This window comes from Aquimarina sp. I32.4, assembly GCF_002924285.1.
Classification (GTDB): Bacteria; Bacteroidota; Bacteroidia; order Flavobacteriales; family Flavobacteriaceae; genus Aquimarina.
Genome location: NZ_PGUB01000001.1, coordinates 1 through 57671, shown reverse-complemented (window position 1 = coordinate 57671; position 57671 = coordinate 1). Strand labels below are relative to the sequence as shown.

Annotated in this window: 49 protein-coding genes (1 of these 49 running past the window's edge); 38 read left to right on the top strand and 11 right to left on the bottom strand. The window is 32.8% G+C overall.

Annotation, left to right across the window (positions count from 1 at the left end):
• The 24 genes in view from CVD18_RS00240 to CVD18_RS00125 are tightly spaced (at most 56 nt apart) and all read left to right on the top strand, a layout consistent with a single transcriptional unit that may run on beyond the window.
• On the top strand, positions 1-447 hold the end of the coding sequence (locus CVD18_RS00240; RefSeq protein WP_103863439.1) for a beta-ketoacyl-ACP synthase III. 687 nt of this gene lie to the left of the window's left edge; only the last 447 of its 1134 coding nucleotides appear in the window; its start codon lies off the left edge, out of view; it ends in the stop codon at positions 445-447.
• Position 448: 1 nt separating this feature from the next.
• A complete protein-coding gene (locus tag CVD18_RS00235; protein WP_103863438.1) occupies positions 449-883 on the top strand; it encodes a hypothetical protein in 435 nt (144 codons plus the stop codon).
• Positions 880-1335 carry an ABC transporter permease gene (locus CVD18_RS00230; protein ID WP_103863437.1) on the top strand — a complete coding sequence of 152 codons (456 nt, stop codon included), beginning with the start codon at positions 880-882 and terminating at the stop codon, positions 1333-1335. The genes CVD18_RS00235 and CVD18_RS00230 overlap by 4 nt, the downstream gene beginning before the upstream one ends.
• A gap of 6 nt (positions 1336-1341) precedes the next feature.
• Positions 1342-1749: a hypothetical protein gene (locus CVD18_RS00225; RefSeq protein ID WP_103863436.1), complete on the top strand. Its 408-nt coding sequence runs from the start codon at positions 1342-1344 to the stop codon at positions 1747-1749.
• Positions 1739-2734 (top strand): BtrH N-terminal domain-containing protein, encoded by a 996-nt coding sequence (locus CVD18_RS00220; RefSeq protein ID WP_103863435.1) that lies wholly within the window; start codon positions 1739-1741, stop codon positions 2732-2734. The genes CVD18_RS00225 and CVD18_RS00220 overlap by 11 nt, the downstream gene beginning before the upstream one ends.
• 7 nt (positions 2735-2741) lie before the next feature.
• Positions 2742-3482: an ABC transporter ATP-binding protein gene (locus tag CVD18_RS00215; RefSeq protein WP_103863434.1), complete on the top strand. Its 741-nt coding sequence runs from the start codon at positions 2742-2744 to the stop codon at positions 3480-3482.
• On the top strand, positions 3475-4746 hold the full coding sequence (locus CVD18_RS00210; RefSeq protein ID WP_103863433.1) for an ABC transporter permease: 1272 nt from the start codon (positions 3475-3477) through the stop codon (positions 4744-4746). Before CVD18_RS00215 ends, CVD18_RS00210 begins: the two co-directional genes overlap by 8 nt.
• On the top strand, positions 4736-5173 hold the full coding sequence (locus CVD18_RS00205; protein WP_233194439.1) for a thioesterase family protein: 438 nt from the start codon (positions 4736-4738) through the stop codon (positions 5171-5173). Before CVD18_RS00210 ends, CVD18_RS00205 begins: the two co-directional genes overlap by 11 nt.
• Positions 5174-6319: a beta-ketoacyl synthase gene (locus CVD18_RS00200; protein ID WP_103863431.1), complete on the top strand. Its 1146-nt coding sequence runs from the start codon at positions 5174-5176 to the stop codon at positions 6317-6319.
• A gap of 17 nt (positions 6320-6336) precedes the next feature.
• On the top strand, positions 6337-7401 hold the full coding sequence (locus CVD18_RS00195; protein WP_103863430.1) for a methyltransferase: 1065 nt from the start codon (positions 6337-6339) through the stop codon (positions 7399-7401).
• A gap of 3 nt (positions 7402-7404) precedes the next feature.
• Entirely contained in the window at positions 7405-8052 is a 648-nt protein-coding gene (locus tag CVD18_RS00190) for a 3-oxoacyl-ACP synthase (RefSeq protein ID WP_103863429.1), read from the top strand.
• Positions 8027-8284 carry a phosphopantetheine-binding protein gene (locus tag CVD18_RS00185; protein ID WP_103863428.1) on the top strand — a complete coding sequence of 86 codons (258 nt, stop codon included), beginning with the start codon at positions 8027-8029 and terminating at the stop codon, positions 8282-8284. Before CVD18_RS00190 ends, CVD18_RS00185 begins: the two co-directional genes overlap by 26 nt.
• Positions 8285-8300: 16 nt before the next feature.
• Positions 8301-9503 (top strand): beta-ketoacyl-[acyl-carrier-protein] synthase family protein, encoded by a 1203-nt coding sequence (locus tag CVD18_RS00180; protein ID WP_103863427.1) that lies wholly within the window; start codon positions 8301-8303, stop codon positions 9501-9503.
• Positions 9504-9551: 48 nt separating this feature from the next.
• On the top strand, positions 9552-10616 hold the full coding sequence (locus CVD18_RS00175; RefSeq protein WP_103863426.1) for a beta-ketoacyl synthase N-terminal-like domain-containing protein: 1065 nt from the start codon (positions 9552-9554) through the stop codon (positions 10614-10616).
• On the top strand, positions 10610-11386 hold the full coding sequence (locus tag CVD18_RS00170; protein WP_103863425.1) for a polysaccharide deacetylase family protein: 777 nt from the start codon (positions 10610-10612) through the stop codon (positions 11384-11386). Before CVD18_RS00175 ends, CVD18_RS00170 begins: the two co-directional genes overlap by 7 nt.
• A complete protein-coding gene (locus CVD18_RS00165) occupies positions 11379-11996 on the top strand; it encodes an outer membrane lipoprotein carrier protein LolA (RefSeq protein ID WP_103863424.1) in 618 nt (205 codons plus the stop codon). The genes CVD18_RS00170 and CVD18_RS00165 overlap by 8 nt, the downstream gene beginning before the upstream one ends.
• Complete coding sequence (locus tag CVD18_RS00160) at positions 11977-12582, top strand: hypothetical protein (RefSeq protein WP_103863423.1); 606 nt, start codon at positions 11977-11979, stop codon at positions 12580-12582. The genes CVD18_RS00165 and CVD18_RS00160 overlap by 20 nt, the downstream gene beginning before the upstream one ends.
• A 44-nt stretch (positions 12583-12626) precedes the next feature.
• Complete coding sequence (locus tag CVD18_RS00155; RefSeq protein ID WP_103863422.1) at positions 12627-12992, top strand: 3-hydroxyacyl-ACP dehydratase; 366 nt, start codon at positions 12627-12629, stop codon at positions 12990-12992.
• A 56-nt stretch (positions 12993-13048) separates the two neighbouring features.
• Positions 13049-13549 carry a hypothetical protein gene (locus CVD18_RS00150; protein WP_103863421.1) on the top strand — a complete coding sequence of 167 codons (501 nt, stop codon included), beginning with the start codon at positions 13049-13051 and terminating at the stop codon, positions 13547-13549.
• Positions 13550-13567: 18 nt separating this feature from the next.
• The gene (locus tag CVD18_RS00145; protein ID WP_233194438.1) at positions 13568-14752 is read left to right on the top strand and encodes a DUF2062 domain-containing protein; all 1185 of its coding nucleotides are present in this window, start codon (positions 13568-13570) and stop codon (positions 14750-14752) included.
• Positions 14752-18462 carry an MMPL family transporter gene (locus CVD18_RS00140; protein WP_103863420.1) on the top strand — a complete coding sequence of 1237 codons (3711 nt, stop codon included), beginning with the start codon at positions 14752-14754 and terminating at the stop codon, positions 18460-18462. Before CVD18_RS00145 ends, CVD18_RS00140 begins: the two co-directional genes overlap by 1 nt.
• Positions 18446-19987: an NAD(P)/FAD-dependent oxidoreductase gene (locus tag CVD18_RS00135; protein ID WP_103863419.1), complete on the top strand. Its 1542-nt coding sequence runs from the start codon at positions 18446-18448 to the stop codon at positions 19985-19987. Before CVD18_RS00140 ends, CVD18_RS00135 begins: the two co-directional genes overlap by 17 nt.
• A gap of 45 nt (positions 19988-20032) precedes the next feature.
• Entirely contained in the window at positions 20033-21718 is a 1686-nt protein-coding gene (locus tag CVD18_RS00130; RefSeq protein WP_233194437.1) for a C45 family peptidase, read from the top strand.
• The gene (locus CVD18_RS00125; RefSeq protein ID WP_103863418.1) at positions 21715-23001 is read left to right on the top strand and encodes a phenylacetate--CoA ligase family protein; all 1287 of its coding nucleotides are present in this window, start codon (positions 21715-21717) and stop codon (positions 22999-23001) included. Before CVD18_RS00130 ends, CVD18_RS00125 begins: the two co-directional genes overlap by 4 nt.
• A 68-nt stretch (positions 23002-23069) precedes the next feature.
• On the opposite strand, the gene CVD18_RS00120 is transcribed toward CVD18_RS00125, so the two are convergent.
• The 3 genes from CVD18_RS00120 to CVD18_RS00115 all read right to left on the bottom strand — a co-directional run bounded on the left by CVD18_RS00120 (position 23070) and on the right by CVD18_RS00115 (position 25537).
• The gene (locus tag CVD18_RS00120) at positions 23070-23753 is read right to left on the bottom strand and encodes a DUF4386 domain-containing protein (RefSeq protein WP_103863417.1); all 684 of its coding nucleotides are present in this window, start codon (positions 23751-23753) and stop codon (positions 23070-23072) included.
• Positions 23754-24022: 269 nt separating this feature from the next.
• On the bottom strand, positions 24023-24187 hold the full coding sequence (locus CVD18_RS22455) for a hypothetical protein (RefSeq protein ID WP_158250356.1): 165 nt from the start codon (positions 24185-24187) through the stop codon (positions 24023-24025).
• A 111-nt stretch (positions 24188-24298) separates the two neighbouring features.
• A complete protein-coding gene (locus CVD18_RS00115) occupies positions 24299-25537 on the bottom strand; it encodes a toxin-antitoxin system YwqK family antitoxin (protein WP_103863416.1) in 1239 nt (412 codons plus the stop codon).
• A 362-nt stretch (positions 25538-25899) separates the two neighbouring features.
• On the opposite strand from CVD18_RS00115, the gene CVD18_RS00110 reads away from it, so the two are divergent.
• The 5 genes from CVD18_RS00110 to CVD18_RS00090 are packed head-to-tail and all read left to right on the top strand — an operon-like array spanning position 25900 to position 29516.
• Positions 25900-26307, top strand: coding sequence for a response regulator (locus CVD18_RS00110; protein WP_103863415.1), 408 nt, complete (start codon positions 25900-25902; stop codon positions 26305-26307).
• A gap of 21 nt (positions 26308-26328) precedes the next feature.
• Positions 26329-26874, top strand: a complete 546-nt coding sequence (locus tag CVD18_RS00105; RefSeq protein ID WP_103863414.1) for a heme NO-binding domain-containing protein — start codon at positions 26329-26331, stop codon at positions 26872-26874.
• On the top strand, positions 26867-28459 hold the full coding sequence (locus CVD18_RS00100) for a PAS domain S-box protein (protein ID WP_103863413.1): 1593 nt from the start codon (positions 26867-26869) through the stop codon (positions 28457-28459). The genes CVD18_RS00105 and CVD18_RS00100 overlap by 8 nt, the downstream gene beginning before the upstream one ends.
• Before the next feature lie 3 nt (positions 28460-28462).
• Positions 28463-28783 (top strand): Hpt domain-containing protein, encoded by a 321-nt coding sequence (locus CVD18_RS00095; RefSeq protein ID WP_103863412.1) that lies wholly within the window; start codon positions 28463-28465, stop codon positions 28781-28783.
• 13 nt (positions 28784-28796) lie between these two features.
• Complete coding sequence (locus CVD18_RS00090; protein WP_103863411.1) at positions 28797-29516, top strand: LytTR family DNA-binding domain-containing protein; 720 nt, start codon at positions 28797-28799, stop codon at positions 29514-29516.
• On the opposite strand, the gene CVD18_RS00085 is transcribed toward CVD18_RS00090, so the two are convergent.
• The 7 genes from CVD18_RS00085 to CVD18_RS00055 are packed head-to-tail and all read right to left on the bottom strand — an operon-like array spanning position 29508 to position 35071.
• The gene (locus tag CVD18_RS00085; protein WP_103863410.1) at positions 29508-30320 is read right to left on the bottom strand and encodes a hypothetical protein; all 813 of its coding nucleotides are present in this window, start codon (positions 30318-30320) and stop codon (positions 29508-29510) included. The two genes, CVD18_RS00090 and CVD18_RS00085, sit on opposite strands and share 9 nt — an antisense overlap.
• The gene (locus CVD18_RS00080; RefSeq protein ID WP_103863409.1) at positions 30320-30937 is read right to left on the bottom strand and encodes a hypothetical protein; all 618 of its coding nucleotides are present in this window, start codon (positions 30935-30937) and stop codon (positions 30320-30322) included. The genes CVD18_RS00085 and CVD18_RS00080 overlap by 1 nt, the downstream gene beginning before the upstream one ends.
• Complete coding sequence (locus CVD18_RS00075) at positions 30934-32037, bottom strand: glycosyltransferase family 4 protein (RefSeq protein ID WP_103863408.1); 1104 nt, start codon at positions 32035-32037, stop codon at positions 30934-30936. The genes CVD18_RS00080 and CVD18_RS00075 overlap by 4 nt, the downstream gene beginning before the upstream one ends.
• On the bottom strand, positions 32038-32421 hold the full coding sequence (locus tag CVD18_RS00070) for a hypothetical protein (RefSeq protein ID WP_103863407.1): 384 nt from the start codon (positions 32419-32421) through the stop codon (positions 32038-32040).
• A gap of 5 nt (positions 32422-32426) precedes the next feature.
• On the bottom strand, positions 32427-33353 hold the full coding sequence (locus tag CVD18_RS00065) for a hypothetical protein (RefSeq protein WP_103863406.1): 927 nt from the start codon (positions 33351-33353) through the stop codon (positions 32427-32429).
• The gene (locus CVD18_RS00060) at positions 33346-34503 is read right to left on the bottom strand and encodes a glycosyltransferase family 4 protein (protein WP_103863405.1); all 1158 of its coding nucleotides are present in this window, start codon (positions 34501-34503) and stop codon (positions 33346-33348) included. Before CVD18_RS00060 ends, CVD18_RS00065 begins: the two co-directional genes overlap by 8 nt.
• Before the next feature lie 13 nt (positions 34504-34516).
• Positions 34517-35071 carry a LemA family protein gene (locus tag CVD18_RS00055; protein WP_103863404.1) on the bottom strand — a complete coding sequence of 185 codons (555 nt, stop codon included), beginning with the start codon at positions 35069-35071 and terminating at the stop codon, positions 34517-34519.
• A 354-nt stretch (positions 35072-35425) separates the two neighbouring features.
• Here CVD18_RS00055 and CVD18_RS00050 point away from each other — a divergent pair, with 354 nt between their 5' ends.
• The 6 genes from CVD18_RS00050 to CVD18_RS00025 all read left to right on the top strand — a co-directional run bounded on the left by CVD18_RS00050 (position 35426) and on the right by CVD18_RS00025 (position 50252).
• A complete protein-coding gene (locus CVD18_RS00050) occupies positions 35426-39418 on the top strand; it encodes a DUF4114 domain-containing protein (protein ID WP_103863403.1) in 3993 nt (1330 codons plus the stop codon).
• Positions 39419-39782: 364 nt separating this feature from the next.
• Positions 39783-44315, top strand: a complete 4533-nt coding sequence (locus tag CVD18_RS00045) for a hypothetical protein (RefSeq protein WP_103863402.1) — start codon at positions 39783-39785, stop codon at positions 44313-44315.
• Positions 44316-44334: 19 nt separating this feature from the next.
• A complete protein-coding gene (locus CVD18_RS00040; protein WP_103863401.1) occupies positions 44335-47994 on the top strand; it encodes a DUF6443 domain-containing protein in 3660 nt (1219 codons plus the stop codon).
• Between the two features lie 3 nt (positions 47995-47997).
• The gene (locus CVD18_RS00035) at positions 47998-48423 is read left to right on the top strand and encodes a hypothetical protein (RefSeq protein WP_103863400.1); all 426 of its coding nucleotides are present in this window, start codon (positions 47998-48000) and stop codon (positions 48421-48423) included.
• A 150-nt stretch (positions 48424-48573) separates the two neighbouring features.
• The gene (locus tag CVD18_RS00030; RefSeq protein ID WP_103863399.1) at positions 48574-49716 is read left to right on the top strand and encodes an AraC family transcriptional regulator; all 1143 of its coding nucleotides are present in this window, start codon (positions 48574-48576) and stop codon (positions 49714-49716) included.
• Between the two features lie 257 nt (positions 49717-49973).
• Entirely contained in the window at positions 49974-50252 is a 279-nt protein-coding gene (locus tag CVD18_RS00025) for a hypothetical protein (RefSeq protein WP_103863398.1), read from the top strand.
• Between the two features lie 82 nt (positions 50253-50334).
• On the opposite strand, the gene CVD18_RS00020 is transcribed toward CVD18_RS00025, so the two are convergent.
• Positions 50335-50595, bottom strand: coding sequence for a thermonuclease family protein (locus CVD18_RS00020; RefSeq protein WP_103863397.1), 261 nt, complete (start codon positions 50593-50595; stop codon positions 50335-50337).
• 286 nt (positions 50596-50881) lie between these two features.
• Here CVD18_RS00020 and CVD18_RS00015 point away from each other — a divergent pair, with 286 nt between their 5' ends.
• The 3 genes from CVD18_RS00015 to CVD18_RS00005 all read left to right on the top strand — a co-directional run bounded on the left by CVD18_RS00015 (position 50882) and on the right by CVD18_RS00005 (position 57219).
• Positions 50882-51376, top strand: a complete 495-nt coding sequence (locus CVD18_RS00015) for an ORF6N domain-containing protein (RefSeq protein WP_233194436.1) — start codon at positions 50882-50884, stop codon at positions 51374-51376.
• Positions 51377-51408: 32 nt separating this feature from the next.
• Positions 51409-51936, top strand: coding sequence for an ORF6N domain-containing protein (locus CVD18_RS00010; RefSeq protein WP_103863395.1), 528 nt, complete (start codon positions 51409-51411; stop codon positions 51934-51936).
• 744 nt (positions 51937-52680) lie between these two features.
• Positions 52681-57219: a glycosyl hydrolase family 18 protein gene (locus CVD18_RS00005; RefSeq protein ID WP_158250355.1), complete on the top strand. Its 4539-nt coding sequence runs from the start codon at positions 52681-52683 to the stop codon at positions 57217-57219.
• Positions 57220-57671: the final 452 nt, after the last annotated feature.

Genomic DNA, 57671 nt, shown 5'->3' with positions numbered 1-57671 from the left:
GGAGGAGATAAACAAGAAAACGGAGCGTTAAAACCATGGAGCGAATACCCTTCTGAAGAATGGGCACAAAGATCATTATTTGCCATAAAACAAGACGTTAAACTACTCTCAGAAAATATTCTTACAAAGGGTGTTGATAGCCTCAAGAAAGTGCTTGACAAAAACAATCTCAAGCCTCAGGATATTACCTATTACCTTCCGCATATCTCATCTTATTATTTTAAAGAGACTCTATATCAAGAAATGAAAAATCAAGGTATAGAAATTCCTCTAGAAAATTGGTTTATGAATTTGAGCAAAGTAGGAAATATTGGATCAGCATCTATTTATATTATGCTAGAAGAACTAGCTACCTCAGGAAAATTAAAAAAAGGAGATACTATTTTATTATCTGTACCTGAAAGTTCTAGATTTTCTTATACCTATGCATATCTAACTGTTTGTTAAAATGAAAGAACAGAGTTTACCTATTATAAATGTTTCGCATTTAATTCCTCAGAAAAAACCTTTTGAGATGGTTAGCGCCCTGCTAACATTTTCTGAGACAAGCATTATCTCATCTTTTACAATCACTAGTCAAAATATTTTTGTAACAAAACATCAATTCACAGAACCAGGACTTATAGAAAATATGGCGCAAACAGTTGCCTTACATACTGGTTATGATTACTTCCTAAAAGGCGAACCTGCCCCTGTTGGCTATATAGGCTCTATAAAAAAAGTGACCATCTCGTTTCTTCCAAGAGTAGAAGAAACCATCACCACAAAAGCAGAAATATTACATGAATTTATGGGGGTTACATTGGTCAAAGTAGACATATACAACTCCAACAAAGAAGTAATTGCTTCTGGACAAATGAAAACAGTTATTGCCAATCAATGAATAAATTTGAAGACCTAGATATCAGTAAGTTTTTACCACATCGGGCTCCATTCTTGATGGTAGATAAGGTATTATCAATAGATGACACACATGTATCAACCTCATTCTACATACAACCTGATTGTATCTTTATAAAAAATCAAGTTTTTAACGAAATTGGTTTGGTAGAAAATGCAGCACAAACCTGCTCTTCTATTGTTGGTAAAAGCTATTTTGACGATGATGATCTTGAGGGACAAGGCACAAAACTTATCGGTTTTATAAGCGCCATAAAAAAAGTCTGTATTACAGATCATCCCTCTATAGGAAAAACCATTGTTTCTACTGCTATATTAAAATCTAGATTTGACACTGAGCAATACAGCATATGTACTTTAAATTGCGAAATCCATGAAGAAGGCAAAGAATTATTATCTTGTGAGATGAATTTATTTATTCAGGAAGTAAAATAAGTTGTTATGAAAAAAAGTGATGTTCCTCAAGACAATAGTAGTTTAAAATCAGGTGATTTTAAAGAGCTATGCTATGCCGTTAATGATGATGGAGAATATACTACTACAAATAGCAGTGGTTGGGAACCTAAAACTATTGCATTAGATAATGCTATACAAGAAATAAACGAGCGTGTCGAGATTGCAAAAAATAAGGTAATTAACAACGAAACAAGCCCAGTAGAATATTATATGGAGCTTCATAAAATGGATATTTCTATTTTATCCAGCTACACTAGCATTTGGAAATGGCGAATCAAAAGACATTTTAAGCCAAAGGTATTTCAGAAACTATCAACAAGAACATTACAGAAATATGCTGATGTTTTTGAAATCAACATAAATCAATTAAAAAACATCAACCATGGAGATTAATTTTACACACCACCAATCAGCACATTGCGAAAATGGTGTTGTATCCAATCTTATGAAACACAATGGTTTTGATGTAAGTGAGCCAATGGCTTTTGGTATTGGGTCTGGCCTGTTATTTTGCTACATTCCGTTCTTAAAAGTAAACCATGCCCCTGCCCTTACCTACAGAGCTATGCCAGGTCTTATTTTTAAAAGATTTGCCAAAAGAGTAGGTATAAAAATAAAAAGGGAAAAATTTAAAAATCCAGAAACTGCCAAAATACGTCTAGACGAAAACCTTACTAAAAATAATCCAGTAGGGTTACAAGTAGGAGTATACAACCTCGTTTATTTTCCTGATGAATATCGTTTTCATTTTAATGCGCACAACTTAGTTGTGTACGGTAAAAAAGATGACACCTATCTGATAAGTGACCCTGTAATGGAGACTGTAACAACTTTGACAGAAAAAGAACTCGAAAAAATTCGTTTTGCTAAAGGAGCTTTTGCACCCAAAGGGCATATGTACTACCCAATAGATTTTCCTAAAGAATTAGATATAAAGAAGGCTATCGTAAAAGGTATTAAACATACCTGTAGAGATATGTTGGCTCCTGTGCCAATCGTAGGCATAAAAGGAATTCGTATGGTTGCCAAACTTATTCGTAAGTGGCCAAAAAAGAAAGGTGTAAAAGTTGCCAATCATTATTTAGGGCAAATTGTTCGTATGCAGGAAGAAATAGGAACTGGCGGAGGAGGATTTAGATACATATATGCTGCATTTTTGCAAGAAGCAGGAAAACTTTTAGAGAATGACAATCTAGCTTTATTGTCTACAGAAATGACAGAAATAGGAGACTCTTGGAGAGATTTTGCCCTAGATGCTTCTCGCATATACAAAAACAGAAGTGCAAAAGATGATGCCTATAATAATATAGCTTCTCAACTAGATGAACTTGCAAATAGAGAAGAAGCTTTCTTCAAAAAATTAAAGAAAGCCATTTAAGATACATATGATCAAAATCGAACAGCTATCAAAAAAGTACAAAAGTGCAGACACCTATTCTGTAGCTGATTTGGATTTACACATTGCCGAAAAGGAGATTTTTGGGCTACTGGGGCCAAATGGTGCTGGAAAAACTACACTAATCTCATTACTCTGTTCTTTGGTAAAACCTACATCAGGATCATTTACCATAGATAATCTCACGTATAAAAACTCTAATAAACTAAAACAACGCATCGGGATTGTTCCTCAAGAATATGCATTATACCCTTCTTTGACAGCATATGAAAACCTTGCCTATTTTGGGAGCATGTATGGACTAAAAGGTAATGCCCTAAAACAGAAAATAAATAATGCTATCGATATATTAGGACTCTCAAGGTTTGCTCACAAAAAAGTAAGTACCTTTTCTGGCGGAATGAAACGTCGTATAAACCTAATTGCAAGTATACTACATGATCCAAAAGTTTTATTTCTAGATGAACCCACTGTTGGAGTCGATGTACAGTCAAAAAATGTAATCATTAAATACTTACAAGCTTTGAATAAAGCTGGCACCACTATAGTGTATACCTCACACCATCTTAACGAAGCTGAAAAATTCTGTACTACTGTTGCAATCATAGATCACGGTAAAATAATTACTCAAGGGCAACCACAAGAATTAGTTTCTAATCAGGAAAATGCAAATAATCTTGAAGATGTATTTTTGGCATTAACAGGAAAAGCCCTTAGAGATCATGCATAAATTATGGGCATCTACATACAAAGAGTTTTTATTACTCACTAGAGATATAGGGGGAATTGCTATTTTATTTGTTATGCCGATAGTACTGATTATAACTATCACCATAATACAAGATAGCTCTTTCAAAACTATCGGAAATAATAAAATCCCAATACTTCTTGTTGATAATGATAACGGTTCTGTATCAAAAACGATATATGATGGATTAAAATCTTCTAATAGTTTTACAATTATTAAAAAACAACAAGAGCATAAAGCTAAAGACCTCGTGTTTAAAGGCGAATACCAATTAGCTATTATTATTCCTAAAGAACTCTCTACAGATTTGAAGAAAAAAGTAGATCAAAATGTAGAAGGTATTTTAGAAAAATTTGGAGTTGAAGAAGAGACTGAAGAAATAAGCCCCAAAGAAACGATCCCTCATAAAGAAGTGAAGTTATATTTTGATCCCGCTACACAAATAACTTTTAAGAACTCTGTGAAAAATGGTATTGATAAAATGATTTCTAAGATAGAAACTCAATCTATCTATAAAGCTTTTCAAGAACAAATATCAGATGATGAGAGTGAGGTTCTTTTCAAAACTGACAACTTTATTACTTTTAAAGAGATAATGCCTAGGCAAGGTAATAAAGAAATAATGCCAAATTCTGTACAGCACAATGTACCTGCATGGACTTTATTTGCTATCTTTTTTATCATTGTACCTTTATCTATAAATATAGTCAAAGAAAAAAACCAAGGAACCTTTGTAAGATTAAGAACGAACCCTGTTTCATACGCTACTGTTTTAGGAGGAAAAACAGCGGTATATCTTGCCGTATGTATGATTCAATTTATCATAATGCTACTTATAGGAGTTTATATATTCCCTAAACTAGGGCTCCCTGAGCTAGAAATTTCTGGTAGATTATTTAACCTGTTTATTGTTGCTTTTTTTGCTGGCTTGGCCGCAATCGGGCTAGGTTTATTACTTGGTACTATTGCAAAAACTCAAGAACAATCTGCTCCTTTTGGAGCCACCTTTGTAGTTATTCTTGCTGCCTTAGGAGGCGTCTGGGTGCCTGTTTTTGCAATGCCAAAATTCATGCAAATTGTATCCAATATTTCACCAATGAATTGGGGATTAAATGCCTTCTACGATGTATTTTTACGAAATGCTAGTATTATCGAAATTGTTCCCGAAATAATATTACTTTTATTATTTTTTATAATAACTGTTTTAATTTCTATTGTTTATAATGAAAAGAAACATGCGGTCTAAAAATAGTAAAGAAATAAGCTTTACAACACAAATCAGAGTACGTTTTGTAGAAACAGATCCTCTTGGGATTGTCTGGCATGGCAATTATATTCAATATTTTGAAGATGGTAGAGAAGCTTTTGGAAGACATCATGGCGTTTCTTACTTAGATCAAAAAGAGTTTGGCTATGCAACACCTATTGTAAAATCAAGCACAGAACATAAATTACCATTACGATACGGTGATATTGCTACTATAAAGACAGTCTACGTAGATAGTCCTGCAGCTAAAATGATTTTTAGATATGAGATCTATAACCAAGATGAGAAGTTAGTCTGCACAGGAGAAACCATACAGGTATTTGTTTCTGATATTGGCAATGGTGAACTATCATTAACAATTCCTCAATTTTTTCTAGAATGGAAACAAAAAGAAGGTCTTATATAAATGAGTAAAGTCTATCTATCATATAATAATATAACATCACCTCTTGGTTTTGACAGTGAAACTGTAGTAGAGAATATTCACAATCAAAACTCAGGATTACGACTTATAAACGATAAAAATATTTTACCCGTTCCATTTTATTCGGCAATAATACCTTCAAAAGATGTATCAAATGACTTTGAACGGCTAAACATCTCTGGAGATTTTACTCGTTTAGAAAAAATGATGATTTCTTCACTGAGCAAAGTAATAAAAACCTCTAATCGACCTTTGACAGGTCGTACTGGTTTAATTATTTCTACCACCAAAGGAAATATAGATGTTCTTGACAAGAATAGCACATTCCCAAAGGAACGAGCCAATCTTGGTGCTTTAGGAAAAGTGATTAGAGATACATTAGGATTCAAAAATGAAGCTATTGTTGTTTCTAATGCCTGCGTGTCTGGAATTTTATCTGTTGCAATAGCAAAACGCTATATCAACCAAGGCATTTATGACGATGTCTTTATTGTAAGTGGAGATATGGTAACAAAATTTATACTCACGGGGTTTAATTCGTTTCAAGCACTGAGTAATACCTTATGCAAACCATATGACAAGGATAGAACTGGAGTAAATATTGGTGAAGCTATTGCCAGTGTTTTGGTTACCAATAATAAAAATGAATTACCAAACGAAGCTGTTGTCATTTTAGGAGAAGGAGCATCCAACGATGCCAATCATATTTCTGGCCCCTCCCGTACTGGGGAAGGACTGTGTAGAAGTATCGAATCAGCATGCAAAGAGGCAAAGGTAACCTCTAGTGATATCGATTATATATCTGCACATGGCACAGCAACATTATTTAACGATGAGACAGAAGCTATTGCTTTTAACAAATTAAATCTAGGTGATGTTCCTTTAAACAGTCTCAAAGGATATTTTGGACACACATTAGGAGCTTCTGGATTAGTAGAAACAATAGTTGGTATGCACTCATTACACAACAATACGCTATACACCTCATTAGGTTATGATAAACACGGAACATCAAAACCCTTAAGCATAATAACAAAAACAACCACAAAGCCATTAGATATATTTATAAAAACTGCCTCTGGATTTGGAGGCTGTAATACAGCGGCGATATTCAAAAAAATTAAATAACTTATTATTCCAACACTATGCCCGTACAAACCATTAAAGCGATAGATGCAATTCAAGAAGCTCAAAAAATAGCCTTCGCTCCTTTTGTTTTTCAAGCCACAATCTCATTGAGAAAACTAGGGATTTTAGATCTTATTTTTGAAAAAAGAAAAAAAGGAGGAATCACACTAGAAAATATTGCTAAAGAATTATCAATTAGTGAATACGGGATTAGTGTATTATTAGAAATTGCAGAAAGCTCAAATATTGTAAGTAAAAATGAAGGTAACGCATATGAAATAACCAATATTGGTTATTTCTTAAATTACAATAAAACAGTTGATGTAAATATTAACTTTACCAATGATGTGTGCTACAAAGGGCTACACCACCTTAATGATGCTATAAAAAATGAAAAGCCTGAAGGATTAAAGGAATTAGGTAACTGGAATACAATATATGAAGGACTCTCTCAATTAGACCCTGAAATTCAAAAATCCTGGTTTGAGTTTGATCATCATTACTCTGATGATATTTTTCAGGAAGCATTAGAAATTGTATTTAGAAAAAACCCAAAATCAATATTTGATATTGGTGCAAACACAGGAAAATTTGCTGTCAGCTCTTGTAACTATAATGAAGATGTTACTATAACAATGATTGATTTACCTGGTCAACTAAAAAAAGCTCTCACTTCTGCAAAAAACAATGGATTTGAGCATCGTATCAAAGGACATCCTATAGACTGGTTATCAGATAACCCAAAAATTCCTACTGGAGCAGACACCATATGGATGTGTCAGTTTCTTGATTGTTTTTCTAAAGAAGAAATTCTAAAAATATTAAAAGTTTGTGTAGCATCTATGGATGACACAACCGAACTTCTTATCATGGAAACCTATACTGACAGACAAAAATTTGATAATGCTAAATTTATTCTGGAAGCTACATCTTTATATTTTACAGTTCTTGCCAACGGAAATAGTAAAATGTATAAGTCTACAGAATTAATCGAATTAGTAAATCAAGCAGGACTAGTTCTCAAAGAAGACCTAGCTGTAGGTGAGTATCATACTATACTTGTTTGCAAAAAAAGTAATTAGTTTATGAAATCAGAGTTTCGTATAAAATCATTTTGTCATATAAAAAACAATACCATTTCTTTTAATGGTTCTGTTATATATGAAAATCAAGAAAGTCTTGATTTTTTAGATTTTGCCAAAACAGCGTATAGAAACTTTGACATAAAGTATCCCAAGTTTTTTAAAATGGATGGGTTGAGCAAACTAGCCTTATTAGCTTCAGATGTGATACTCAAAAATGAACATCTGGATCCTGAAAAAGAAAACAATATTGCTATTGTATTCTCTAATAAATCCTCAAGTTTAGATACCGATAGAAAACATCAGGATTCTATTGAGGATACAGACAACTACTACCCTAGTCCTGCTGTATTTGTATATACTTTACCTAATATTTGTATTGGTGAGATAAGTATAAAATATAAACTTCATTCTGAAAATAGTTTTTTTATCTTTGACAGCTTTAATGCCGAGCATTTATCAAACTATTCAAATAGTTTATTATCAACAGGCAAAGCCGATGAGGTACTTTGTGGATGGGTAGAGTTTGATGGCACTACTTATGATGCATTTATGTATCTGGTATCAAAAGAAGGAATAACAAAACATACAAAACAAGACATAATAAAATTATATACTATACAACATGGAGGTTTTAAAACAAGAACTTAAGGAAAATATTATCGAGCAATTAAACCTTGAAGATATTACTGTTGAAGATATTGCTGACAACGACATCCTTTTTGGTGATGGTTTGGGTTTGGACTCAATCGATGCATTAGAACTAATCGTAATGCTAGATAAGAATTATGGAATCAAATTGACCGATCCCAAAGAAGGTCGTGAAATTTTTGGATCTATAGAAATAATGGCTAAATATATTACCGAGCATAGAACAAAATAAATTCTAAAATACTTGAATGAGTAAAGGAGTAGCAATAACTGGAATGGGAATAGTATCTGCTATTGGAAACAATGTTGCAGAAAACTATCAATCACTTATAAATAGTGACAAAGGAATTTCCAAAATTTCTAAAATTGACACTATCCATAAAAATGATATTATGGTTGGTGAGATTGCTTCTACCAATTCAGAATTAGAACAACAACTAGGTCTTTCTGCAGACAACAACTATTCTAGGACAGCATTATTAGGGGCTATTGCCGCCAAACAGGCAGCACAAAATGCTAAGATATTAAATATCAATACTTATAAGACTGGATTAATCTCTTCAACAAGTGTTGGTGGAATGGATATGACAGAGACCTATTATTATGATTATCTTGAAAACAAGAGTTCTCAAAAATATATTGATGGTCATCATGCTGGAGATTCTAGTCAAAAAATAGCAGAGCAACTGGGGATCAAACAAAATCTAGTTACAACCATTAGTACCGCGTGCTCTTCTGCTGCAAATGCTATAATGTTTGGAGCCAGATTGATAAAATCAGGAAAATTAGATCGAGTAATTGTAGGAGGGGCTGATTGCCTTTCTAAATTTACTATTAATGGATTCAAAACCTTAATGATCCTCTCTGATACCTATAACACTCCTTTTGATGAAAATCGAAAAGGACTTAACCTAGGAGAAGCGGCTGCTTTTTTGGTATTGGAATCAGATAAAGTTATCGCGGCAGAAAAAAAAGAGGTTTTAGCATATGTAAAAGGGTATGGCAATGCGAATGATGCGTATCATCAAACAGCTTCTTCAGAAAACGGAGATGGTGCTACACTAGCAATGCAAAAAGCACTAAAAGTTGCTAACTATACTGCAAAAGATATCGATTATATCAATGCTCATGGTACAGCGACTGGCAATAATGATTTATCAGAAGGACGCGCTATTTTACGTGTTTTTGAAGATAACGTACCTGATTTTAGTTCTACAAAAGCATATACTGGACATACATTGGCAGCGGCTGGAGCAATCGAAGCTGTATATGCAGTCCTTGCTCTACAAAACAATATAATATACCCTAATCTGAATTTTAAAACTCAGATGAAAGAGTTTGATATCACCCCTCAATTAGAACTTAAAGAAAAAGAACTACAAACAGTTTTGTCTAATTCATTAGGTTTTGGAGGTAATTGTTCTACGCTGATTTTTTCTAAAGAACAATAATAGTATTGTAGATAAAGAATTAAATATATTATTTAATCACAAAGAAACATGAGTGCAGTCTATATAAGCGGTCTCGGATCGATTTCTTGTCAAAAAACATTTGATAACAATGAGTTTTTAGACGAAATCATTACCTATACAGATACTGTAATAACCGCTGTAAACCCTAACTACAAAGAATATATTAAACCTGCCGCTGCACGTAGAATGGCAAAGGGTATTAAAATGGGCGTTGTAGCTTCTAGAATTGCTCTAAATGATGCAAACAAAGAACAGATTGATGCGATCATTACAGGCACAGGAATGGGATGTGTAAGAGATTCAGAGAAATTTGTAAGTACTATTATAGATAATAACGAGCAGTATCTTACTCCTACCTCATTTATACAATCTACTCACAATACAGTTGGCGGGCAAATCGCTCTAGAGCTTCAGTGCAAAGGGTATAACTTTACTTATGTACATGCCAGTGTATCTTTTGAATCAGCATTACTAGATGCCTCATTACAACTAGAAAATGATGAAGCCAATACAATCCTGATAGGAGGAGTTGACGAACTGGGGGATCATACGGTTGCCATTCATAAAATCGTAAATCATATCAAACCAGAAAAGATAGATTCTACTGCATTATTAAACGCTACAACTGAAGGTGCTGTATTTGGAGAAGGTGCCAACTTTTTTGTAGTCTCAAATAAAAAACAAGCTTCGAATTATGCCGAAGTTTTGTCTGTAACTACATACAATACAGTTTCTAAAAACAAAATAGAAGAACTTGCTCAAGAGTTTTTACAAGATAACGACATAAGTATTGGCGATATAGATGCTATTGTATTGGGCAATAATGGTGATGTAAAACACGACTCGTTTTATCATGAGCTTAGCTCAGGTATATTTCAAAACACACAACAAATATACTATAAGCATTTGTGCGGTGAGTTTAACACTGCTTCTTCTTTTGGAGTATGGTTAGCATCTAAAATACTAAAAACACAACATTTGCCAGATGTAGTCAAGATCAATAATAAGTCAATAACAAACTATACAACCATTCTATTATATAATCAGTACAGAGGAGAAAATCATAGCTTCACTTTACTACGTAAATGCTAAGTTATAACAAGGTAAATATTGCAACATTAATCACCTTTTTGGTTTTACTAATAGCCAACTATTGGCTAGACACATCTATATGGTTTTATTTCTTATTAGCTTTTATATGGTTTAGCGTTACTGCATTAGGGTCTGCATTTATACAATGGAACTATCACTTTGCATCTCTTAATTCTAATAAAAGTATTACCAAAAAACAGGTAGCTATTACCTTTGATGATGGGCCACATCCTGAATTCACCCCACAGGTATTAAACTTATTAAAAAAGTATAATGCAAAAGCTACTTTCTTTTGTATCGGACAACATATTAACACCTACCCTGAAATTGTACAAGATTGTATAAAGCAAGGGCATACTATAGGTAATCATACCTACTCTCATGCAAATACTTTTGGTTTTTTTGAAACAAAAAAAGTAATTTCAGAATTAAAAAAAACCAATGCTATTGTAAAAGAAAAGATTGGAGTCATTCTGCAATTATACAGACCTGCTTTTGGGGTTACTAATCCAAGAATAAAAAAAGCATTACAAGTTACAGGTTTACAATCTATAGGATGGAATGTACGATCTTTGGATACCACCTCTAGAAATGTAAATACGATATTAAAACGAATAACAACTGGTTTGTCTCCAGGTGATGTTATCTTATTACATGATACAAGCGCTAAAACAATTCTTGTTTTGGAACAGTTATTGTTATTTTTACAGCAACAAAACCTCGAATCTGTCACTATAGATTCTCTATTTAAGATAAAAGCATATGCCTAAATTTATTTTTTTATTCCTTTTTATTACTACTACACTAGCTGCTCAAACAAAAATGAGTACTATAGAGGCTAATGCTCTAAAAGAAAAAGTAAAAACTTATGCTTCTACTATAAACACTATTTCTAGTGATTTTACACAGTACAAGCATTTAGATTTTTTGGCCAATGATATTGTTACTTCAGGAAAAATGGCTTTCAAAACCCCAAATATGGTAAAATGGGAATATAGTAAGCCTTTTAAATATTCGGTAGTATTCAAAAATCAATCACTGTATATTAATGACAATGGCAATAAGAATACTATAGACATTGGGTCGAGTGAGCAATTCAAGCAATTGAATAAATTGATCATCAACAGTGTAAAAGGAGATATGTTTGACACCAATGAGTTTAGTATCGATTACTATAAAAAAGACAAAAATAGCGAAGTGCATTTTAGTCCTAGAGACGAGAAATTCAAAACATTCATCAAAGTGTTTCATATTACGTTTAATCCTAAAGGAGATGTGATTGAGGTAAAAATGATTGAACCATCTGATGATTACACTACTATCGTATTCAATAACAGAACAATAAACACACCTTTGGCAGATGAGATATTTGCTAATTAGTTTTTGTTTTCTTTGTGTAGGATGTGCTTCTTATCCAAAAAAAAATAAGTTTGAGAAAAAAGAAACTTCTGATACTTTCTTAAGAAATACATATTTCTCTGATAAGGCACAAGATTATGTATACAAAGCATCTATTAATATTTACAAAAGACATTTTGGAGGTATCTTGATTATAAAAAAAATAAATGATGCAAATCATCGTGTTGTCTTTACGACAGAAATGGGTAATAAAATTTTTGACTTTTCATTTATTGATAATGATTTTACTGTAAATCATATTCTTGAAGACTTCAACAAAAAGATATTGATTTCTATTTTGAAAAAAGATTTCAGAACGTTGATCAAAGAAAATATGAAACTTACAAACACGTATTCTTATCATGAGCATCTTGTTTTTGAGACAGAAATAGACAAAAAAAAACATTATTATTACCAGACAGATAATAAAATAAGTAAAATCGCTAGGGTTTCAAACGGAAAAGAAAAGGTAGTTTTTACTTTTTCAGAAATTAATGATACTATTGCAAATCTGATTACAATTGAACATAAAGGAATAAAGTTTAAAATTAGTTTAAAATCAATTTAATAAAGCGCAAATACAATTGTCCCTAAGACACAATCTCAACAAATATGCTACTAAAAGATTTTTATAAAACCAATACACTAGAAACTGTTGATAATATCTCTACTGCCACTATCACAATCAATAAAAACCATGAGATTTTCAAAGGTCATTTTCCTGGAAATCCTGTGACTCCAGGTGTATGCATGATGCAAATCATAAAAGAAATAACTCAAGGTATTGTTGGCAAAGAGCTTTTTATGGAGTCATCTAGTAATATAAAATTTATGGCTATTATAAACCCTGAGAAAACCCCTGATTTGGTGTTGACACTTGATATTACAGAGGAAGATTTGCACTACAAAGTAAAAAATATCACCAAATTTGAAGATACAGTAGCTTTAAAACTTACTACAAAATTCAAGGTAAAATAGTTTTATTATATCAAAACTGATTGATTTTATCTCTATTTACTTAAAAAATCATATAAATGAAATTCTTACTCATACTCGTTTCTCTATTACAATTCACAACACTTTCTATAGATGTGAATATGATTAGAAAAGCATATAAGGTTGCTGCTCATGATAAAACAAAAATAGCTGAGTTAAATAAATTACTTCTTTCGGTAACAAAACAAGACAACACGACATTAATAGCATATAAAGGAGCAGGAATAGCATTGCAAGCCAGACATAAAAAAACGATTAAAGAAAAAAAACGTCTGTTTATTGAGGGGATCTCATATCTAGAATATGCAATACAAAAGAACCCTAATGCTATTGAACCTCGCTTTATACGAATAGGAATACAGGAGAATACTCCTAAACTTCTAAAATATAAATCTAATATAGAAGAGGATAAATCATTTCTTCTAGAACATTACAAAACGATAACACCAAAAGTTTTAAAAAAACAAATAGGAGAATACATTTTACAGTCCAAATCTTTTAGTGATAAAGAAAAAGCAGTAATTTTAGTTCCTGAATAAACCGAAACACTTCATTGAGTGATAAACCAGTGTACACAACAAATTGAAGCATTTAATGTATGTGTGATAATCCCTACCTACAATAACTGTAACACATTACAACGAGTTATTGATGGTGTATTACCATATACTTCTAATATTATTGTGGTCAACGATGGTTCTACCGATACGACCCCCAGTATATTAGAAAAATACTCACAGTTACACCAAATTCATATCCCAAAGAATAAAGGAAAAGGCAATGCCCTACGTGTTGGGTTTACTTATGCAGAGCAACACGGGTTTGATTATGCCATAACAATAGATTCTGACGGGCAACATTTTCCTGAAGATCTATCGACCTTTATGACCACCCTAGAAAATTCTGAGAATAAAAACATACTGCTTATTGGTGCTAGAAACATGGATCAGGATAGCGTGCCAAAAAAGAGTAGTTTTGGAAACAAGTTTTCTAATTTTTGGTTTTGGGTAGAGACTGGTATAAAACTTATGGATACACAATCTGGATATAGATTATACCCGTTACAGTCACTAAAAAACATAAAATTTTACACTTCAAAGTTTGAATTTGAAATTGAAGTTATTGTAAAAGCTGCATGGAAAGGTGTAGATGTGCAAAATGTTCCAGTAAGAGTATTATATGATATGACCGAGCGGGTTTCTCATTTTAGACCATTTAAGGATTTTACCAGAATAAGTATTCTTAATACCTGGTTGGTTATTGTTACTTTTTTCTATATAAAACCCAGAAATGCATTTCGGAAAATTAAAAAAAAAGGGTGGAAACGTTTTTTTTATGAAGATTTTTTAGAAAGTCATGATTCCCCACAAAAAAAAGCACTCTCTGTTTCTCTGGGAGTTTTTATTGGATTATCACCACTATGGGGGTTTCACTCTATAATTGTCATTTTTCTCGCGGTTGTCTTACAACTGAATAAGGTAATTGCTTTTGCTTTTTCTAATGTAAGCTTCCCTCCTTTTATTCCATTTATCGTTTTTGCTAGTTTAAAGCTAGGAGGTTTTATTTTAGGGCACAATTATTCTATTTCGATAGATGAGATTACAGAAAATTATAATTTTATAAACGACTTAAAAACATATATTATTGGTAGTTTTTCTTTAGCTATTATTACAGCATTAATTCTAGGGTCCTTGAGTTATATTATCCTCTCGTTATTCAATAGAAAAAATAATATTTCATAATGGATACGTTTTTTATAAAAGTATATCAAATTATCATTTCCAAAAAAATAGGGAGTAGTATTGCTATGCTTTTCTTATTCTCGGGTTTAATTTTTGTAGCTACAAGAATTGAGTTTGAAGAAGACATTACAAAATTAATTCCTACCAATGATAAAACCAGTGATGCTCAAAAGGTACTTAAAACGGTTAATTTTGCGGATAAAATCATTGTAAATATTATGCGTGACTCTGTAGGTTCTGTAGATGACCTAACAGATTATGCAACTTCTTTTATTGATAGTATTACTAAAAAATCAGGAACCTATATAAAAAACATACAAGGTAAAATAGATGATGATAATGTCCTTACTACACTAGATTTTGTATATCAAAACCTACCTTTATTTCTAGATGAACAAGATTATAAAACTATACATAACAAAATTCAAAAAGATAGTATTGATGCTATAACGAGTCAAAATTATAAAACCTTAATTTCTCCTACAGGACTTGTTGCCAAAAAAACAATTTTAAAAGACCCTTTTGGGTTATCATTTATTGCGCTCAAAAAACTACAACAACTTAATATAGGGGATCAATTCACTTTATATAATGGGTACTTACTTACCAAGGACAAGAAAAATATTTTGTTGTTTATCAGTCCCGCATTAAAATCTAGTGAGACTTCAGAAAATGCAAAATTTGTAGCTGATTTATATGATATTAATACGCAACTTAATACTGCCTATAAAAACAAAGTAAAAAGCGAATATTATGGAGCAACATTGATGGCTGTATCCAATGCACAACAGATCAAAAAAGATATTCAGCTCACCATCAGTATTGCACTTACTATATTATTAATCATTTTGGTACTTTTCTATAAAAAGATAACCATTCCGATCATATTATTTGTTCCAACCTTATTTGGAGGATTACTAGCTATTGCTTTATTATTTTTGATACGAGAAAAAATATCTGCCATATCATTGGGTATTGGCTCGGTATTACTTGGTGTTACACTGGATTACTCTTTACACATCCTTACTCATATAAGAAGTAATAACTCGATCAGTAGTTTATATAAGGATATCAGTAAGCCTATTTTAATGAGTAGTCTTACTACTGCTTGTGCTTTTTTATGTCTTTTATTTTTGAGTTCTCAAGCTTTACAAGACTTAGGGATTTTTGCAGCAACCAGTGTGTTAGGAGCCTCTTTATTTGCTCTTATTTTTATCCCACAGGTATACAGAGATACATCAAAAAAGGAAAGCAAGAAAACTAGCATTGATACCTTGGCCTCTTATAAGCTTCATAAGAATAAATGGTGTATTATTGGTCTGGCAGTAGTTTTATTACTTAGTGTATTTACATATAACAATGTCTTTTTTAATAAAGATTTAGCGCAATTAAATTATAAATCAGAAGTTCTAAAAGATGCAGAAACACGATTGGATCATTTATTGAATATTGCCAAAAAATCTATGTATATCGCTACCTATGGTAATAATGAGCAAGAAGCGCTAAAAACCAATGATCATATCTACAAAAAGTTATCTGAACTTAAGAAACAAGATGAAATAATCGATTTTAGTTCTATTGGCGCCTTTGTACACTCAAAAGAAAACCAACGTCAAAAGATTAATTTATGGCATCAATTCTGGAATACACAAACTATACAAAACACCAAAAATGGTCTTATAGAAAGTGGAGAAAAACTAGGATTTAAGCACAATGCGTTTCACTCCTTCTATACATTATTAGGTAAAAAATTTGATCCTATATCGGTTCAAGATTATACTGCCTTAACAGCCTTTACACTGGATGATTATATTACTACCAAAAATGACTTTACCACCGTAACTTCTCTTATAAAAGTAGATCAACATAATACAGAAAAAATACGAAGCCTTTTTAAAAATAAAAAACAAACGATTCTTATAGATAGACAACATATGAACGAAACTTTTTTAGGTAACCTAAAAAATGATTTTGATACTCTTATAAAATATTCATTGATTGTTGTTTTACTTATTCTATTCATCTTCTACAGAAGCCTTTCTCTTACTATCGTTACTAGTATTCCTATATTTTTGACTTGGTTATTAACTATTGGTATAATGGGGTTATTGGGAATTGAATTTAATATATTCAACATTATTATCTCTACATTTATTTTTGGTCTTGGTATCGACTACAGTATATTTATTACAAATGGGTTATTGACAGAATATAAAACAGGAGAGAGAACATTACCTACTCATAAAACATCTATTATTCTATCCTTGATCACTACGGTTTTGGGAGTAGGTGTATTAATCTTTGCAAAACACCCAGCCTTATACTCTATCTCTATAGTTTCTATCATTGGCATTTTATCTGCGGTTTTTGTTGCCTTTACCATTCAACCTATTCTATTCACTCTTTTTATAGGTAGTAAAACAAAAAGGCCCATTACATTACGATTATTGGTACACTCTACCATCTCTTTTGGTTATTTTGGTATCGGTGGTCTTTTACTTTCTATATGTAGTGTAACTCTAATGAAGATCATTCCTGTTTCCAAAAAAACAAAAATGAAATGGTTTCATACCATAGTTTCCAAGTTTATGAAATCGGTATTATATTCTAATCCATTTGTAAAAAAGGAAATTATTAATCCTCATAATGAAACCTTTGATAAACAAGCTATCATTATTGCCAACCACACTTCGTTTTTAGACATTTTGACTATTGGTATGCTTCACCCAAAAATGATTTTTTTGGTCAATGATTGGGTATATCACTCTCCAATTTTTGGAAAAGCAATACAAATGGCAGGGTTTTACCCTGTGTCTAGCGGGATCGAGAACGGCTTGGATCATTTACAGGACAAAATTGCCCAAGGATATTCTTTGATGGCTTTTCCAGAAGGAAAAAGATCGAATACCAATACTGTAAAACGGTTTCATAAAGGAGCTTTTTATCTTGCGGAAAAATTTAATTTAGATATTATTCCTGTTCTAATTCATGGTAATTCTGAGGTATTACCAAAAGGTACTTTTATTATTAAAGACGGGAGCATCACCATAAAAATACTAGATAGAATCACTGCAAAAGATCCTCGTTTTGAAGATGTATACTCAAAAAAGACAAAACAGATCAGTGCCTATTTTAGGAAAGAATTCAGCGAATTACGAAAAACAATTGAACAAAGCGATTATTTTCATAAAATCATTTTAGAAGAATATAGATATAAGGGCAACATCACCTATAAAAATGTTTATAAAGACCTTCAAACAAATAAAGAAACCTACTATCATATTATTAATACAATAGATAAAAAGAATACGATTATTCATCTTTCTAAAGATTCTGGGCAATTAGATTTTCTAGTATCTTTAGACGCGGCAGATCGTAGGCTTATAAGTTATATAGAAAATGATGCATTGCGAACTTTGGTAAAAAACAGTTACATAACCAATAATCATAGTAAGATTACAATTACCAACACAGCACAAGAAGCATTAATACAACAGCCCAAAACACTCATTATAAACCTCTCTGATATAGATAAAAACCAACTAAAATCTATATTAGAACAAAAGTATGATACCATCATTTTATTAAAAGAAGGAATACAATATTTAAAAAATATTGAGTCAGAATTTTACAAAAATGAACATCATAGTGATAACCTTATTATCTTGAAAACTATAAATGACACTAAGCAAAATGAAAGATCAATATAATGTTGTAATTATTGGAAGTGGTCTGGGAGGATTGATCTCTGCTAATATATTAGCCAGAGAAGGATATAGCGTCTGTTTATTAGAAAAAAATAATCAATATGGGGGTAATCTACAAACTTTTGTAAGAGACAAGACTATTTTTGATACAGGAGTACACTATATAGGTGGGCTTTCTAAGGGTCAAAATCTTTATCGATATTTTACTTATCTAGATATTATTGATGATCTAAATCTAAAAAAATTAGATGAAGATGGTTTTGACATCATTACTTTTGGCGAGGATGCTACAGAATACAAACACGCGCAGGGGTATCAAAATTTTATAAAAACACTGCTGGATCAATTTCCTGATGAAGAGAAAGCAATTAGAACATATTGCAAAAAACTAAAAGAAACATGTGATCAATTCCCGCTATATCATCTCAAAAATGGGAAATCTTATATTGAAAACATTGATCTTTTTGAGTTGGGGGCCAAAGAATATATAGATAGCATAACAACCAATAAAAAGCTAAAGGCTGTTTTATCTGGCTCAAACCTATTATATGCTGGTGATGCCAAAATCACTCCTTTTTATGTACATGCCTTATCTGTAAATTCATATATCGAGAGTGCATATCGATGTGTCAATGGTGGTGGTCAAATTTCTAAAGCTTTGATTAAAAAACTCAAAAAATTTGGAGGCGAAGCTTATAAATATAAAGAGGTGGTCAAATTTAATTTTGAGGATAAAAAAATAACCTCTGCGATTACAAAAGATGGAACCGAAATCAAAGGTGATATCTTTATCTCTAATGTAGATCCTAAACAAACATTAAAACTTATTGGAGAACAAAAGCTTAGAAAATCCTATGTAAATAGGATACAAAAAATAAAAAGTGTGATCTCTGTTTTTAGTGTTTATATTGTACTAAAACCTAAGTCATTCAAATACATAAATAAGAATCATTATCATTTTAAAAATGAAGATAGTGTATGGAACAGTCAAAACTATACACAAGAAAGCTGGCCTGAGACTTATATGATCTCTATGGGAGTAAATAAAAATATGGATGAATGGGGAGAGAGCATTACAATAATGACCTATATGCATTATGATGAAGTGGCTCCTTGGGAAAACACTTTTAATACCGTAGCGCAAAAAAATGACAGAGGGCAGACTTATGAGGAATTCAAGGCTCAAAAAGCAGAAGCCTTAATTAAAGAAATTGAGAAAAAATTTCCCAATATCAGAAACTGTATTCATGATGTATATACTTCTACTCCGCTATCGTATAGAGATTATATTGGTAATAATCGTGGATCGGCTTATGGGTATATCAAAGATGTAAATAACCCTCTAAAGTCTTTTGTTCATCCTCGTACCAAAATCAATAATTTATTATTTACAGGTCAAAGCCTTAATATGCATGGTATTTTGGGGGTAACAATCAGTGCTGTAATTACTTGCTCAGAATTATTGGGTAGAGAATATTTATTAAATAAAATAGTTGAAGCAACTATAAAAAAGAAAGATTCTCTTTAGAATTAAGTTTACGACCAGTACTAAAATGCTAAAAAGACAATAGTTATGAACATCAAAAAACGCATGATACCTAGGTTTTTATGCTATCTGGCGTTACCGTTTCTACTTATTTCTTGCGGAATTTCTAAATCTCTAAAAGATGTTCCTGATCTTAGTGCATATAATAGTGACATCACCCAACGGATACAACTATCTGACACTACTTTTGTAGCTGGAGAGAGCTTTCTTACCAAAAACAAACAAAGACTCTGGGAATTCTATGTGACAGGAGATCCTCTAGAGAGAGGGTTGCTTACAGGGCATCTAACTCAGGAACTGTTTCATACTCAAGAACATGTTTTCTTGTCTAAAGTAAATGAACTTGTACCCTCAAAAACAAAACAAAACTTGCTAAGAAAATTTTTGGCTTGGTTCAACAGAAAAATGTATCTGCATGTCCCAGAAGAGTACAAAGCTGAGATTTATGGTCTTTCTAGATATGCCTCTGATACTTATAATCATATTGCAGATCCATATTTGAGGATTCTTTATTTACATGGGGCTCACGATATTGGTCATGCGTTACAAGATCTCGCCCTAGTAGGGTGCTCATCGTTTGCTGCCTGGGGAGATAAAACTGAAGATGGAAGCTTGATTATTGGCAGAAACTTTGATTTCTATGCTGGAGATGATTTTGCCAAAGAGAAAATTATTGCTTTTACAGCTCCCAATCAAGGACACAAATTTATGTCTGTAACTTGGGGAGGAATGATTGGTGTTGTCTCGGGGATGAATGAGCATGGTCTTACCGTCTCTATCAACGCAGGGAAATCAAAAATTCCATTAATCGCCAAAACTCCTATATCTATTGTTACTCGAGAAATTTTGCAATATGCATCTACCATAGAAGAGGCTGTTGCAATCGCAAAAAAAAGACAGGTCTTTGTTTCTGAATCAATATTTGTAGGAAGTGCAAAAGATAAAAAAGCAATCCTGATTGAAGTGTCACCAAAGAATTTTGGAGTATACGAGGTACCTAACTCTAATCAACTTATTTGTTCTAATCATTTTCAGAGTAAACCCTATGCTAATGATAAAAAAAACAAAGCGCATATCAAAGAAAGTCATTCACAGTACCGCTATGAGCGAATGCAAGAGTTATTGCACCAAAGCCCTAAATTAACTCCAAAAATTGCAGTTGATATCTTACGAAATAAAGAAGGACTGGCTAACAAAGAAATTGGATATGGTAATGAAAAAGCGCTCAATCAATTATTAGCACATCATGCAATTGTTTTCAAACCTGAACAACGATTAGTCTGGGTATCTTCAAACCCATATCAATTAGGAGAATTTGTGGGGTATGATCTAAACAAGATATTCAAAAACTCATATAAAAATGCAAAAAACACAACGCTTGCAGATCCACACCTTACTATAGAAAAAGATTCTTTTCAATATACTACAGCCTATAAAAACTATGAGCGTTACAGGCAATTGAAAGATACAATTAGTACTGCTATCAATACCAAAAAAAGTCTTTCTCCTGATATTCTCAAAAATATACAGGATAGTAACCCTGAATATTGGAAAGCCTATTTTATTGCAGGCAGATACTATGAGCAACAAAAAAACTATATTGCTGCCCTACGAGCTTTTCAACAAGCAATTACAAAAGAGATTACTACGTTTCAAGATCAACAAAAAATTGAATCGTATATCAAAAAATTAAAAAGGAAGGTAAAAAAATGATTCCCGAAATAGAAAAAGCATCACTGGATCAGATCAAAATGATACAGGAACAAAAACTAATCGAATTAATGCAGTATCTATCTGATCATTCTGCATATTATCAAGGAGTTTTTAAAACCCACAAGATACTTCCTTCTTCTATCAAAACGCTAGACGATTTGGTGACCATTCCTGTTACTACAAAAGAGCAACTACAACAATATAATGATGACTTTATCTGTGTTGATAAACGTGATATTATAGATTATGTTACTACTTCTGGAACTTTGGGAGAACCTGTAACCTTTGCTTTGACAGACAATGATTTAAAGCGTCTTGCTTATAATGAGGCTATTTCTTTTGCTTGCGCAGGGGTACAGCAAGATGATATTTTACAATTGATGACCACTATTGATCGTCGCTTTATGGCGGGGTTAGCTTATTTTTTGGGTGCGCGAGAACTGGGAGCAGGAATTATAAGAGTAGGTGCAGGAATCCCCGAATTGCAATGGGATTCTATCCTCAAATTCAAGCCTACCTACCTTATCGTAGTCCCTTCTTTTTTATTAAAACTTATTACCTACGCTAAAGAACATAATATTGATCTTAATTCCTCTGGAATAAAAGGTGCTATTTGTATCGGTGAGTCTCTTAGAGATCAAGATTTTACGCTGAATACGCTTGCAAAAAAAATAAAAGATCGCTGGAATATAGAATTGTACTCTACTTATGCCTCTACAGAAATGAGTACTGCATTTACAGAATGTAGTGAGCAACAAGGAGGGCACCACCACCCTGAACTTATCATTGCAGAAATTCTAGACGATCATAATGTTCCTGTTGCCGTAGGAGAGACGGGAGAACTTACCATCACCACTTTGGGAGTAGAGGCAATGCCTTTATTACGATTCAAAACTGGTGATATGGTCAAAGCACATACTACACCTTGTGGGTGTGGTAGAACTACGATGCGATTAGGCCCTGTAGTAGGTAGAAAACGACAAATGATCAAATATAAAGGAACCACTTTGTATCCTCCTGCGATGTACAATATCCTTAATGATTTTAGTGAGGTAGATAATTACATCATAGAGATTTCTCATAACAACATTGGTACCGATGAAATCCTAATCAAAATAGCTGTACAATCTCCTACAGAAGAATTATTGCATGATATAAAAGATCATTTCAGAGCAAAACTTAGGGTTTCTCCAAAAATAGAATTTCATGATAAACAACATATTCAGAAATTGCAGTTCCCTAAACTAAGTAGAAAACCAGTGATTGTTATTGATAAGCGATAAGATCAAAAACAAAAGTAGAAGTATAAAGAATGAAAACTACTTCCTAACATTAACCATTTGTATATTCTCTATTCATCTGCTAGCAACTTCTTTTTATCAAAACCTTTAAATATCAAAAACAACCCTAGAAATAATTCTAAAAATGCTGTTGGTACATTTAAAACCAAATATTCTGTTGTAATGATTTCTACAACTTGAAATAAAACTAAAATACTTGCTAATAAAGACAAGGTTGTCCCTAATAATCCCCATATAGAAATCCATTTGGGAACTAATTTTGATTTTATCAGTAAAGTATACATCATAAAATTACTGACACATAAAGTCAAAATCATGAATACATGGTTTATATAATCACGTGTAATTTTAAGCATATTCCCTACGATCTCAACACTCAAAATAGCATTGGGTAAGTCTTTTGTAAATTCTTGGCTCAACGCTAAAATTGACAACAATACTATGGTACCTATTACTACAAGTGTTGATGCTATTATTCTAAAACTCAAAAAACCAATCGATAAAGCGGCTCCAAATCTTTTGACCATAGGATATAACAATATCCCAACACCTACATATATCAAAGACATCATAAATTGTGAAGCTACCCCCAAAAGTACTTGATAGGTATTTGTAGAAGCCTCGATTAGATACTTTTCAGAATCAACTGCTGGAGTAATACTAAAGATACCAGCGACCATACTTGCTATAAACAACATCCCTATTAATGCACTTTCTCTTTTTATCGAATTCATGGTTTCTTTTTATACTACAATATACTATTCATTTACTGTTTTTTGAGGGTTTCTAATTTTATAAAATCCCACACCATCTCTACATAAGACTGTTTATCAAAAAGTTAACACTAGTTCAGTTTTGATTCCCGTCTATATTTAAAAGGTTTGGTCATTTATATATCTATTTTTCACTTATAAGATACATCATATTCTATTCGTAATAGAGTCCAAATCTTCTAGATTTCAGGTGATGTATTGATTGATAACGATATGTTATTAGAGCTTTTTTATTTTTCAGATTCTATTTTTTCAAGTCTTGATTGTAATTCTATAAATTTTTTATTTAGTAAACTTAATTCCTCATTCTTTTTTTCAAGCTTTTCAATTTTTGAATCTTGAGATTTTAGCTTCTTTTCTTGTTGTATTGTATTTATAAAGGTATATGTATTCACACTTAAAATTGTTACCTAAATATTTTGAGCAATTACTTCTACTAATCATCAGACTCACTTAACCCATCTTATTTATAGGCTTTTAATAGAAACACAACCTTTTCCTTATAATCATTCACCTATAAACATACATTCTTCTGGTTTCTTTTTTCTATATCGTAAAACTTTGACAGGAAGAGGAGGGGCTGGATCATCATTTGTAAAAAGAGCATTATAATTATGTCCATCTACTACATATCGATAAACATGAATATACTCTACACTCCTTGTCATAACTTGTTTACTTAAAATTTGCTCAAAAGATTTTACGGTCGACTCTCCTACTATTGTTTTATTGAACTCTGCTTTTATTCTTGGCCAACGCTTCTTTACTTTTAGACGACGTAATTCTTCATAAGCCTCCCTTTTCTGTTGCCGTTCCCATTGGACTGTTCTTGTCTGCGCCTCATCACCTTCTCCTGTAAGTTTTATAAGTGTAATTTCTGCATGCTCAGCTATTGCACTCATATAACTTTCTATAGTAGCGTTTTGATGATGTGTAATTTTTATCATTTTCTGAACTAAGGGAATAGCTTGTTGATCACCTCTAGTACCAATAATAGCCAGTGCGGTTTTAACTACTTTTTCTAAGGGATGGTCTAACAGTTTGTATAAAAAACTCTGTGCACGAATGTCTTCATCTTTTAACCTCTTATGCAACCATCGGTATATTGCACTCTCTACAAATTGATTATCGGCCGATAACATATCAAATGCATGTTTATAAAGATCTTCTTCATTATATATAGGTGATTTACCATCTACTTCTTGAATAACACATTTCTCATTAGCAGTAAAACACTTATTTATATCATTGTTTGATTCATAAAGTAAAATTCCATCTTGTGTCCAATATCGATCCCTACTATCTGACCGATCATATTCTCTTTCTCTGATTAATATACCTTGAGAGTTGTATTCGCGAAAAAAATAATCTGTGCCATTTTCATTATTTCTCAAATAGCTTAATAATGTTCCTGATTCATACCACTTAAACTTTTCTTTTATAGCTTCGTCCTCTTCGTAATACCCATCCTTGGCTAATTGACCATTTGCATAAATCTGTACACATCTTCCGTTTCGAATACCATCTCTCATTGTGTCTTCACTTATTACCCCTCTAAATTCAGACCATGCAATCCCATTAAATGGCTCTTTGTTATAATAATATGATCCTTCGTCCAAAATATATGGGTCTGGCACATACTCTAAATCATCATATTTAACACGAGGTTCCTCTGTAAAAAAAGGCCTTTTCACCTTTCCTTTTCTCTGTAAACTAATTGCTTTTTCTTCTTTTAAACAACTCATAGGTTATATTGTTTTCATCCTATTGATATACAAACCTAATTGAATTTTTATTAAGTAAAAATTATTCATGACAGGGATCAGAAATTTTTTATTTTCCTTCGGTTTTAAATATTCATAGAAATATAAAATCATTTATTCTTTGGTTAAAAAAACAATTTGCTTCTACTTATAAGAACTTATTGAGCTGCCTTTTCTTTAGCCATTTCTAAATACATTATCATTTTCTATTTATCTTTATAGAAATACCATTCATCGAAAGTAATCTACATTCCACCGAAAGAACAATTATTCCCTGTAATAAAAAGAACATCTTTAATATTGCTAGGAAACATTATTTAACTTAACTTAAAACACTAAAAACAATGAGTTTAACTTTTTTATTAATTGATGATGATGAAGTAGAACGATTAAAATTCGCACGAGTACTGCAAAAAAACGGCTATACACACAAACTCATAGAAGCAAAAAACGGAGAAGAGGCTTTACTACACCTAGAAAACAAAGAACAGCTACCTGATTTGATTTTATTAGACCTTAACATGCCAAAGATGAATGGTCTCGAATTTCTAAAAATCTTAAAATCTGATGCTGCTCTTAAATATATTCCAGCAGTTATTCTAAGTACATCTAATAATCATAGTGATCTAAAGGGCTGTTATGAAACAGGAATCACAGGCTACATTGTAAAACCATTAAAATATCAGGATTATGAACATAAAATAAAATGTCTGGTAGAGTATTGGAGTATCAATGATCTTGTACAATTATAATTTTTTAAGTATCGACGTATTATGAAGGGTATTGTATTTACAGAGTTTTTAGAATTGGTAGAAGATAAATTTGGACTGGCAGTGGTTGATAAAATCATACAACAATCCAATCTCCCATCACAAGGAGCATATACAGCAATAGGCACCTATAATTTTTCTGAAATGTTAAGCTTATTGAATCACTTGAGTGAGCATACACAATTGAGTATTGATGACCTTCTTTTGGTCTATGCCGAGCATTTTTTTAGTGTATTGGTGACTAACTATTCTGGGTTAATAAATATGTACTCTGATCCTATCGAATTATTATCTTCTATAGAAAACCATATTCATGTAGAGGTCAAAAAAATATATCCCGATGCAGAGTTGCCCACCTTTGAAATACAAGAAAAAACAACATCCAAACTCGTCATGATATACAAGTCGAGTAGGTCAATGTATAGCTTTGGACTAGGATTAATGCGTAAAACTTTTGAGCATTTTGATACTACTGCAAATATAACTATGGAGAAACTAATGTCAGACGGAACAGAAGTAAAATTTAGTATCGTAAAGACAAATGGGTAATGACGAAATACATATTTTAAAAAGGGCTTTACAGAGAGAAAAAGCGGCACGTAAACAGGCTGAAAAAATTCTTGAAGAAAAATCAGGAGAACTCTATCATATAACTCAAGAATTAAAAAAAGTAAACAAAAAATTAAAAGATCGGGTAGGAGAAAAAGAATCTGAACTACAAGGAGTATTTGATAATCTGGTCGATGCATATGTACTTATGGATATATCTGGCAATGTTCTAGAAATGAATGATACTGCAAAACAACTTTTTGGGTATGATATCGCACAAGAAAAACTTAATGTGGTAGGGCTTATCTATAAAGATGATTATCGCTATGCTATGGAGTCATTTCAGGAATTAATTGCAAAAGGTTCTTTTTCTGATTATCAGGCCAGAGTATACACCAAAAAAAATGGGGTGAGAACCGTACATATCAACGCTAGCCTTATCAAGGATAAAAACAAAAAACCAATTGGTGCACAAGGCATTGTTACCGATATCACAGAAAAACTTGTGCAAAAACAAATATTCGAAGAGCAAAAAAAACAATTATCTATTATAGTAGAAAACTCTTCGCTGGGGATTGTATTGGCACAATTTGGTAAAATATTACAAACCAATAAAGCCATCCAAAATCTATTGGGATACACAAAAAAAGAGTTACAACAAAAAGAGGTTAAGGACATTTCTGTAAAAGATGAATATGATGCTGTTGCAGATGATCTGGAAAAAGTAAATACTGGACAAATTGATAATTTATCTATAAACAAAAGATATAAGAAACGAGATGGCACTTCTTTTTGGGCAAAAACCAATGTTTCTGCTGTACGAGATCATAACGGAAACATCAAATACCAAGTAGCTCTTATCGAAGATATTACCGAACATCTAGAATCTGAAAAACAACGTGATTTATTGGTAAAAAAATTAGAACGTAGTAATAATGACCTGAATGATTATGCACATATTGTATCTCATGATCTAAAATCTCCTTTGCGTAGTATGAATGCACTTATCACATGGTTAAAAGAAGATTATGAAGACACTCTTGATGATGATGCTCATAAATCGCTAGATATGCTACTAAAAAAAGTAGATAAAATGGATCACCTAATCAACGGGATTCTAAAATATTCTAGTATTGATAAACAAGAGCACCCTAATAAAAACATTGCGCTCAACGATATTCTGACTGATATAATAGATGTTATTCATATTCCTAATCATATCTCTATATCGATCCCTCAAAACTTACCAATTATCAAAGGAGATAAGTTTAGATTACAACAGCTATTTCAGAACCTAATCAGTAATGCTATAAAATATAACGATAAAGAAAAAGGAACTGTAAAAGTCTCTTGCAAAGATGAAGAAGAATTCTGGGAATTTGCCATTTCTGATAATGGACAAGGTATTCCTAAAAAATATCATGATAAGATATTTCAGATATTTCAAACATTAGATGATAAAAAAGAATCTACTGGAGTGGGGCTATCAATCGTAAAAAAAATTATTGATCTATATAATGGTTATATATGGATTGAATCGCAAGAAGGAATTGGAACTACTTTTTATTTTACTTTAAAAAAATAACCTATGAACGAGACCCCTAACCTTATTTACATCAAAGAACTTTCTGCTGGCTCTCAAGAGTTTGAACAAAAGCTGATTGCCATTGTAAAACGAGAATTCCCAGAAGAAAAGAATGAGTTTTTTACTAACTATACCTCAAAAGCATACTTAATGGCAGCAGAAAATGTGCATAAACTGAAACATAAAATAGGAATGCTAGGTTTTGAATCAGGGTATCAGATCACTATAGATTTTGAAGAAGGTTTAAAAAAGAATGATCCTTCATTATATTCAAAATTTATAGTAATTTTAGATACTATAGAACATTTTCTTAAAACGCTTTAAAAAACCAACTTATATGAACTGCATAATTATAGATGATGAAGAGACTTCTAGGTTTATTATAAAACAGCTATGCTCACAAGTAGAGGAGTTAAATGTAAGTCAAGATTTTCCTAATGCAATTCAGGCTATCAAGTTCTTAAACAAAGAAGCTATAGATCTTATATTTCTAGATATTCACATGCCTGATTTTACAGGATTTGATTTTATAGATACCTTAAAAAACCCACCACAGGTAATTCTAACTACTTCTGATAAAAAATTTGCTCTTGAAGCTTTTGAATATGATTGTATTGTAGATTATTTGGTAAAACCTATTACTTTGCCTCGGTTTCTAAAAGCAATCCAGAAAGTAGAAAATACTCCAAAAACCACACCTGTAATAGAAAAGACTACTGAAACCCTCACCACAAATCAGATCGAGAAAAACGAACTCTATATAAATATTGATCGTAGGTTGATCAAAATAAATATACCTACTATCAATCTGGTAGAAGCCAAAGGGGATTATGTATTAATCAAAACAGAAAAACAGAATTATACAGTACATTCTACCTTAAAAAAAGTAGAAGAAAAACTACCCGATGATCTTTTTCTAAAAGTACATCGCTCTTACATAATAAACATCAAAAAAATTATTGATATAGAGGATAACAGCGTTCTTATCGCAAAAGATGTGGTTCCTGTAAGTCGCTCTAATCGCCCTGAATTAATGAGACGATTAAACTTATTGTAATTCATTCTTATTTTTACGTTTAAACTGATCATCAAACCGCCTTTTGAAAGGTAAAAAATATTGTTTGTTACGGTACTTTTGAGTAGCAAAAAAAGTATTGAAACCACAGGCAGTAAAAATTTTTGTTGATTGCTCTAATAGCTGAAGAATTGGGTCTTTTGCTAAAATTACGGTAACATTTTCTTCTACAAACTTTATAGTATTACAATATGTCTGTATATAAATATGCTCTTTATTCTTTTGATATAATTTAGCTAGCTTATATAATTGGATCACCTCTTCTTCTGGTTCTGAATGAATTATAAGAAAAAAAGGAGCTTTTACAGGGTATGTATCTATAGTATGATACACAAAGCCATCAATAATAGACAAATGTATTTTCTCTTTATAATTATAATAATCTAGTTCTATTCCTTTTTCTAATACAACCAACTCATCATACCATGGTGAGGTATACTCATCAAAATAAGATGTTTTGAGGATACGAGTAAGTAGCGTTTTTTTTACTGATACCTTAGACAAAATAGTTAGTTCTCCATAAAAACCACACGGAAAAACATCTACCACAAGCTCATCAACATTGTTATTATCAATGCATCGAGTGAGTGTTTCAGAAAACAATGCATGATCCTTAAAAAAAGGATCAGGATAGTATTGCACTGTTATTTCTTGTGGAAGATAGTTTTTGTGTTTTGAATTTGTTAAAATAATACAGGATGACAACTTAATTTTTTTAATACGTATATAACTCAGTATTCTATTGAGATGCCCTAACCCTGACCCATATACATAAAACAATTTCATTACAGTTGCTCTATCAATCCTGCTAGAATAAACATTCTTTGTTCTTCGGGAATTTCTTTTATTGCCAAAATAGCATATCCGTAATAATCCTGATCAGAGGACAATTGATATATAGCTGTATCATTAGCCACTACAAAAGAAGCGTTAAATTGTACTCTATACAACTCTTCTTCATTCTTTTTTATTTTTATTTTGCCTTCTTTATTTTTTATTTCGAATGCATTTTGGTTCTCTTCATTGTCAGAAATTTTAATCTTGTCTGGGTATACTTTAATTTTCCAAAGAAGATTCGAATTTTCATCTCTTAGTTTAAAACCTTCTCCTTTTAACTTTATTTCATATACCATAGTACCATTGGTATAGAATTTATGTTTACCTGGTTTAGTCTTACTTGTATATGTATTTCCTCCTACATTTATTTTTAAAGGATTTAATGCAAACCCTCCTATTTTATCTCCTGCAGGCGTTGATATCTCTATTTGACTATCATCAATCGTTGTTGTTTCTACCTCCTCAGTAATAACAGTTTCTTTTGATGAATTGTTTTCTGTATTTGTCTTACAGCTACTTATTATTAGTAACAAGGATACTAGTGCTATGATATAACTATTTTTCATAATTGTAATTTTGTTAAATAATTTGTAATCTCTTTCTCCTGAGTGTATTCATTGTTTATCTTATCAAATAAACGTTGTGCAATTTCTAATTTATTTTCTGGACTTAACTTATGTACTTTAATCAGTACTTCTAGTAAGCTAGAAGGTTTTAATGGATTAAACAAAAAACCATCTTCTTCGTGTTCTATTACATCTTTTATTCCTCCTACTCTTGATGCAATCACTACATTTTTTGAGGCTCCTGCTTCTAGTAATACATTAGGCATACCATCATAAAAAGAAGGGATCATTACAATATCTGCTGCATGATAAAAACCAATCAATTCATTTTTATTGACAAAAGGAAAAAACCGTACTCTAATATCCAATTGATCAATATAATCCTTTGCCGATTCCTCTATATCGCCAACCATCCAAACTTCATACTCTTCTTTGTAATTAAACGATGAGAACGTATTTGAAAACTCAAGAATTCCTTTTTTAACTTTTAACTGCCCTATAATAACAATCCGCTTTTTTTCTTTGGAAAGTTCTTTTAGTGCACTAATCTGTGGCAATTGGCTTTTTGCTGGCTTCCATAAGTTACAATCAATCCCATTTTGTGTAAAGTAAACATTGGGATGTTCTATAAGCTTAGTTATTTTCTCTTTTTTCTCGCTTGTAACAGTAAATATGAATTTTGATTGATGTAATGTATATAATAATGCTTCTCGTCTTTTTGAAAAAATGGCTTCATCAAAATCATTTCCTCGTATCAAGGTAATCAGCTCTTTATCTATCCATTTTGATATAATAGGTCCCAAAACAATCGGTAGATGCCCGCCAAATGCGACTACGTATTGTATTTCATCTAGCATAGGTAATTCTTGTATGAACTGCGATGCCAGATTTAGTGTGAATTCTTCTGAATGGTATACTGGTACTGTAGAATAACTTCCTTTTACAGCAGCTTCTGTATGAAATTTTGTTTTTCTATTGTTAAAATGTACTATGTGTACATCTATTTTGTGTTTTCTAAAATTACGAATCAATCGATCGCATGATTCGGCCATTCCTCCCTTACTAGGATGATAATGTTGTGTAATAAATAAAAGACTCATCTAGCTATCAAAATAAGAGGTATTATCGTCAATATCATCATACATACCATAAGTACTGGTTGCAAACAAATACCCATAATCTTCTGCTATAAAAGACATGTACTCATATTCTTTATGAAATCTTTCTATCATTTTTCTGCGCCATACATATCTGTCTTTTGAGTATAGTTCTATATCCTTGGTTAGCCTTGTATCTTGTTCTGTAAAACAGCTTAAGCAAAAGTGACGGGTTGGAACGATAGATTTCTGGTCTTCTATTGGTACAAATGCATGAATATTACATATAGGCTTATTACATTTCTCACAAGCATGAACCATCATGGCATCGCAAGTTCTCAATACAAACAACCCGATTGTTTCTTCACATTTTTTTCTCTCTTCCATGGTTTTTATACTCTTGGTGTTACACAACTATAACTAGCATTTATTAAATTGATCAATTCTAATGAGAAGTAATCTGCAGAGAACATCGTTATAGAGCTCGATGAATATGGGTTATATTCTTCTGGATTTTCATTTTTAATATCAAATTTCCTGACGGTTTTAACAACATAATAGTTCTCATCTTCTACCATCTGAACTTTTGATGTATCCATCCCTTGTTTCTGAATATATTTTGCTTTGGGTATTTTCATTTTTAAAGTAAACGGATATACTGATCTATACTTTTGTTTTGTTTTTCTTTTGCCACTTGCACTTCTTTTATTTACGATACGATTACGCAAACGCTCTGTAAAATTAAAGGTCACAATAGATCCATCATTAAAAAAACAAGACCCCTTACTTATTTCTTTTTCATAAAAATAATTTGTCCCTGATAAAAAACCAGAAGTCTTTGCTTCATGTTTTTCTTTCTTCTTCAAGTTTTCAGAAAGCATTGTACTTTTTACATTTGCTTCTAATGTAATTCTGGATTGTGGTAGTAAGTCTTCTTCTATTAATGTAAAAAAAGCAGAAAAATAATCTGAAAAAAAATCAAATCCATCTGTATAATTTTTCTTGAATCTCTTTTTTGTCCTTACTGTCATTATTATTCCTGTGAGGATACTAATAATAAAGACAAGTGTAAAAGGAAAGTAATAGTATTGTTTTATAATAAACATAAGCACAAGAATACTTACAATTATAATCCAAATTTTATTAATTTTTTTCTTTTTTACATCGTTTGCATGCTGTCTTTGTAATACGCAGGCTCTAAAAAAACGAATCCATTTTAGCGGTGTTTTTTTAGAAGAAAAACCTCTATGCAAATGTGCCCTTTCTATAGGGGCTCCGCTATACTGTTCTTTGGTTAATACAGACCCTTGTTTATTCATAGTAAGTGGATATTTCCTTATATAGTTTTTTTAACTTCTGTAATTGTAGCTCCCAAGTAAACTCTTTTTTCATCCTAGCTAAAGCATTATCAGATAAAATTTTAGATTCTTCTGGTGAATCCAATAAAAAACGAATACATCGTGCCAGATCTAACTCTCTATCAGGCTCAAACAACATAGCTTCTTTCTCTGAAACAAGTTCTCTGACCACTGGTAAATCTGATGCTACTATGGTCGTCTGACAGGCCATAGATTCTAATATTTTGAGAGGGCTACATCCCTGAATAATGTTTCTGTCACAAGCTTTTAATGGAGCTATTGATAGCTTTGCATAATGTATATAATTATATAACTCCTCTCTTTGCAGTTTTGATTTTACAATCACTCGATTGGTAATCTCTAGTTTCTCTATAAATTTCTGTAATGGCTTAAATGCTTTCTCTTTTACAGAGGAGCAAATCACTAATTTCAACTCTTTATAATCCTGTAAAAAAGTCATTGCTTTGAGGAGTACCTCTATTCCTTGCCATGGCTGTAAGGCTCCAAAATAAATAATATAATTTTCTGGTATATCCTCTGGTTTCTCGAAACTCTCTGGAATATAAGCTCCATTAGGGATAACATTTATTTTTTTCTCAGGAATTGTATAATTCGATACCAGAAATTCTTTTGTTGTATAAGAAGGTGTAACTATTACATTTGCATCAGAAAGACATTTTTGTTCTAGCGATCTAAGTTTATCCAAGAAATCATCTGTGAGATTTGGATATCTATATGATAGTTCTATCGAGGTCAAAGCATTGACCTCAAAAACGGATGTAACATCTTTATGTGCTACAATCCCTAATCCACTCCAAATATCTCTGAAATGAGCAATCATGATATCCTTTGCATTTCTTTCTACCTCCAAAAATATTTCTTCAGAAAATAGTGACGCTTTTTCTAGATAGTTTAGTTTCTCTTCAGAATAATACCTCTTGATCAGAATATTATCATGCCTTTGTACCGCAGGAAGCTTATCATTTCCTCGTAAGCAAAGTAGCCTCAATTCATCTCCATGAGTAGCTAATTCTGATATCATTTCTTTTATATGTGTAGATGATCCTTTGGCGCTAGGAAACACATCATATGCAGCATAAATATTGAGCATAAAATCTGAGGGCTTAAAATGACACTTTTACTGGCTCCCTCTCTGAAGCGTCTTTAATTTCAAAGAAAATTCCTTTTTCAAAATTAAACATATTGGAAATAATATTAGATGGAAAACTCTCTATAGCAATATTATTATCTTTTACAGTGCCATTATAATACCTTCGTGCCATTTCAATTTCTTCTTCAAGAGCACTTAATTCATTTTGCATTTCGATAAAATTCTGATTTGCCTTTAAATCAGGATAATTCTCTGAAATTGCAAAAAGATTCATCATAGAGTTTTTCAAAGCATTTTCTGCACTCCCTTGATCAGATACTGTATTAGCATTCTGAACTAAATTTCTTGATTTAGTAACATTTTCAAAAAGCTCCTTCTCATGAGTAGCATACCCCTTTACTGTTTCTAATAAATTAGGGATTAAATCATTTCGTTTCTTAAGAAAAACATCAATACTACTCCACCCTTCCTGCATCGTGTTTTTTTTATTAACCAAACCATTGTAAATAGAAATCCCAATCAATAAAGGAATTATTAACAATCCTACTAATAGTAAAAAATATATCATATGTTGTTGTATCTATAAATTAAAAAAAACTAATTTAACAAAAAATGGCTATTACTAGTATAATTAATCTTTCTATTTACAATAAAGCTTGTTTTTATATTTTTTTTGAGGATATCTACTGTAATTGACCATAGTCTATCTATATAATGTACTTCTAGAGAAAAATAACATTATAAAATTTTCATTCTCATCCCCCCTCTTTATCCCACTCACCCCTTTTTTTTTAAAAATCTATCATGTTTATCTTGATTTAAAACCTACTCACCTACAACAAACTACAGCTTATCGAATTATCTTTCCAAAAAAGCAGGTATCCATTAGCTTTGACCATCAGAACACTAAACCCATACCGCTATGAAAAAAATAACTACTCTTCTCATTCTACTGATTACATTTTCTATACACGCTCAACAACCTTTTGATTGTGATGATGGTAATTTTTATCAAGTGATCTCTGGTGTAATGAAAGCGTATGATCCCATCACAGGCTCATACTCTGATGGGTTACATACCTATTCTTCTTACAATGCTGGTGGATATAATGTGGTTGACAACTATTTATACGCCATCAAAAGAAATGACAATCACCTACTGAGAGTTGCAAAAGACATGGTTGTTGATCTAGGTGCAATAGCCCCATCAGGAACCGTAGTTTTTGGCGGTGGATATGCTGCAGATGTTGATCCAGATGGGAACTTATGGGTTTTTCAAAACACTACTAAAAACACTTTTCATAAAATAACAAATCTAAAAGATTATGACGGCACATCCTCTCCTGTTTTTGAGGTTATTACAGCTGACCAAACATCTCCTAGCACATGTGCTGATATTGCATATATTGATGGTTCTTTTTATGGTGGTAGTAGAGGGAAATTATATAAATGGGATCTCTCATCTGGAACTCCTGTATTTTCTAGTAAAGATGTAACAAACCTTCCTCGTAGTACATTTGGAGCAGCCTATACAGATGCCAATAACCGACTCTATTTATCAGACAATAGTGGTGGCCTTTATCTAATAAATGACTATACGAGTGATACTCCTACAGCAACATTACTAAACCTTACCGAAACCACAAACTCTAATGATGGGTTCAAATGTGCCAGTGGTATTTCTCCCCTAGATAAAGATCAAGATGGTGCTTTGGATTCTATGGATATCGACAGTGATGGGGATGGAATCACAAATACCGTAGAATGCAATGGTATAGACCCTTATGGAGATAGTGATGGTGATGACATGTATAATTACCTAGATAATGACATCAGTGGTAACGGAGATAATGTAGTACAAGATGATTTTGATAAAGATGGTGACGGGATTCCTGATTTCCTTGATATTGATTCTGATAACGATGGCATATATGATATTGTAGAGGCAGGACAAGGTGATAAAGATTCTAATAATGATGGAGTTCATAATGGTTTAGATACCAACTTTATAGATACAGATGCAGATGGACTAGCAGATGCCTTTGATCCAGACCAAACTGGTACAAACCTGCAACTTATTGACACTGATAATGACACTATCTATGATTGCTACGATATTGATTCTGATAATGATGGAATTGTAGACCTTATAGAAGGGCAAAATGCGACTTCTTATCTTGGATTATCTAATACCGATGCTGATAATGATGGATTAGATGATGCTTTTGATTCTGATTATGGAGGGACAACAAACGGGACAATCAATACAGATGGCACAGATACTTATGACCATCTAGATACAGATTCTGATAATAATGGTATATCAGATAGTACAGAAGCCTACGACAGTGATGGTGATGGAGTTGCTGAGACTACTTTATCAGGAATTGATAATGACCAAGATGGGCTGGATGATAGCTTTGATTTAAGAAAAAGTAGTTTTTCTACTGATAATGGTGGGCAGACTCCTGAGAGTTTTCCTATCCCAGAAATTTGCGATAGATATAATTATCTTGGTAGTTTCTCTACCGACGGAACCCCACAATATCTTGACGGGCAAGATGTCGTAACTCAAGAAACGATAGATATGATTAATGGTGCCTTGCCAGAAGGATATCCTGTACCTGATTTTAATCCACACTATATTACATCTGGATATGATACTGATGTGGTGGTACAAGAACAGGCTGATATATGGGTTACTTTTGTAGGAGAAGGGGCAGGATATAGAAATACATTAGGGTTTTACACCTATGACATCAATACTCCTTCACCATCTATTCCAGCACCAGAAGATATTACGATTATTTTTCCTAACGTATCTGCAGTAGGTAGTGGTGGTGGGTTACAGATAGGCGATAAAGTAAAAATAGGAAGCTTCCCCCCAAATACGGGTATTGGATGGGTATTATTAGCCAATGCCTGGGAAAATAATTGTGTTGGAACAGGATACTGGCAATTACACTCTAATCCTGATTACAACCCAGAGAGTGATGCTATACTGAGGTATCATAACGTACTGCTATCAGATCCCGATAACGAAAGAATTATTTTAGGATTTGAAGATATAAGAAGAGATTATGCCTCTTGTGATCAAGATTTTAATGATACCTTATTCTATATCACAGCAAGTCCATACACCGCAATCACCACAGATAATTATGTAGATATTGATACTGCAACCGATGTAACTTCTGCTAATAATGGTGGGTTAGAAAGCAACGGGGATTTAGCAAACCTGATCGCCCAACGAAATTTTAATCGTACAAAAACGAATCGTGTTTTCAATACAAAAAAGGCACAACAAAAATTTCAACCAAGTGTAAAATCATATAAATCTAGTAATGGTGAGGATTTAAGTACTTATTTCCCAGAGACAGGAATCTTTAAAACAGAATCTACCTATGTATCAAGTCCTGATGATCTATTGGGGATCACAAATGCAAATGCTGTATTCTCTGTAGATTACTATAACGGACAAGAAAGAGTGGCTGCTGCACTAGCAACATCAACAGAAGGGACCGTTTATGATCATTCAAAAACAATTTGTGACCGATTGAATGGCTCTAAGCTATTAGATGTAAGAACTGTAAACATAAAAAAGCATACTCTAATAAGTACAAGAATAGAGAGAGCTACTGGCGAAATAGAATACGCAATCGCTTTTTCTATCAAAAAAGGAGAATATGAAAATGAAATCTATAGTTTATGGAATATAGACAACTACCCAGAAGGAAATTATATTAATTTTCAAGTATGGGGAGGTTCTGTACCACAAGTTGCAAATATTGCAAATCATATTCTGGATTCCTTTTTAACAAATAAACCACTACGAAGTCATAAAACCGATAAAACAGTGCCTACAGTATTTGTAGAAAAAGGATCATATAACAATGGGAAACTTATACTCAATATCGTTAATAAACTTGGTGCAAGTCATATCAATTTCTCAGGAAACATAAGAGCAACCGAACTATCAGAAGAACGTAATATGACTCAAACAATAGCACTATCTGGAGCTTATAATGAACGAATAAGCATAGATACTGGAAACCTGTTTGATATAGGATTCTCTATTGCAACAGAAGATTCCTCTCAACTAGATGCCCTTTACCTAGCCGATGGCCCTTGGGGTATCGATTATCTAGATCGGGGAGCAGTTATCCAAAATTTTGAGATCACACAACACAACCCAGAAATCAAAGACAATAGCTATACTATAGAACGTAATGCCGTAGTAGAGGGCGAAGTAAAAGAAACTATAAACTTATTCAGAAATATTCTGGCAGGAGAACTTACACTGGATGTGTCTGATTATGATGCAATACAATTTGACATGCAAGCTGATAAGGATATAGAAATCATATTAGTAACCGAAAATCTAACGGATTGGAATAATAGGCTGAGATATACAATTGATGCTTCTTCAGAAAATAAGACATATATCCTTTCTTTTTCTGATTTCTCTAACGGTAGCAAAAGTAAAGAAGGCATAGGAAATATACGAAGCGTTGTATTTTCTATTCAGGGAGATTACCAAAACTTCTCTCCATTCTATCTAGAGGTCGCTAATCTTGGTTTTACAAAAATACCAACGACTACTCCTGACCTTGAGCCTGAAAGTGAAAACGAAGAAATTGCTCTTGCAGAAACAGTAGAACAAGTTACAATAACTCAACTTAGCAATTACCCTAACCCATTCAAAAACAACACAACAATCCAAGTGCCTCATACACACAATGCATTAGAAATAACTGTAGTAGATATGCTAGGAAGAATCGTTCGACAAGGAAGTATTGTGACCAATAATAATACTTTCATTTTTGAAACAAAAGACCTTACGTCTGGGGTATACTACTATATTCTCAGAGGAGATAACAAGCAACAATATAAAGGTAGTTTTTTGATACAATAATTATTAAGATTGGTTTTTTTTCAGGATTTGGGTAATAGCGAGGATAATTATACATATTATCCTCGTTATTTTTTATTTTTCTACCAAACCTCAAAAAAATCAATAACTAACACATAATCAATAAGTTAAATCCATTTCCTTTCTTTTTATTCTTAGTAGATCAGAATACAATTCTCATATTTTTTTATTTTTTTTTTAGCCAGTTTCAAAAAATGGTACTTCTATATTGTACTATTGCCCTAACAAATTGAATTTATGCACAGATATAAACACATTGTACACTTTTATGAGTGGGAAATTGTAATAAAAATTAAAAGATCAAATGAAGTTGTCTAAATCTAGAAATACATAAATATACCATCTAATGAAAAAACACATTATCTATCTATTCCTGTTTTTATCAGGAATTGGTATTGCTCAGGAACTTAACACTTATACCCCTATATCACCTAACGCGGCAAGTTTAGGTAAATATGGAGCATTTCCTGTAAATACCAATTTAGGAACTACTAATATTTCTATCCCTTTATATACAATCAAGCAAGGGGATATAGAAATACCAATCAGTTTAAGTTATAATGCTACCTCAGGGATTAGGGTAAATGAAGAAGCCTCTTGGGTAGGATTAGGATGGACCCTTAATGCCGGTGGAGCGATTGTAAGAAGTGTAAAAGGTTTACCTGGTAATGGAACCTCTCTGGATTTTGGTAATGTGCAGTTTGGTCCATTTTCCTCACTTTTTGTAGGTGTAACCCAACAACGAGCAGACCTTAATGCCGATGATTTCCTTTTTAATTATTCTGGTACTACTGGTACATTTACATATGATCACATCACCAATAAGTATGTATTTCGTGACTATAACCCTATAAGTATCACTAGAGGTAGTCTAGAAAACCCTAGTATTAATGCAATGATGGAAAATGGCACCTTGTTAAAGTTTGATGCAATAGAAGAAATAGATCGTCATAGAAATCATTATATAGGACCAGGGTATAAAAAGTATTCTACAGCATATTATCTTACTAAAGTGATCTCTGCCAATCAAACTGATGAGGTAACTTTATCGTATGATAGTCATGCTTTTGATAAAAAGAGTGAAAAAACAGGGGATCAGATTTCTATGGCCTTGGCTTCGGCAGTAGATGCCCCTTTACCAAGCTGGAGTCCGCTACCTCCAACAGTGAGTCGACAAAATGGGGAGTTAGAGTACAAATCTTATGAAAAAACATTGAAACGAATTGATTTTAAAATGGGCTATGTTTTGTTTGATTATAGTTTAGATCGATTAGATAGCCAATCTGGTAAATTAAATCATATCAAAGTATATAGTACTATAAACGGTAGTACCACATTAATCAAAAAAATATCTTTTAAGTACGACTATTACAATCGATCTGGAGGATGGTATGACAGAATTCTTCAAAGCGAGTTAGGTACAGAGGCGTATAGCAAATCCCTAAAATTAACGGGAGTAGATGTTTATAGTAATGCCCCTACACCCCAACAATATACATTTGACTATAACACTACCGCATTGCCTATAAGAGCTTCTTCTGGTCAGGATTTTTGGGGATATGCCAATAACAATTCAGAAAGTTATATGCATAAGCATACGACAACCCTTTATTTTATGGGAGATAATCTCAAACCTTTTCCACATATAACAGAAGTAGGAAAAGGAGATAGAACGGCCAATGAATATAAGTCGAAAGCTGGGATTCTTACCAAAATAACCTACCCCACAGGCGGATATACTGAGTTTGAATATGAAGCTAATAAATATACTGTTACGGTAAACGAACCTATTTATAGGAATAAAAACTTGTCTTTTGCGGTAGATTCTCCTGATACTGGATGTGGAAGAAGTAGATTGTCAGCTAGTTATACTATTCCTCGTGGAGCTATTGATCCTGTATTACGATATTCTTTTAGGCCGTGTCTTCATAATCAAAATTCTCGCAAAGCTTTTGTAAAGGTAAATAATGATGTATACCAAAGACCTTTTGTGTCTTGGGATCAAGAATATGACAATGGATATTCTTCAGCTGCGATCAAACAGTATACTAATAGAACGTATCAGCTAGAGCTAGAAGAATTTGCCAATTCTATTCCAAATTACGGATGTGCTGGGATTGTTGTTAATGTATCATGGAAAGAGTCAGATGGATATGAAGCCGTAGACAAAGATATACTGGTGGGAGGGTTGCGTATCAAATCAATTACAAGCTATGATGGTATTGATACTGCATTTACTTCTAAAAAAGAATATACTTACAATAAACCTAGAGTTTTAATTCCTGTATCTGATAATAATTATAGGGTTTTACATGAAATAATTGGTGAGCCAAAACTTTTAAACATTATTAGTTCACATCCTACTTATTCATTAAATGTAAATGGTGGCCCATCTGCAGAATATACAAAGGTTACAGAGTATAATACAGATGCTTCAGGAATTGATAACGGTAAAATCGTATATGAGTATGAACCTACTCCTGTATATCGTTTGATGGATACAGGTGCACCAGGTAGTGGATCGGCATTTACATTTTATAAAGACCCTAGATACGTACATGAAGTATGTTCTGGTGGTGGGATTTTTCCTCCTTTTCCAATAGACCAAACACACCTTGAAACGATCAGAGTTTATGGATATGGTAATTTTATGAATTATAAAGTAAAAAGTTGGGCAGGAGGTAGCCTAAAATCTCAAAAAGTGTATAAAAAATCAGGAATTACCTATACCTTGCTTAAATCAATAGATAATGCATATTCAACTTTGGCAGAGTCAACACTACCGTTTAATCACTTACATTCAATCGATCCGAATGGAATGGTTGGGCCTTCAAGTACTATTCCGGGATGTGGAGGGTACAATCATCGATTTATATATAACAAGAGCTATATTTCATTAGGCAAAAAAGCACTAACCTCAAGTAAAGAAACGATCTATGACACCAATGGGCAGAATCCAGTAGTTACTGAGAAATCATATAGATACGACCACCCCAATCATTTTCAAACTCAAAGTGGTGTAAAAAACAGTCTAGGGAGTCAATTAAAAACGAAAACCTATTATCCTAACCAAAGAGGTCAATTGGCCAATTTAAGTATTGATGATGAGAGTGCATATTTCAAATTAGAGCAATTACACCGTATTGCTACTCCTATACAAACAGAATCCTATATGGGTACTACACTGTTATCTACCCAGCGTACCTTGTTTAAGCCAGGGATTGCTACCAATTCATTTTTCCCTAAAAGTATACAAACAGCAAAAGGAGCGATTACCACAACTAACCCATTAACAGATAAAGTGCAATACCATAAATATGATAGCTCTGGTAATCCTATAGAAGTTTCAAGGGCAGATGGGAGGCATATCATGTATATATGGGGGTATCAAAATACTTATCCTATTGCCAAGATCGAGAATGCATCGTATATAGAAGTCTCAGGATATATTGCTGGATTACAAACCAAATCAAATGCAGATAATGACCGTACTCGGGGTAGTAGTGGTAAAGAAGGAGCTTTACGAGATGCGCTCCATGCAATGCGGGTAGGATTACCCAATGCTATGATATCTTCTTATACCTATGATCCTTTGATAGGAGTAACCAGTATGACCGATCCCAAGGGCTACACCTTGTATTATGAATATGATATTATAAACCGTCTAAATTATGTCATAGACGATGAGAGTAAGGTAATAGAAAAAATTAATTATAATTATCAGGGACAACAATCCAATGCTTTGAGTGAGGTAAAGATCAACCTATCTGGGACAGGTTCAATTCAACCTAAAAAGGAAGTTGTCTTTACTGCCAATACCATAGGGAGTAGTGGTGCTGATCTTTATACTTGGTCTGTTGATGGTACACAAGAACAATGTGGTACCACTACCAGTTTTGCCAAAACCTTTAGCAGTGAAGGCTCCTATAGAGTATTAGTAGTGGCCTATAACAGTCAGGCCAAACATAGTGTAAGTAAAACAATGAATGTAGTAGTCGCTTACCCTCCTATCAATGTACCTATAGTAGATTCAGATTACACGCATATTGTAAAAGGAACTAACGTTGATTTCAACGCCTCCAACATTGGAGGAGGTACAGGTAACTTAAGATACGAATGGTTTGTAAACAATGTAAAACAAGCTAATACCACAACTACTTTAAAGTATAAACCAGGTACAGCTGGAACATATAATATTCGTTTCAAGGTAATCGACAATAACAGTGGAAAAACAAAGATTAGTGGTGTCAAGAAATTGTATGCATATAACCCATTAAATACTCCCAGAGTAATTGCTTCAAAAACTCATATCGTTCGTGGTACAACCACTTCTTTTACAGCTTCTAATATTGGAGGGGGTTCTGGATCTAGAAGATATGAGTGGTATGTGAATAACGTAAAACAGAGTGTTACAGGAGTAACATATTCTCACAATTTTCCTAATACAGGAACGTATACGATCAAACTTAAAGTAGTTGATTTAACATTACAGAACGCAAATTCTAAATGGAGTTCTAATACTCCCGTCTTGAAATCGTATAATGGTATGACTATCAAAACAAGTCAATCTGCTACTTCTGTTTCTGGTGCAAGTGCTAATGTACGATTTAGTGTAACTAATATATCAGGAGGTTCTAGATCACATCAAATAACATGGAGAGTATTTAAGAGTGCAGCTCCTTCACAAACAATTGGTTCTGGATCGAGTACGAATTTTAGCTTCTCTAATTTTGCAACAGGTACACATGAATACAGTGTCAAGGCTACAGTAAAAGATAATCTTACAGGGCAGAAGGTCTCAAGGGTTATGATTGTTGTAGCCAGTATTTCTTCAGGTAACGGTGGTGGTGACTGCCCAGATTGTGGAGATCAACACTAATTATATAACAACATAGAAAATGAAAAAACAATTTATATATAGCATCATCGTGCTACTAGGGGTAAATCTTCAGGCTCAGGTAGTATTATCAGATAAGAATTATGTACATACCACAGCACCTCAAACTCCTGTGACCATTGCAGAGCTAGAGAACGTGAATTGCTCGAATATCAATGATATTGATAAGACAATTGAGAGTGTGACCTATTTTGATGGATTGGGTAGGTCTATACAGCAACGAGCGATCAAAGCTTCACCAGCTGGTAAAGATATTGTAACCCATATAACTTACGATACCTATGGCAGGCAAGGTAAACAATATCTACCTTTTGAAGCGAATAATACTGTTGGGAGTTATAAGAGTGTAAACATAAATACTGATATTAACCAGTATTATAAGAATACCTATGCCGATGATTTCCTTGGGGTAATTAACCTCTCAGATATTAATGCGTATTCAGAAAGTGTTTTTGAATCCTCTCCTCTAAATCGTATATTGGAACAAGCTGCTCCTGGGACAGCATGGAAAGCAGATTCTACTAATGATACAGATCATACTATCAAATTTGGGTGGGATACCAATGCATCCAAAGAGATCGTATGTTTTAAAGTAAACTTCACTGGTAACAATACAGAATACCCCCAATTGGTACAAAGAGGGCATTATCCAGCCTATGGGCTTTATATTACCTCTACTAAAGATGAAAATTGGCAGCCTAGACAGACGCATCCTAATGACCATACTACCAAAGAGTATAAAGATAAACAAGGTAGAGTAATTCTAAAAACAACCTATAATGCTGGCATAACTCACGATACGTATTATGTATATGATGATTATGGTAACCTTACTTATGTCATTCCACCTAAGGTAACTACCAATGATGGCGTATCTACTATAGAGCTATCAGAGTTATGTTACCAATACAAATACGATTATAGAAATCGATTGATAGAAAAGAAGGTTCCTGGTAAAGGATGGGAGTATATTGTATACAATAATTTGAATCAGCCAGTGATGGTTCAAGATACCTTTTTAAAACAAAAAAATCAATGGCTCTTTACCAAATATGATGCCTTTGGCAGAGTAGTCTATACAGGTAAAATAAAAATTACTGGTAAGACAAGAATTCAGTTACAAACAGAAGCCACTAATTTTACCACAAACCTATGGGTCGTTAAAAAAAATGTTAACACTATTGGAGGTATATCTATGCATTATGATGATGGAGGATACCCAAAAGTTACTACTAGTGAGGTATTAACCATTAATTATTATGATGATTATGATTTCTTAGGTACTACTCCTGCACAAGCTTTTATACAACCCACTACCGTTTATGGGGAACCAACTGTAAACACTACCAAATCATTACCTACAGGAAGTAAAATAAAAGTTCTAGATACCAATGACTGGATTACGACAGTAAGTTATTATGATAAAAAAGGACGAGCTATTTATGTTGCAAGTAAAAATGAGTACCTTAGCGTTACTGATGTTGTAGAAACGCAATTAGACTTTATAGGTAAAGTGAAACAAACCAAAACAACACATACCAAAGATACCAATACTCCTATTGTAACTATAGACACTTTTACGTATGATCATATGGGTAGGTTTCTCACACAAAGACAGTGTATAGAAGATCAGACTGGTATCAACTGTACCACCAATACTAATAATCTGCCTACTCCACCCCAAACAATAACAATATCAACTCCTGTTACAGAAACTCAAAATCATATAGCACAAAAACAAATCCTACTAGCTAATGGATTTAATTTTTCTGGAGCAGTTAATAAAAATTTCTCAGCTCAAATTAGAAGCCAAGAAACAACAGGAGAATTAATCGTATCAAACACCTATGATGCCTTGGGGCAATTAGCATCCAAATCAGTAGGAGGAGGATTACAGAATATAGCCTATGACTATAATATACAAGGCTGGTTGAAATCGATCAATAACGGAGCTACAGACAACGGTGATTTATTTGGATTTAAGATCAATTATAATGCACCAGAACATGGGGCTACTGCCCTGTATAACGGAAACATTAGCGAAACCCAGTGGAAAACTGCCAATGATCATACACAACGATGGTATACCTATTCTTATGATGCATTAAATAGAATTAACAGTGCTACAGGCAATACCACTAATTACAACCTGAGTAATGTTACCTATGATAAGATGGGTAATATAAAATCCCTAACCCGAAACGGTTTTCAAAATGGGACTAACTATACAGATATGGATATCCTTACCTATCATTATGATGAAGGTAACAAGCTACAAAAGGTGGTTGATACAGGTAATAAATCCTACGGATTTAAAGATGGCACAAATGCTCAAGAAGATTACCGATATGATGCCAATGGGAATTTATATATGGATTTTAATAAAGATATAGGAGGAATCCTATATAATCATTTAAATCTACCAACACGTATAAATGTAGATGCTGCAAGAAAATATATACGTTACATCTATGATGCAACGGGAGTAAAGCAAAAAAAGATTGTAACAGAACCCAACAAACCTAAAGCTATAACCGCCTACACAGGTAACTACGTCTATAAGAATGGTGCACTCCAGTATTTTAGCACGCCCGAAGGATATGCAACACCAAATGGTACAGGATATCGATATGTGTACAATTATAAAGACCATTTAGGGAATACACGTTTAAGTTATACTAAAAATGATGCAGGTACTCCTGAGATTGTAGAAGAATCGAATTATTATCCCTTTGGATTAACTCATAAAGGATATAACAGTTCTGTATCTTCTTTAGGAAACTCTACAGCGCAATTATTAAAGTTCGGTGGGAAAGAACAACAAGACGAACTTGGACTTGAATGGTTGGATTTTCATGCTAGAAACTATGATGCAGCACTTGGTAGGTGGATGAATATTGATAACCACGCAGATAGTTATTTAGAATGGTCTCCTTATAATTACGCTATTAATAATCCTATAAATGTTATAGATCCCGATGGTAATAACATTTATATATTGACTTGGTTTTCAGAAGATGGAGAGACAGGTCATGCGGGTATAGCGATAGATAACTATAAAACTCAAAATAAAAAAGACACAAATGGTAACGACATTTTCGATGCGAATGGAAATATTGTAACAGAACAAGTTAAAGATGGTACATTCACATATTATGATTTATGGCCTAAAGATCCAGTTGGTAATTTAGAGATGCAAGATGATGTTAAACCTGGTTATTCAGAAGGAATTCAGATAAAAAGCCTAAGTGATTTAACTAATACAGATGTTACTACTCAAGTTAACGGGAATGTTCATACAGAAGGCAGATCTGCTGATGGTATTGTTCAATTGTCAACGACATTTACTCAAGATGAAGCGGCAAAAAAAACAGCTAAAACAGAAATAAGTAATAAAAACAGCTATAATGCTTGTAATAATAACTGTTCTACTTTTACGCAAAGAGTTGCTAACTCAGCTTTAAACAATAAAAATCAGATTAATGCAGAGCAAAGAATAAACCCTGGTTGGACACTGAGAACATTAGGTTATAAAGCGACTGATGTTGTAGCTCCAAATAATTTATATAATGCAGCTTTAAAAACAAAAAATGCAAAAAGAATAAAAGGTCCAAAAAATGTTCAAGCTAAACCTTATTTAGAATACTTCGGTAAAAATTAAATTATGAGATATATTATAATAATTATTATTTCTATTACATCTTTAGGATGTAAAGGACAAAATAAAACACTTAAGGAAACACCTTTAATGTCAGTTATAAAGTTACAAGCTGCTGAAGCAGTATTAAATTTTGAAGAGGCAAAGAAATATATTGATTTAGATAAAGTCTTTGAAAAATTTCCTGAGTCTCATGATGTGGAAAAACAATGGAAAGAGATGATTACAGTTCTTCATAATCTAGGAAATAATAAGAAATTCACGAATCAGTTTAAGTATTTTAATTATACTATCACTGAAAATGTAAATAACTCAAAAGCAAAGGTAAGTTTTGTTGCGATTGATAAAGGTTCAAAAATAAAAGAGATTAGCTATTCTCTTTATGAAATAGACAATAAATGGAAAGTTTTTGATATCCAGTATGTTAATTAATTCTTAGTAGCATCATTGAGATATCAAAAAAAAGACATTGATTATAAGCCAATATTTGATAATTCTATTAAATATTGGCTTTTATTTTTGGATATTTGTTTCAAATAATAAGTACAGTTTTTACATGTTTATTTGAAATAACAACTATCAGTGAATTTAAACTTTAACTTCTTTAATATTATAATTTTTGCTGGTATAGTGCAAGGGTTTTTATTCAGTATAGTTGTTTTAACCTCGAAAGCTTTTAAAGATAGGGCTAACAAATATTTAGCATTAACAATTATTTCTTTATCGTTAAATAACTTATATTATTGGTTAATAGATATTGGTTTAGAAACGCAATATGAAGAAGTTAACCTGTTTTATCTTCCTTGGCATTTATTATTTCCTATAACTTTTTATATGTATGTCTACGAATATGTAAGCGATAAGATTAAAAAGCATATTCTTTGGTTTTTAATAACACCATTTTTAGCTTCTTCAGTTACACATATATTAATTAATATTTTTCGTAATCCTACGGAGAACTATCCTTTTTGGGTTGAAATATTTTATATATCAGAGGAATATCTTGCTTTTATTATTGCTTTGTCTGTTGGTTTTCTAGCATATAAAAAGTTAAAAATAGCAAAGAATCGTAACCCTAAAATTAATATTAAATGGTTAAATATTCTTCTTAGATCGGGACTTATATTGTGTCTTATTTGGGTGGTAATTTATTCATTAGCGACAAAATTTAGCCTTGGAGGTTTAAAACTCTATTATCCAATATGGTTAGGGATATCTATCATGTTCTATTGGATTGGTTACAGAGGGTTATATCAATTTAAACTAGCAAAAGATCGTAAAGCCATTAGTGAATTACTTAAAGAAATTTCTTCAAATGAGAATCCTCAAAGATTAAATAATCGTAATGCAGAAGAATACACAGAAGAACACCCAATATTTAGAAAATTTAAGGATTTAGTTGAAAAAGAACATATTTACAGAAATCAAGATATAACACTAGATTCCTTGGCAAAAAAATTAAAAACAAACAGATCCACACTTTCTGGATTAATAAATCAGGTATCGGGTCAAAAATTCACGGACTATATTAATGAATATAGAGTTGAAGAAGCTAAAACGTTATTAACTAATCCTGATTTTGACAAATATAAAATCTCTGCAATCGGTTATGAGGTGGGATTTAATCATGTAAGTACTTTTTATAGTGTTTTTAAGAAATATACAGGAGTTACACCAACAAAGTTTAAAGAAACCAAAAACATTTCACAAAAACCTCATTTGTAGATTTTTACGTTATAAAAAACGAATCTAATTTGATAAATCAAGACCTGTTTTCCTTGTTTTTAGCTAATCACTCCCCTTACATTTGAAAAAATAAATTCAAGATAATTTTTCATCCTAATTTTTATTACATCATACCTGTTTATTATTAATCCCCCAATGTAAAATGATAATGGGTATGACTAAACTACGTAAACCAATCTCATACTTGCTATTAAAGAATGACCGTAAGTACACTCATTTTTAATCTGCAATTTATTATGAATAGTATTATTAAACAAGTAAAGCTTATAGAACGTATTGATCAATTGATCCGTTTAGAAGCAACAGGGTCACCAGAAGAATTTGCAACAAAGATAGGAGTCTCAAAAACTAAAATGTATCGCATGATTAGTATAATGAAGGAGTTAGGTGCTCCTATAGAATATGCTATTACTCTTCAAAGTTTTGTCTATGCAGAAGTTGTAGGTTTTAAATTTGGGTTTTATGTAAAAGAAAGCAGTCCTGCCAATCAATTCCGAAAAGTTTTGACTTATTAATAAGGATGATCAAAGTGGTATATTAATAAATTCACAGCAGTAAAATGTTGTGGATTTTTTATGTTTGATAAAGTATAGTTGTTTATTCTTTCCAGAATTTAGCTACATTTTTATCAATAAGATAATCAGACATATTAGTGTCGTTATAGATCACTTCTGCAATATATCGTGCATATTGGTCTTTGTTTTGTTTGGTGGTAGTAATTATAACGGTAGCTCCCGCTACCGCGAAGCTATGCTTCGTGGCGTCAAAGATTGGCGGGTAAGAGTAAACAGTACGAGTAATAAAAGCAAAGAACCAACAAATTAAACCCTCCCTTCTTCTTAGTAGATCAGAATACAATTCTCATATTTTTTATTTTTTTTTAGCCAGTTTCAAAAAATGGTACTTGTGCGCTGTAATATTGCATATCACCTCTCTAACAAACCATATATGATAACAGAAAGATATCCGTTTTTACCTGTTTAGCTTATCTAAAGCGAAAGAAATGACAAAAGCAATGAAAACCAAAGGGTGCACTATAACCGAGATAACAGAACTTACAGGATTAAGCAACGAAGAAATTACCAAACTAGACTAATTTTACATCAATATGAGCGAAAAAGCAATAGTTCCTAAAGAGGTAATTATGAGTAAAATACTCATAATAAGAGATCAAAAAGTAATCATTGATAGGGATTTAGCAGAGCTTTACGGAGTTGAAACTAAAAGACTTAATGAGCAAGTAAAAAGAAACGTAAAGCGTTTTCCTTCAAACTTCATGTTCCGGTTGACTAAAGTAGAAAAAGATCAGGTAGTCGCAAATTGCGACCACCTCCAAAAACTAAAGTTCTCCCCGTCTTTACCCTATGCCTTTACAGAACACGGAACAATGATGTTAGCAAATGTTATAAATAGTGATAAAGCAATCGATGTAAGTGTTGAAATTATAGAAACTTATGTAAAAATGCGAGAAATGCTAACTGATAATCTAAGTGTAAAACTAGAAATCGAAGAAATCAAAAAGAAACTTACAAATCACAGTAAAAATATAGAGCTGGTCTTTGATTATCTTGATGAACTCAATAAAAAATTAGACACACCTGAATCCAATGAGAGAAAGAAAATTGGATACAAGAAATAATTAAAAAAATAAAGAATTTAAAAACTTAAAGAATGAGTAACGATATAATTATTCCAAACGAGATAATCACTAGTAAAATATACCTAATTAGAAATCAAAAAATAATCTTAGACAGTGATCTATCAGAACTTTATGAGGTAGAGACTAAACAACTAAAAAGACAAGTAAGAAGGAATATTGAGCGTTTTCCTGAAGATTTTATGTTTGAACTGCCTAAAGAAGAGTTCGAAAACTTGAGGAGCCAATTTGGCACCTCAAATTGGGGAGGAACAAGATATATGCCGATGGCATTTACAGAACAAGGTGTTGCCATGTTATCTAGCGTGCTCAATAGTCCTACAGCCATAAAAGTCAACATACAGATTATTAGAGTGTTTACCCAAATAAGACAAACCCTAACCGATACTCTAAGTGTACAACTAGAAATCGAAGAAATAAAAAAGAAACTTACCAATCACAGTAAAAATATAGAGCTGGTCTTTGATTATCTTGATGAACTCAATAAAAAATTAGACACACCTGAATCCAATGAGAGAAAGAAAATTGGATACAAAAAATAATTAAAAAATAAAGAATTTAAAAGCAAAGCTCATTCATACACTACAAGCTTTTAAAAGACTGAGATAAATTTAAAAAGAAAAGCTTCGTTGTAGATAAAATTCTATAATAGGTAAGTTCAGTTCTATAGAGAAATACATTCGTTATTATAAATCATCTCCTGAATATTAATAATAGCAGTAATAAAACCTTCTTCCCTGCTGCCCCTCAGTACAGGCTAACGCTATAATTTTTCTAGTAGCGATTACCAGTAAATAAATGATAAAAACCGTTACAGCAATGTAGCTGGTTTTTGTTTTAAAGAATAAATTTATCCTTTCCAGAGTTTAGCTACGTTTTTATCAATCAGATAATCAGACATATTAGTGTCGTTATAGGTTACTTCTGCAATGTATAATGCATACTGGTCTTTATTCTATTTGACAGTAATAGGCCTTAACATATCTTAACAATATATTAGCATTTACAACACCAAACACGCCTCTCTCGAGCGTAAATACATTATTGTAAATAAAGTCATTAATCTACATATCGATGTTATGCATGGATAAAAGTACACCCTTCGTATATTTTATTTTGCCAAAACTACATGAACATCCAAATTAGATCGCTCAGCCAATAAAATTGGCAACGTGTTAACAATTAAATTAATTTTTAAACTCAACTTAATTCATTTTACTATGAACAGAACAACCAAATGTATAATAAAGAAGCCTTTTTATAAGAAAGGCTTAAAACAGCTGGTCATGGCACTAGTCTTTATTCTTGGCTACACCAGTATCGCTCAGATAAACTCTGGAGGAAGCCACACAACAGCCAATCATTCTAAACAAGTAATAGGGTATGTTCCTAATTGGGACGCATGGAAAGGTCCAAAATTTGATGTCCTTGCAAAATCATTGAATCACTATAATATAGATTATTCACAATATACCATTCTTAACTTTTCATTCTTTGGAGTAGCAACAGACGGATCATTACATAGTGGAGATTTAAGAAATCCAAAAATCTATGCCTCTGGAGAAATACAACAACCAGGAGACATGTTACATCCTGATGCCAACAGTAGCCATGATAAGGCCTTAGTATTAGGCCAGCCAAAAGAATTTTGGGGCTGGGACGAGAAGCTAAGAGCTTTAGGATACGAGCCTCATCCAGAAGGAGCCTATAAAGGATGGGTAAAAACAGCAACAGGAGAACAAGGAACTTGGCCTTTAGAAGAATACCTAGAAGCTAGTATGCTTAAAATAGCGCATGAAAATGGCGTAAAAGTAATGGCATCTATTGGTGGATGGAGTATGTGTAAACATTTTCCAGAGATGGCCGCAGATGTTACCAAAAGAGCCCGATTTGTTGCAGACTGCAAAAAATTAATCGACGAATACGGATTTGATGGAATCGATTTAGACTGGGAATACCCAGGGCCGTTTGACGGTATGAACTTTACTGGATCAGTAGCAGATTATAAAAACTTTACAACCCTAGTAAAAGAAATAAGAGCTGCCATTGGGCCAAACAAATTAATAACTGCTGCTATGTCTGCCTCTCCTTCTAAATTAGGAGGTCTAGAATGGGCTGAGCTAGATAAATACATGGATTATTACAACATGATGACCTATGATTTTAATGGTGGATGGTCTAACAAAGCTGGACATAATTCCCCATTATATGACTACCCAGAAGCAGAATATCAAGATTTTTCATTAGATGCAACCTACAAAAAATTAGCAGCATTAAATGTAAATCTATCAAAGGTAAACCTAGGAGTTGCATTTTACGGAAGAGCAGTTACTACAGAAGGTAGCCCAACATTAGGTGGAAAAACCAAAAAAACTCCTCAAGTATTTGCAGTAGATGGACCTGTAGATTCGGCCTCTGACCTTGTTAATTTTAAAGACATGGAAGGAACTCCTTACTACACAACAATCTTAAAAGAATTAGCTTCAGGAAACTGGACAGAAAACTGGGATGATACAGCAAAAGTACCTTACCTAACTCATAAAACATCTAACTCTTTCCTAAGTTATGATAATGAACGCTCTTTATCTTTAAAAGCAGAATATATCAAAAACAAAAAACTAGCAGGATGTATCGTTTGGGAAGTATTTAGTGATTTCGTAGTTGGTCCTGAAACCAAAAAAATAGGAAAATACCCATACTGCCCAGCAACAAAAGCTCCTTTGGCCAATGTAATCAATAAAGCCTTTGCAACTGGAGTTATAGATACCAATGAAGCTCCTGTTGTAAGTATCATATCTCCTACAGCACAACAAAAAATTGAGCAAGATACTCCAAAAGAGATTACTCTTATTGCAGAAGCTAGTGATGTTGATGGAACAGTAGCATCAGTAACTTTTGAAATAGGAACGCAAACATTAACAGCCACATTAGTAAATAACCAATATACTGCTACATGGGCACCTGTAGGCTTTGGTGACTATTCACTAACTGTTACTGCTACTGATGACAAACAAACCACTACCAAAAAAACAGTAGCTTTTTCTGTTTCTAAAACAGTGGATACAACTAATCAGGCTCCTGTAGTAAACTTTATAGCACCTACAACACAGCAAGATATCAAACAAGCTACAATTAATGCAATTACTCTTATTGCAGAAGCTAGTGATGTTGATGGAACTATTGCTTCTGTAACCTTTAAAATAGGAACGCAAACACTGACAGCGGTCTTAGTAAACAATCAATACACTGCCTCTTGGACACCAACAGCATTTGGTGCACAAACAGCGATAGTAACTGCTACAGATGACAAAAATGCCACTGCAGAGCAAACAGTAAACTTTACTGTTTCTAAAACCACTACAGCTCCAGAAGGAGAACACCCACTAGTATCTAGAGCTCAATGGGATGTTTTATTCCCACACAGATTCGGGTCAAAACTTGTAGGAGACATTTATGTAATAGATCCTAAAGATGATTTTTATAGCTATGATGCATTTATAAAAGCTATTAAGAGAATGAAGAATATCGAAGTAATGTTTGAAAGAAGGTGTGGTACCAACGCATACAGAATAACTCGTACAGACAAAACTACTGGAGCCTCTTTATTACTAAGAACCGATATTGACTTTGATGCACCAAGAAACTTAGAAAAAGAAATCATTATAGATAATGTTGATTATGCTTCATTTCTAGAAGAAGGAACTTTAGAAACTAGAAAAAGAGAACTTTCTGCCTTTTTTGCAAATATCTCTCACGAAACTACAGGAGGATGGGATACAGCACCAGGAGGAAGATTCTCTTGGGGATTACATTTCAATGAAGAAAAAACAGATGCTCCCTATGTAGCTGCAAACGATCCTCACTACCCTGCAACACCTGGTCAGTCATACAAAGGAAGAGGTCCTATCCAACTTTCTTATAACTTTAACTATGGAGCTGCCAGTCATATTATCTTTGGTGACAAACAAATTCTATTAGATAATCCAGGCAAAGTACTTGAGGACTCCGCTTTAGCATTTGAAACAGCTATCTGGTTCTGGATGACACCTCAATACCCAAAACCATCTGCACATACAGTGATGGCAGACACTTGGATTCCTAATGAATTAGATATCGAAAAAAACAGAGTTCCTGGATTAGGAATGACTGTAAACATTATCAATGGAGGTATCGAATGTGGACACGGAGGTGCTTCAGAAAAAGGACAAGTAGCTGACAGAATTGGATATTACGAACGTTTTACTGGGATCTATAATATCGGAACCGATATGGATGGTGTAAATGATTTATCTGACTGTGGTTGTAAAGATATGACTAAATATGCTGGTAATTCTGGAGGTGATTTTACCGCTGAACCATGTGCACAAAAACCTGCAATTACCTTTGTGTCTCCAACAAACAATCAATTAATTCTGCAAAACACCTTTGCTCCCATTGCTGTAAATATAGAAGTAGATCAGAAAAATTCTGTTCTAAAAACACTTACAACAACTATTGGTACTCAAACATTCAATGGTGCTACTTTTTCATGGACACCTAGTGGATACGGAAGTCATATTATGACTTCTAATGCAACTTTTGAAAATGGAAAAACGGCAACTGCTACCAACAAAGTAATCATTTGGGATGGGACTAATCTTGATTGTAATGAAATTCCAGAATGGATAAACGTTAGAATCTATAAAGACAAGGATAATTATGTAAGATATAATAATGCAATCTACAGAAACAAGTGGTATGCACCAAACGGTAGTACACCTGGAGTTGCCAGTATGTGGGAGCTCGTAAAAGAATGTACTGGGCCACCTAGCTCTGCTCCCACTGTTAACTGGGAGAAACCAACAAAGGGTCAGATTATAGAAGCAGTAACACTACCAACAGTTACATTGACTGCCACTGCAACTGATAGTGACGGTACTGTACAATCTTTCTCTTTCAAGCACAATAACACTGTTATAGCTGCTACAAAAACAGGAGATCGATATACTGCAGACTTTACACCTACTGCATTCCAAACAGTTACTATCTCTGCTATAGCTATAGATAATGACAATAAAACTACAGAAAACAAAATCACTTTTACTGTACGAGAAAAAACAGGTCAGAACACAGCACCTTCAATAACTGGAGTTTCGCCTGCTAATTCAAGTGTTATAGAGCAATCTCAACTGGCTAGTATTGTATTAAAAGCATTAGTAAATGACAATGTATCCATTAGTAATGTTGCTTTTACAGTAAACAATACTGCAGTTACTGCTACTCAAAGTCCTTCTGGAGAATATACAGCCAACTGGACTCCTACTGCTTTTGGGCAAGTTACTTTTAAAATAACTGCTACTGATGGCGAAGGTTTATCCTCAGAAAGCAATACAACCTTTACTGTTAAGAAGAAAACTACTGGAGGAGCTTGTGGAGATGTTGCTGCATGGGAAGCTAAAGTATACTCAGCTTCTGGTCAATTTGTAAGCTATGAAGGGAAAGTATACAAAAATAAATGGTATGCTGAGATCACTGATATCCCTGGAGTAAGTGCTGTATGGAGTTTTGTATCAGACTGTGGTTCTACAAATTCTATCTCGGCTAATCTATACCCTACTGTAGTCTCTGATCAGGTTAATATTAGTGTAAACTCTAAAAAGAATAGCGCTTTAAAAATAGTACTTTATGACTATTCTGGAAAAACAGTACGAACCCTTGTAGATCAAAACATTTCTAAAGGAGATTCTACTTTTACAGAAGATCTATCTTCTTTAAGAAATGGTATATACATCTATAAAATTTACATAGATGGTAATGTCAAAACAGAACGGTTAATCAAAAAATAATTATAACCATAAAGGCAACTAGTTCAATCAATGAATTAGTTGTCTTTTCCCCCTTACTGTTACCTAGTATGAACTACTACTAGAATTTTTATAGTAGCGATCATCGGTAAGCAGCACAAGTAAATAAATGATAAAACCAGTTACAGAAATGTAGCTGGTTTTTGTTTTACACCTATTCTTTCTAAAGTTTAGCAACGTTTTTATCAATAAAACAATCAGACTTATTCATGCTATTAAAGTATATAATTATATACTATTATTAGTCTAGGCTATATTCTACTATATGACTGATTCAGTTGTTGTTTTCCAAATTTGCCATGCATTTTGTCCAGCAAGGGCATAGTAGGCAAAGGATTTGAGACGTTGGTTATTCTCTTTTATGCGTTCCAAGACCATAAACCAGTTCATATAATTCTGTAGATATTTAGTTGCCACTCCATTAAATGGTTTCA

Bases quoted from the DNA above. Each gene is read 5' to 3' on its own strand.
- CVD18_RS00105 (WP_103863414.1), top strand. From the start codon at position 26,329: ATGAAGGGTATTGTATTTACAGAGTTTTTAGAATTGGTAGAAGATAAA.
- CVD18_RS00200 (WP_103863431.1), top strand. From the start codon at position 5,174: ATGAGTAAAGTCTATCTATCATATAATAATATAACATCACCTCTTGGT.
- CVD18_RS00115 (WP_103863416.1), bottom strand. From the start codon at position 25,537: ATGAGTTGTTTAAAAGAAGAAAAAGCAATTAGTTTACAGAGAAAAGGA.
- CVD18_RS00125 (WP_103863418.1), top strand. From the start codon at position 21,715: ATGATTCCCGAAATAGAAAAAGCATCACTGGATCAGATCAAAATGATA.
- CVD18_RS00185 (WP_103863428.1), top strand. From the start codon at position 8,027: ATGGAGGTTTTAAAACAAGAACTTAAGGAAAATATTATCGAGCAATTA.
- CVD18_RS00195 (WP_103863430.1), top strand. From the start codon at position 6,337: ATGCCCGTACAAACCATTAAAGCGATAGATGCAATTCAAGAAGCTCAA.
- CVD18_RS00055 (WP_103863404.1), bottom strand. From the start codon at position 35,071: ATGATATATTTTTTACTATTAGTAGGATTGTTAATAATTCCTTTATTG.
- CVD18_RS00210 (WP_103863433.1), top strand. From the start codon at position 3,475: ATGCATAAATTATGGGCATCTACATACAAAGAGTTTTTATTACTCACT.
- CVD18_RS00235 (WP_103863438.1), top strand. From the start codon at position 449: ATGAAAGAACAGAGTTTACCTATTATAAATGTTTCGCATTTAATTCCT.
- CVD18_RS00220 (WP_103863435.1), top strand. From the start codon at position 1,739: ATGGAGATTAATTTTACACACCACCAATCAGCACATTGCGAAAATGGT.
- CVD18_RS00065 (WP_103863406.1), bottom strand. From the start codon at position 33,353: ATGAATAAACAAGGGTCTGTATTAACCAAAGAACAGTATAGCGGAGCC.
- CVD18_RS00225 (WP_103863436.1), top strand. From the start codon at position 1,342: ATGAAAAAAAGTGATGTTCCTCAAGACAATAGTAGTTTAAAATCAGGT.
- CVD18_RS00070 (WP_103863407.1), bottom strand. From the start codon at position 32,421: ATGGAAGAGAGAAAAAAATGTGAAGAAACAATCGGGTTGTTTGTATTG.
- CVD18_RS00085 (WP_103863410.1), bottom strand. From the start codon at position 30,320: ATGAAATTGTTTTATGTATATGGGTCAGGGTTAGGGCATCTCAATAGA.
- CVD18_RS00075 (WP_103863408.1), bottom strand. From the start codon at position 32,037: ATGAGTCTTTTATTTATTACACAACATTATCATCCTAGTAAGGGAGGA.
- CVD18_RS00230 (WP_103863437.1), top strand. From the start codon at position 880: ATGAATAAATTTGAAGACCTAGATATCAGTAAGTTTTTACCACATCGG.
- CVD18_RS00140 (WP_103863420.1), top strand. From the start codon at position 14,752: ATGGATACGTTTTTTATAAAAGTATATCAAATTATCATTTCCAAAAAA.
- CVD18_RS00165 (WP_103863424.1), top strand. From the start codon at position 11,379: ATGCCTAAATTTATTTTTTTATTCCTTTTTATTACTACTACACTAGCT.
- CVD18_RS00170 (WP_103863425.1), top strand. From the start codon at position 10,610: ATGCTAAGTTATAACAAGGTAAATATTGCAACATTAATCACCTTTTTG.
- CVD18_RS00090 (WP_103863411.1), top strand. From the start codon at position 28,797: ATGAACTGCATAATTATAGATGATGAAGAGACTTCTAGGTTTATTATA.
- CVD18_RS00060 (WP_103863405.1), bottom strand. From the start codon at position 34,503: ATGCTCAATATTTATGCTGCATATGATGTGTTTCCTAGCGCCAAAGGA.
- CVD18_RS00035 (WP_103863400.1), top strand. From the start codon at position 47,998: ATGAGATATATTATAATAATTATTATTTCTATTACATCTTTAGGATGT.
- CVD18_RS00215 (WP_103863434.1), top strand. From the start codon at position 2,742: ATGATCAAAATCGAACAGCTATCAAAAAAGTACAAAAGTGCAGACACC.
- CVD18_RS00025 (WP_103863398.1), top strand. From the start codon at position 49,974: ATGAATAGTATTATTAAACAAGTAAAGCTTATAGAACGTATTGATCAA.
- CVD18_RS00010 (WP_103863395.1), top strand. From the start codon at position 51,409: ATGAGTAACGATATAATTATTCCAAACGAGATAATCACTAGTAAAATA.
- CVD18_RS00180 (WP_103863427.1), top strand. From the start codon at position 8,301: ATGAGTAAAGGAGTAGCAATAACTGGAATGGGAATAGTATCTGCTATT.
- CVD18_RS00120 (WP_103863417.1), bottom strand. From the start codon at position 23,753: ATGAATTCGATAAAAAGAGAAAGTGCATTAATAGGGATGTTGTTTATA.
- CVD18_RS00045 (WP_103863402.1), top strand. From the start codon at position 39,783: ATGAAAAAACACATTATCTATCTATTCCTGTTTTTATCAGGAATTGGT.
- CVD18_RS00160 (WP_103863423.1), top strand. From the start codon at position 11,977: ATGAGATATTTGCTAATTAGTTTTTGTTTTCTTTGTGTAGGATGTGCT.
- CVD18_RS00095 (WP_103863412.1), top strand. From the start codon at position 28,463: ATGAACGAGACCCCTAACCTTATTTACATCAAAGAACTTTCTGCTGGC.
- CVD18_RS00175 (WP_103863426.1), top strand. From the start codon at position 9,552: ATGAGTGCAGTCTATATAAGCGGTCTCGGATCGATTTCTTGTCAAAAA.
- CVD18_RS00005 (WP_158250355.1), top strand. From the start codon at position 52,681: ATGGCACTAGTCTTTATTCTTGGCTACACCAGTATCGCTCAGATAAAC.
- CVD18_RS00155 (WP_103863422.1), top strand. From the start codon at position 12,627: ATGCTACTAAAAGATTTTTATAAAACCAATACACTAGAAACTGTTGAT.
- CVD18_RS00150 (WP_103863421.1), top strand. From the start codon at position 13,049: ATGAAATTCTTACTCATACTCGTTTCTCTATTACAATTCACAACACTT.
- CVD18_RS00190 (WP_103863429.1), top strand. From the start codon at position 7,405: ATGAAATCAGAGTTTCGTATAAAATCATTTTGTCATATAAAAAACAAT.
- CVD18_RS00050 (WP_103863403.1), top strand. From the start codon at position 35,426: ATGAAAAAAATAACTACTCTTCTCATTCTACTGATTACATTTTCTATA.
- CVD18_RS00080 (WP_103863409.1), bottom strand. From the start codon at position 30,937: ATGAAAAATAGTTATATCATAGCACTAGTATCCTTGTTACTAATAATA.
- CVD18_RS00100 (WP_103863413.1), top strand. From the start codon at position 26,867: ATGGGTAATGACGAAATACATATTTTAAAAAGGGCTTTACAGAGAGAA.
- CVD18_RS00110 (WP_103863415.1), top strand. From the start codon at position 25,900: ATGAGTTTAACTTTTTTATTAATTGATGATGATGAAGTAGAACGATTA.
- CVD18_RS00015 (WP_233194436.1), top strand. From the start codon at position 50,882: ATGAGTAAAATACTCATAATAAGAGATCAAAAAGTAATCATTGATAGG.
- CVD18_RS00040 (WP_103863401.1), top strand. From the start codon at position 44,335: ATGAAAAAACAATTTATATATAGCATCATCGTGCTACTAGGGGTAAAT.
- CVD18_RS00135 (WP_103863419.1), top strand. From the start codon at position 18,446: ATGAAAGATCAATATAATGTTGTAATTATTGGAAGTGGTCTGGGAGGA.
- CVD18_RS00205 (WP_233194439.1), top strand. From the start codon at position 4,736: ATGCGGTCTAAAAATAGTAAAGAAATAAGCTTTACAACACAAATCAGA.
- CVD18_RS00130 (WP_233194437.1), top strand. From the start codon at position 20,033: ATGAACATCAAAAAACGCATGATACCTAGGTTTTTATGCTATCTGGCG.